We start from the raw sequence: 53,738 nt of genomic DNA, 5'->3' as shown, positions 1-53,738 counted from the left end.
AACGTATGGACAAGGTGCGTGGTCATGAAGAAGCGGTAGGCGCCAAGGTGCGAAAGTTGCCACCGCTGCGGACCCGTCGGGCGGTTGAGTGAACTGCGGGCTGCCCTGGTCCTGACCGGCAGCCGCAGCTCGGACGCTCCGCTGGCTGCTGTACGCAGCGCTGCCGGCAGTCTGGCCAGTCCATCGAGTCGGCTCTTTACCGCATCAATGGTCAGGGCCAGCGCCGAGTATGGAGTGTCCCGCTCGTGGCGGTCATCCCAGCGGCCGCGCCCGTCTTCAGCGCCGGCCAGGGCCTCCAAGACGGCCAGGCCGCCGATTCCATCGGTGAGGACATGATGAAAAACGAAAGCAAGCGCTGCCTGGGTCATCGCTTACGTGCGTGATGACCTGGGCGTTCCAGAGGGGCCGGTCGTGGGACAGCGGTGAAGTGAGCATGTCGGCGGCAATGTTCAACACTGCTTCCGGGAATCATTGGCCCAGATGGGACGGCCGCAGCCGAAGGGTACATTGACCAGTCGTTGACGTAGCCGTGGAACAGCACTGAGCCGCTGCGCCAGTCTGTCGAAGAGGGGAACCGGGTCCTGACCACCTTCCATGCCGAACATGAGGACGGCCCCCACTTGCATTGGCGCTGAGCCGCCATCCGCGTCCAGAGACATCATGTCTTCAGGGCTCACCCGGTCGAAATGTCGTGTGAGTGTCATTCCAATCTTCGAAGATCGGCCGGCCACCGGTGGTCAACTACATGCAGGATCGTCAGCGGCAGTTTGGCGCGGTCAGCGCGGCGGGCCGCCCACGTCACCGCGGCCTGGCTTTGCGCGGAATCATTGGTAGCAACAGCGAATGGTTTGGTTTTCATGGCCGGTCCTTTTGGGTTTCTTGCTGGTTATGGTGGGCAGTGAATGCCGGTGGGCGCCTGTGCTGCAGGGCCACAATGTCCCGGCGGGCCACGGGTGCTTTCGCCGGCCTTGGTCCGTGCCAAAACGGGCAGCGCCGGAGGTCAGGCCGGCGTCGTCGGGGTCACCGTCCCTGCGGTGTCACCACCATCGATGATGAACTCGGCGCCCGTGACGAACTGGGACTCATTGGAGGCGAGGTACAGAACCAAATCTGCCACCTCGCCCGGGTGCCCGACGCGGTTCAGGGGCGTATGGGTCATGTCCAGGGTCATTCCTGCTGTCATCGGGGTGGAGATCACGCCCGGGTGCACCGAGTTGACCCGGATGCCGTATCGGCCCAGGTCAAGGGCCGCACTCTTGGTCAGGCCGCGCACCCCGAATTTGGACGCCGAATATCCGGCGATTCCTTCGTATCCCCGGATGCCTGCTATCGAGGAGATGTTGATGATGGATCCGTTCCGGGACTGTTTCAGGGCCGGTATGGCCGCCCTGATTCCGTTGAAGGTTCCCGTCAGGTTTACCGCGATTACGGCGTCCCACTGCTCCAGGGTGTAATCCTCGATGGGGGCGAAGTTCACGATTCCGGCGTTGTTGATCAGGATGTTGAGCCCCCCGAAGTCATCGGCCGCGGTCTTCACCGCCAAGTCCCAGTCTCCGGGACTGGTAACGTCCAGATGCACGTACCTGGCGTCTGAGCCGATCCGTTCGGCGGTTGTTCGTCCCTCGTCGTCGAGCACATCGCCGAGCACTACTTTGGCTCCCTCGCCATGCAGGCGGGCGGCGATGGCGGCTCCGATGCCACGGGCGGCTCCGCTGACGAGGGCTACTTTGTCGATAACGCGTTCCATGATGATCCTTGGGCTTCTGTGGGGGATTGAGGGTGGCTGCGGCGTGCGGGCCCGGTCACCCGCCCGGTGCCGGACCGTCGCCGCAGCGTTCTCGGGGAAGGTGAAAACCCAGGGAAATCAGGTACACCCCGGTGCACATGAGAATGAGTCCCAGGACGCCCAGGGTGGGGATCCGAGCAGCCAGTGCGGTCGCAAAGACGAAGAGTCCTACCAGCATGGTGAACGCACCGGCGCTGGTGCGGGCGGAGGAAGGAGGCAGAAAGGATTCTGCTCCGAGTTTTGCGGCGAGCCGGGGGTCGTCGTTGAGCAGTTGATCCGCCAGTAGCTGGAGTTGGCGTTGTTCGTATTCAGTGAGAGCCACCGGTGCCTCCTTGGACGGTGAATGGTTCAGCGGTCAACGGTTTGTCCAGGCTGGCGGCTTCTTGCTCGACACCACCCGCCATCAGCTGCCTGGTCGTGTCCCGTGCGGAGAAGTACTCGGAAATCACGTTGATCCTGGCCCACGCGGGCAGCTTCGCGCCTTACATCGCCTACAGGACTTCTGTTTTCCTGTCCTGAAGTGTTGCTTTGCATGCTGTGGGGCTCCTACTTCTTATGCTTCCTGCGTTGAATAGGGGTTATCACAGTAGGGCACGGCAGGTGCGTCAGAACCGCGTGGGCCGTGGAACCGAGCAGAAGCCGTTTGAAACCGCCCCGGCCCCGGCTTCCCACCACCAGCATCTGGGCACCGGCGGCGGCCTGCACCAGCGCCTCCGCCGGCTCCATGTCGGTTTCCAGGACTTCGTGCACCACCAGGTCCGGATAATCCTCACCGAGGCCGGAGATGCTTTCGGACAGCACTACCTGCTCTTCGTCCACAATTCGCTGGGCCAGGTTCTCCGTGAGCAATCCACTGTCGATCGACCGGTCGGGCGCCCTGAAGGCGTAAACCACCGTGAGCTCCTGGCCCTCCCGGTCCGCCTCCGCGGCAGCGAAGGCAATGGCCTGCGTGGATTCTTCCGACCCATCAACCCCCACCACGACGCCCCGCCCGCCTTCTGTCTCCACGGCTCCGACCACGGCAACCGGACACTTCGCGGCGGCGGCTACCTGCAGGGCCCGGTCCGTCAACGAACCACCCAAGTGGGCGGAGCCGGATCCCACCACGAGCATCGACACCTTGCCTGAATACCTGCGCAACTCGCCCGCGATGCTTCCCTCGAGGACTTTGGTGGTGATGTCAATCGGAACGCTGCCGCCAACCCGCCCGGCCGCGGCGTCCAGCAGTTCGCCGCCCATCTCCACCAGAGTCCCGGTCCAGGAGACAGGCTTCGCGACCCAGCGGTCGTCTACAACATGAAGGATGACCAACGGCACACCGGCGCGTGCGGCCCGGGCTGCAGCCCACCTCACAGCCGCCTGGCTTTGGGCAGACTCATTGGTTGCAACGGCGATCGGCTTAGAATTTCTCACTGCTGGTCTTCCTTTCCTTATTGGGGCTGTGAACCACCAGAACCGAACAATGCGCGTGGGCAATACAGGCGGAGCTGACGGACCCCAGGAGCAGGCCGCCGAATCCGCCATGACCGCGCCTGCCGACGACGAGCATGTCGGCACGCCGACTGGCCTCTATGAGCGAATCACGCGGATGGCCTCGGACCACCCGCGGTAGGACGTTTGGGGGAGTCACTTGGCCGAAGGCGGCCTGTTCCACGGCCTCCTGCAGGACCATCCGCACGCGTTCCTCGAAACGGTCGATGCCCATCGCCACGTATCCCGCGTAAACTTGGGGATCCTCCCAGCAGGCGGTGGCCAGCACCTCGGCGCCCAGCGGAACAGCGAGCCGCTGGGCCTGCCGAAGGGCTTCCACCGAGGCCTCCGATCCGTCCACCCCCACCACGAACCTGCCACCCTCTGACGCTGACTCCTCCATGGCCGCTTCCCTTCATGGCTTCGTTGCTGCTATCAGACTGAGGGGTCGAACTGAACGTCAACAGGGCCAAAAGCCACCTAAAAACCGGAGGAACTGCCAGATCCGGAGAAACTCCCTCCGCTGCTGCCATATCCTGTGGTTCCCCCGCCGCCCCTGGCAGTGCTGACGCTGCCAACGCCGGTGTTCAGGCCGGAGTTGAAGGCCGGCACGGAGAAGAAGTAGTAGGACGGATAGACGGTTCCCAGGATGCTGGGTTCGTACTGCCGCCGCCGGCGTCGGTCCAGGCCATCCTCTGCGTTTTCCATCTCCCTGCGCATTAGCTTCGCTTCCTTCTCGGTCTTGGCAAAACCTTCGATCACCGTTTCGGCATGGCTTTTCAAGAGCTCCGACAGCTGGGTCCGGGCATCGCGTAACCGGTCCAGCGCAGCTTCGGGCGTGATGGAGCCGTCGGAGAGTTCGGCGGTCCACCGCTCGATATTGTGCAGGCTTTCGTCCCGGAAAGACCTGAGTGCTGCGGCCGTGGCGGAGCCGCCTTGCCCGTGATGCTTGGTGAGCAGTTGTTCCAGCCCGGCGAGGTCGGTGCGGAACGGTGCCAGTTGCCGGTCCCAAGCTGTGGGCCAGGTACTGGCCAGGTTCAGCAACGCGTTGCTGTCGGCGATGACGTCGTCCAGGGCGTCCAGTTCGGCTGCCGCGTTCGCGTACTCCTGTACCAACTGGAGGCCGGACCTGCGGCCCAGGGTCTTCGGGGTGAGGGCGTGTACCCGATTGGCCAGGCCGGTGGTGGCGTTGTATCGGTTGAGGAAGGTGCGATGTTTCTCCAGGACGTTGCTGCCGTAACGGGAGGACTCGGGGATGGTGCCGGCATTGAGTTCAGTGACGTCCAGGTCCGTGCTTACGCTGACGTAGCTCCGGTCTCCCCGCTCCATCTCCTTACGGCTGCGGGACCTTGTCACCGCTCGCACGATCCCCCAAGCGGCAGCGGCCAGCGCGGCGAGTACGCAGGTTATCCAGGCGGTGATGACGACGGCAGCCGACTGGTACCAGGGCTGGTTGATCAGTTCAGCGCCGCGCCGGACACCAGCCACGATTCCGTCTGTCCATTGCGCATCACGCAGGAGGTCCTTTGCGGCATTTTGGATGTCGTCGCGTTCTTCCAGGGAAACCTTGCGGTCTTCGCCCATGTAGGTACCCACGTGCCGGCCCACGGGGTCGAGGGCGAAGATGAAGAGCCCGTCTGCCCACTTCTGCCCGTCGGTGCTGATCCATTCCGGGTGTTCGCCTCGGGCGAAGCGAAGGACTTCTTCGTTCAGATTGTCAGCGGCGCTGCCGTTGTAGGTGTAAACAGCCACCTTGGTGCGCTCATGAAACTCGATCGCCCTGATGGCCGGGTCGAGGGTGTTGCGGTCAAGAACTCCCGCCCGGTCCTCCACAACAATGTCCACCGGTGTAGCAGCCAGGGCTGTGGGGCCCCCGGCAACCAGCAGGGCACCCATCAGCAGCAGCCCGATACTTTTCCACCAAGGTCTCTGAAGCAGAAACCGCCGACGCATCAGGCGACCGGTCAAACGATTCTTGTCTGCCATTTCAAGGGATCGGCCTCCGTCGATGGACCGGTCAAGTAGTATTCCCACATCGTGTCCAAAGGGGTTCGTCCTGCCGCTTTTATCTGTTCCTGAAGAGCCGCGTAGGTCCTGTTCAAGGTGTCGTAAGCTCCAGCGTGTATCGTCTCGAAAGCGTCTACCTCTGGAAGGGTGCTGGTAACGACATTCCCAGTGCCAGCCATCGGAAAACCGGCCTCAACGTCGATTGTCTGGGTGGGTGTTCCGCGGTAGAGAGCAAAAGGCGGACCGGCGAGTTGGACGTTCTGCGCTTCGGTCTCCGCTGCCACGGCAGCGAACGCACGACCGAAGAATTCAGTCAGGGCAGCCATCGGAACCCTCTCGCGAAGTACAGCAGTCTGCTGCTCAGGTATGTGGAGCATTCCGGGTTCTGTGTGCACGGTATTCACAAGGACAAGATCCCATCTGGAACTAGTCTCCGACAGGGCCGAATGGCACGAGACGTAAGCTAAAGAATGCGTTGCGGAAGTATCGCGATGGTCGGTGACGGCGTCAACGACGCCCCGGCCCTGGCCCCGGCCGACCTCGGCATCGCGATCGGCGCAGGCACCGAGGTGGCCATCGAGACCGCCGACGTCGTCCTCATGCGCTCGGACCCTCTCGATGTGCCCATCGCCCTGCGGATCGGCAAAGGCACCCTGCGCAAAATGCGCCAGAACCTGGGCTGGGCCGTGGGATACAACGCGATAGCGCTCCCCATCGCCGCCGGAGTCTTCGCCTTCGCCGGCATTGCACTCAGCCCCGAAATCGCGGCCCTGTCAATGTCCGGCTCCAGCTTCCTTGTCGCCGTCAACGCCCTCCTGCTCAAACGGCTGCGGCTGCCCGCCCGGAGACGCCCGAGGCCACCACCGTGCATGCAGCCCAGCCGCTGTCCCCGGCCGGCACCCGCTAGGCATCCCGCCATGGGCCTCCGCCTCATTGCCCGGGTGCTGTTCCTGCGCGCCGCGTGGCGAAGGAGGGACCACTGGGACGCCGCCCGGATCACAGCCACCAGGAACTCCGCCGTGCAACCTACACCGGCTCCGAGTTCTACCGGCGACACCACGCCGGCCTCCACGACGCCCCGATGGACCAGCTGCCACCCGTAACGAAAGCGGACCTGATGGACCACTTCGACGATGCCATCACCACACCGGACCTGAAGCTCGCTGACCTGGAAAACCATCTACGGGCCCTCACCGAGAGCGGCGGAGACCTTGGGCTGCCATGGCAGGGCCAGTGGTGGGCAGCGGCAACGGCCGGGACCACCGGCCGGAGCTCCACCTTCGTCTGGAACCGCACCGAATGGGCGACAGTCCTGGCCTCCTACGCCAGGGCGAACGACTGGGCTGGGATCTCCGCCGGGCTGACACGGCCACTGAAAATGGCGCTGGTGAGCTCCCGCGTCCCCACCCACCAGTCCGCCGTCGTTGGTGCCTCGTTGCGCTCCGGGCTCGTCCCCACCCTCCGCCTGGACGTCACCGCACCCATGGATGAGACGGTCGCCGCGCTAAACCGGTTCCAGCCCAGGATCCTGGTCGGCTACGCATCAGCACTAAAACCCTTGGCGGCGGAGCAGCGCGCCGGACGCCTTCACATCTCCCCGCAAGGCGTCATGTCCGCATCCGAGGTCCTCCGCTCACCCACCGCCTCCAAACTTGAGGCCGCCTGGGGAAGCAAACCTTTCGACGTCTACGCCGCCACCGAAACGGCAGGAATCGCATCCCCCTGCACCTACCGAAACCGCCACATCTACGATGATCTGCTCATCGTCGAGCCCGTAGACCAGGCCGGAAACCCCGTATCGGCCGGAACAACCGGGGCAAAACTCCTCGTGACGGTCCTGTTTTCCCGGACCCTTCCACTGATCCGCTACGAAATGTCCGACACACTAAGGCTCGGGGGACGGGGCTGCCCCTGCGGACGTTCGTTCACCCTTCTGCAGGACATCGAAGGCCGGGTTGAAGATGGCAAGGCACCCTTCGTACGATCCTTACCTGCCAGTAGGGACATGTGAGCAGTTGTCCAGCCCAAGGAAGCACCTTCGACGTCTCAGGAGTGCACACAACTTCTGACATTCGGCAGTCAACTTCTGAAACTGACACGGGCGACCAGGGCGTGACCTGGCTCTGGTAGCCGAAGAGACTGACCGATGGGTCGGAAGCGGATTCGTGCATGTCCTTCAGCGGGGACCAGATCGCCCAATTTGGAACGCTTCTCCGTGCCGCCCGGGCACGCCCGTCGCATCGAGATGACAGCGCCGCTCTTTTAGGGGAATTCTTCCGATGTCCTGTACGTTGCAGGACCGGCAACCCCCTCAACAGAAAGAGATGCACCTCCGTGGCAACCGATTACGATGAACTGCGCACCGACGTCAAGGAGTCCCAGGAAAGCTCGCTGGAGGCCCTGAAGTCCRCCAAAGCCCCGGACGCGAAGTCCGTGGTTCAGGAGCTCGACGAGGCTGACACCCTGGACGGCCTAACCCCTGGTGGCGAGTTCATTGCCGAAGAGCTCGTCGTTCAGATCATCCCGCAGGCTGACGATGAGTTCACCTGTTGGTCCTGCTTCCTGGTCCGCCACCGTTCGCAGAAGGCGCGCGAGAAGGACGGCCATGGCTACTGCGTCGAGTGTGTTGGCTGAGCGGTTCTGGCCGGCCGTCCCGGAGCATATCTGGGACGGCATCCGTGAAGAATTTACCCTGCCGCCTGTATCCCAGTTGGAGGCGCACTTCCAGGCTGTAGGCGATCCTGAGGCCATGCGCCGTACAGTCGGGGTGTTCATCGGGGAGGGCACATTCTGCCCGGGATTCCAGCTCAAAAACAGGCTCTTTCACGAGCCCGTTCTGCGGCTCTTTGACCAGGCGATGAGCCTGAAGATTCCTCATAACGTGTTCGCTGCGTGGATGGTCAGCCCGCTGCCCGGTCCGGCCAGCTCCCGTTCCCGGCCAGTGGACATACTGGGCAGCATGACGCTGCTCCAGAGCTCCCTGGTCGCCTTTGGTGACAAGTACCGGCCGGTCGAAAAGAGTAGCTAACGGCTTGGGGTTTTTCTGCTCTCCCGCTTGAATGGGGACTTACTGCTGATCCCTTCCAACCCTCGAACCACGGTGCGGAGAGGGTCACTGGTTTGGAAGAACGGTTGGAACCAGCGGGCCGCGCTGATTGCGTATGTCTCTTAGCCCATGACCTGTTGGTCGACCCACCGCTCTAGCGGCGGCACGAGCAACAGCGCCGCCACGAGAGCGACCATCATCACGTGCACGAAAGCATTCCATGCGGTCGTTCCGATTGTTTCGCCGGAGCCTACGGCCGCAAACCAGTACGGCAAGAGGACGAGAAGTCCCAGCGCCGCGGAGATGAGCGCAGCATATTCCCACCAGCTCCATCGGGCGAACAAGCCCCAGGTTGCGATGCAGAAACCCAGGATGGTTACCAGCGAAAGAACCATAGTGATGTTCCACAAGGCCCCGGAGGTGTCCTGGCCGCGAGTAGCGAAAGTGGGAGTAAGCCAGAGCCAGCTGCTTCCGGCCAATAGCAGTGCGATCCCCCCGAGGGTGCGAAGCGTGAACATCGTCAAACCTTCCGTGCCTATTGGGTGATTAGTGATTTCAGCCTCGCAGGGGGCCGGAGGCTGGCCTAGGGTCAAATGACCCCTTGCAGCTACATCCCTGTAGGTGGAGAGCCTCCGAGGCGGACTACAAAGCCAGCACTCGCACTCTCTTGCGAGGCCTCAGGTCATGGGCCGGACCGCTTAATCTGGGTCCTGGCTGACCTCAGCCGGAACAGGCCCAAAGCAGGATCAATTTGTCGGCGATATCGGTGAGGGGGCTCCAAATCAGAGGTCTTCGGCACCTTAGGGATGAGGGAAGGCCCTAAACCGGCGCGCCCGTTTTGCCTGTCAGCTGGGTCCCGCCGGTTTCGCACGCTTCTAGCTGCCTGGGAATCGCTTGGGTTGCGTCGCTGCTTCCTGAAATTCCGTCTGTGTAGGGCTATAGCAAGGACGATTAAAGGAACATGGATGGCCGGCAGGTTGTGCGCGAACCAGCGCGGCAGGTAGATGTCTGTGACGGATCCTGTTGGGTCGCCCAGGCGTTGGGCCAAGGGGGTTAGGGGGCAATGGAAGCCATTGCCCACAAAGATCAGTGTCTCCCCAGCCACAACTGCAGCAGCAGTTGCCGCTCGCCTGTCGGTCTTCCCACGGAACCCCGCATAGAGCAGATAGACCATGCAGGCCTCGATGCTAAACCAGGCGAGAGTATGAAAGACTTTAACTGCCCGAAGGGCCATCTGAGTTTTTCCCATGCCGTCAAGAGGAACACAGCCGGAGGCAGTTGCTTTAGGGTATTCCGGCCCGAAAGCGTTGGAAGCCTTGTTGGTTCCTCCTTTCGATGTGTTCGTCAAATCCTTGCCCTCCACTCCTTCCTTTTATCTCCGCGCAGTGGAAAAGACCTAACGCACCGGCAGTGGCGCGTCGTGCCAGACGGTCAGCAGCGGCGCCTCGACTATTTGGCGTTACCTTGCGTCGAAGCAGATGCCGTTGCCTCAGCCCGCGCCTTGATTCCCAGGAGCATTTTCCTCGTCATCGGGAAGTCCCCGAACTCCAGGAGGGGCACGGTGAGGATCAGGGAGGGGCCGGGGCGATAACACTGCTTGAGTCGCGTTACGAGCCGGGTCCCACCGTTGGGGAGTTTGGTCAATTGCCAGGCCCACGTGGAATCGGGCTTTGACCAGACGATGGAATCAGGCCTGTGAAGCGAGGCTACTGTGAAAGAGGTCGAGGGAGCGGCCTCGCTGGTCATTGGGGCTGCAACGTCTCCAAGGCGGGGGTCCTGCCACTCCGGCAGGACCGTTTCGGCGCTCGGCTCTCCAGGCGAGTCAAGCAGGTCGTATGCATAGAATCCTGCCCTTTTGAAGCCGACCTGCACCAGCCAAGGCCAAACCAACTCAGGATCCGCTTCTATAGTTATCGCCCTCGTGGCGGTGAAGTGCGACACCGGCACCAGTTCGTCACCGGGCACACCCAACAACAAACCGATAGCTAACTATGGCTTACTTGACGTAACGTCCACTATCGGCCCGTCAAAATCCGCGGGGGAGCGGCGGTAAAGCTTGCGCGAGGGTTTACGGGGTCGACCACCGGAAGCGCAGTGTCGAGAGGAGGCTCATCGCTGACGGCCGTCGGCCCAGAACCGCCGGAGCAGCCGGCTCCGTGGGCAGTTGACGCTTCATCCAGGTTCCGCTTTTTGACCAATCTGTTGCCCGCACCGGTAGTGACACATAGGCTCAACGTGTGAGTGGCGGGGACGGCAATCCGACAAGCGGATCCGGCCCGCGACCCGTGAAGGAAAYAAGCATGGCAACAGGTACGGTCAAGTGGTTCAACGCCGAAAAGGGCTTCGGWTTCATCGCCCCCGACGACGGAAGCGCTGACGTGTTYGCACACTWTTCRGCAATCGCATCCAGCGGTTACCGCTCCCTGGACGAGAACCAAAAGGTTCAGTTCGACGTCACGCAGGGCCCTAAGGGTCCGCAGGCGGAGAACATCCAGCCGCTCTAGGTAGTTCTCAGGAAGCTGGCCGGCTGGAAACCGTCAGCTTTTCTCTTCGAAGTTTCCCTGCAGTAAGCCCTCATCCACGCGCCTACTGGCAAAAGTGATTATTCGCTCTCGAACTACTCCATCCGGCCTCCGAGGACTGACGCTGGGCCGACGTATCTCGCAGGCCGAGGCTTACGAGACATATGCGGTGGCTTCCCCTGTTAGACGTCGTCGTGGGCACGGCCGGCTTCCGGAAACCAATCGGCGGTTCTCACCAATCGCAACGGTGTACGGGGAACGACAGGTGGACAGGACGGTTAGTGGCTGGAGCCTGTCTTCGCTTCGTTGGTTGCCCGCATGAGGGTCATGGTCAGGAGCGCCAGGAGCGCCAGGAGACGGAGCACGGCCATGACGATGGCGACGGTCAGCGGGCGACAACCCCCAGCGTCGATTCGAGCGCGGATGCGCCTAACCAGGTACCGATGGCGGTTCTTCCGTTGAACGCTGACACCGAAGTGGCTACTGCGAGCGTGGGTGCAGCAGCCCCGGCTGGGAAGAATCGGTCAGCGGGGCGGCTCGCCCCGGTTCAGCTGGTTCGAAAGAGCTTCAGCCGTTCTCCCATTGGAGTCCGAGGAGACGGAAGGCCTTGCTGAATTCAGGACTGTCGTGTTGCAGCTTATCGATCATCACATCCTGGATGTTCGGTGTGATTGGAGGATCGCCCGGACGCTCAAACACGGCCCAGAGGTGGAGATCGGCGCCGTGGCGGGAGGCAAGAGTGACGCCGTCGAAGTCTGTCATCTCACAGAGCCACGCGGCGACAGCCTGTGTCAGGCGCCGCGGCGGGCGTCCTTCAGCATCGCTGCGTCAAAGTCAGCCAGACCCAGGCTCAGGGCCGCGCCGATGAAGTGCGTACAGGGCTGCGACGCTGCCGGAGGCGGTCACCGCACAGTGGGCCCGACAACTCAGCCGATGCGGCCGCGCGTTCTCAGCCCCAAGCTTGGGCTGCGGCTTCCGCTGTTCCGGCGGCCCAGGCCCTGGCTACCTGAAGCCGGTGACCGTCGATGGCGACCTGACGGACCAGGACTTCATCGACCAGTACAATCACTGTGAGTCTTGATCATGGCTGGTCCGGGACTGGCTGGCAGGATGGCTATTGGCCGCCCGGCCCCCGAAGATGTGACTCATACAATCATTGACATTTGATTGTTTTGTTGTGGACTTGTCCATCTCTTGGGGTGGGTGGCCGTACCATTCCGGCCCACCTCGGTAGCTTGATCATAAGATTGTCCACCCTATGGCGGGGCATGACCCATCACAGTGCTGTCCCGACGTGACTCCTACCCGGACTGATGACGGCCGTTGACCCATGTCCATCGCTCTTCGGAAAGGTGCCGTGACCGCCATGTCCATCGTCGCTCATGCCCACCCATTTGTCGTAGGTGTCGACACACATGCCCGCAACCATGTCTACCCAATCCTCCACCAGCGGCGAACTACTTGAAACCCGGGAATTTCCCACCAACGCGGTCGGAATCAACCGGGCCGTTGACTGGGTCGCCCGCCGTACCGGCGCGGATGCCGACACCTTCTGGGTCATCGAAGGTGCCGCGACTTACGGGGCCTCGTCGGTTGATCTCCTAGCGGATGGGCTCCGCGGGACCTGATCGCCCGTCCACACACGACCCGGACGATAGGCTTTATGTTCGCGCCCGTTCCATCATTGGATAGCACGAAGACGCCATTGACCAGCGAAATCGCTGCTCCCAAGGAGACCCACCTCCTGTTTTAACATTCACTGGCAAGGAAATCTGACATTTTATATGGGTTCAAAAGTTGGTGAAGCATGTTGCAGTACGTGCTGCGCCAGATCTCCGCGAACTAGCGGATAGTCCCCGGGAGGCCGCGACTCCCGGGGAATCTGGAACGTTTCGTTTGTCCTTCGCATGACAGCCGCCTGCCTCTGACCGAAAGATGACCTGCGCGGCTGCTTTGCCGGAGGCGTTAGAGTTAAAAGGCACGTCTACCACCGAAGGGAGGGGCCGTTGGGAATCTTGGAGACCATCCGGAACCCGCAGGACCTGAGCAAATTGTCGGCAGCTCAGCTGGACCAGCTGGCTGGCGACATCCGGAAATTCCTGATCAGCAACGTCTCGCAGACCGGTGGACACCTCGGACCCAACCTTGGCGTCGTGGAACTCACCATGGCCGTGCACCGCATCTTCGACTCGCCCCGCGACAGCATCGTTTTTGACACCGGGCACCAGTCATATGTCCACAAACTCCTGACCGGGCGCCAGGACTTCAGTACCCTGCGGCAGCAGGGCGGCATGTCCGGATACCCGGCCCGGGCCGAGTCCGAGCACGACATCGTGGAAAGCTCGCACGCTTCCTCCTCGCTGTCCTGGGCCGACGGAATCTCCCGCGCCCGCCAGCTGACCGGCGACGGCGACCGCTACGTCGTGGCGGTGGTGGGCGACGGCGCCCTGACCGGCGGCATGGCATGGGAAGCCATCAACAACATCGCGGCTGACAAGCGGCGGCGCGTGGTGATTGTGGTCAACGACAACGGCCGCTCCTATGCGCCCACCGTGGGCGGGTTCGCCGACTACCTGGCTTCACTGCGCCCCACCATCGACTCCTTCCGCACCGCGCCCGCCTACGAAGGCACGCTCGACTGGTGGAAGCACAAGCTCCAGAACGGCGGCCCGCTGGGGCAGCTGACCTACCGCAGCCTGCACGCCATGAAAAAGGGCATCAAGGACTGGTGGGCGCCCCAGGGCATGTTCGAGGACCTGGGCATGAAGTACATCGGACCCGTGGACGGCCACAACCTGCAGGCCATGGAACACGCCCTCGCCAGGGCCAAGCAGTACGCCGGACCGGTGATTGTCCATGCCATCACGGAGAAGGGCCACGGCTACGCGCCCGCCCGCGCCCACGAAGCCGACCAGTTCCACGCAGTGGGCATCATCGATCCGGAGACCGGCGAACCCACGGAGGGTGCAGCCGCCCAGTCCTGGACGTCTGTCTTCGCCACTGAAATTGCGGACATTGCGGACGATCGCCAGGACGTTGTCGGCATCACCGGAGCCATGCTCATCCCGGTCGGCCTGCACAAGTTCGCCGCGCGACACCCCGATCGCGTCATCGACGTCGGAATCGCCGAGCAGCATGCGCTGACCTCGGCGGCCGGAATGGCCTTCGGCGGACTCCACCCCGTCGTCGCCATCTACGCGACCTTCCTGAACCGCGCGTTCGACCAGCTGCTGATGGACGTAGCCCTGCACAAAGCCGGCGTGACCATCGTCCTGGACCGCGCGGGCGTCACCGGCCCGGACGGCGCCAGTCACCACGGCATGTGGGACATGGCCATGGTCCAGATCGTCCCCGGGCTCCACCTGGCGGCGCCACGCGATGCCTCACGGCTCCGGGAGGAACTGCGGGAAGCCGTCGCCATCGAGGACGCGCCCAGCGTGGTCCGGTTCTCCAAGGGAAGCGTCGGCGCGGAGGTCGAGGCACTGGAAAGGCTGAGCGACGGCGTTGACGTCCTGGCCCGGCGGCCGAGCGGATCCACCGAAAACGACGTCCTGATCGTGAGCGTCGGCGCCATGTCCGAGCTCGCCCTGGATGTCTCCAACCGGCTGGGCGCCCAGGGGATCAGCTCCACAGTGGTGGATCCCCGGTGGGTCCTTCCGGTGCGCCGCTCCATCGTGGCACTCGCGTCCCACCACCGGCTGGTCGTCTGCATCGAGGACGGTGTGCGGGCCGGCGGGGTCGGCTCCCGGATCCGCCAGGAGATGCGTGCCGCCGGGGTGGACACCGCCCTGAACGAGGTGGGCCTCCCGGTCGACTTCCTGGACCACGGCACCCGCAGCCAGGTCCTTGAACGGGTGGGCCTTACGGCCCAAAAGATCACCCACGACGTCGTGGCGCAGGTTCTGGGAACCAAGGTGCCTTTCGCACGTCCCCTGCCGGGGCAGGAACATCCCAGTACCGGTAGCCTGCCCATTCTTTAAGGGCTCCGCACGGCGTTCGCACCGGCCACCACCGAGTTTTCAGGCCATGAAGGCCCACCACCATCCACCGTTCGGCGGCAACAGACCGCGGGCGATCCAGAAAAGAGCGGCATGAGCGGGATTATCCGGGTTTACAAGCGTGACGAAGAAGGGGCCCTCCAGTTCAGGGAGGCCTGGTACGACGAGGACTACAGCCAGTTCGTCATGAACCACGGGGCCGTAGGGCACCAGAGCAAGACCGATGAGACTGACGTTCCGGACGCCGAGGCAGCAGAGCGCCTGATGGATGCCTTCGCCGTGCAGTGCGCCGAAGACGGCTATGCCGAAATTGCGGATGAAAAGCAGTTCTGGGTAGTTGCCCAGTACGCCCTCAAGACCCGGGAAGGCACCAGCCGGGACCGGTACCTCGAAGAAAAGGCCAAGGATGCCCTGATCAGCCACCTTGCCTGGCGCGGCCTCGGGACGGTCGAACGCTCCGAATTCAGCGACTCCAAGCTGAACATCTTCTGCCTCTGCCCGGATGTCAACAAAGCCGTCAGCGCCATCAAGGTCTGCATCCGCGGTGAGGACCTGGACTTCACCAAGCTGAGCATCGGCGCAGCCCCGTTCAGCGATCCGACAGTTCTGAAACTCAAGCATTCACCCAAGCAAGCCACAGCATTCACCCTCTAACAAAGCCCGCAGCTCAATGGAAGGCAGAACGCCATGACAAAGAAGTCAGTCCAGCCAGGCCGAACACCGATTCCCCGGGGCATTGCCTCGCCCGCCCGCAGGGTGCTGGCCCATTCAGGCGTTGAGACGCTTGAGCAGCTCGCCCAGCTCGGAATGCGGCAGATGACAGAGCTGCCTGGCATGTGCCCCAAAACCATGGCCCAGCTGCAGGACGCCCTGGACGAGCACGGGCTGGGGTTTGCCGCCAGCTGAGCGGGCCCCTGGCTGACCGGCTTCGACCTGGAATGACGGGCCGCCGCTGGCTGCCGTTATAGGGTGAATCCATGAGCGAATACCGCCGTCTTGGAAAATCCGGACTGACCGTTTCCGTCGTGGGACTTGGCTGCAACAACCTTGGCCGGGCCAATACGGTGACGGAATCACAAGAGGGGACTGACGCCGTCGTGCATGCCGCCTTGGACACGGGGGTGACGTTCTTCGACGTCGCGGACACGTACGGCCGGGAACCTGGGCTCAGCGAAACAATGCTCGGCAAGGCGCTGGGCAGCAGGCGGGACGAAGCCGTGGTGGCGACGAAGTTCGGCATGGACATGCGCGGAGCCAACGGCAGCGATCACGGCGCCCGCGGTTCCAGGCGCTATATCATCCGCGCCGCGGAGTCCTCCCTGCGGCGGCTGGGCACCGACTGGATCGACCTGTACCAGTTCCACACCCCGGACCCGCTCACCCCCATTGAAGAGACCCTCGACGCCCTGGACGAGCTGGTGACCAGCGGCAAGGTCCGGTACGTCGGCCATTCCAACCGTGCCGGCTGGCAGATCGCCGAGGCCGAATTTGTCGCCCGGGCCCGCGGCGGTGCCCGCTTCATCTCGGCGCAGAACCACTACAACCTGCTGGACCGCCGCGCCGAACTTGAAGTCACGCCGGCAGCGGAGGCCTACGGGATCGGGGTGCTGCCGTACTTCCCCCTCGCGAACGGACTCCTGACCGGTAAGTATGCCCCGCACCAGGCGCCGCAAGGCTCGCGGCTGAGCCACACCCGCACCCAACTTGTGGACGACGCGGACTGGCGGCAGCTGGAGCAGTTCAGCGCCTTTGCGGCCGCGCGCGACCTCACCGAAGTGCAGGTGGCCTTCTCCTGGCTCGCAGCGCAGCCGTCGGTCAGCAGCGTCATCGCAGGAGCCACGAGGCCCGAGCAGGTCCGCCAGAACGCCGAGGCTGTCGCCTGGGTGCCCAGCGAGTCCGAGCTGGCGGAGCTGGACGCCATCTTCCCGCAGACCCCCAAGGTGGCCCTGTTCTGATGCAGTCCATCCTGATGGACGTCGACACCGGGATCGACGATGCCCTCGCGCTGGTCTACCTGCTGTCCCGCCCGGAGGTCAGGATCCAGGCCATCACCTGCACCGCAGGAAACGTGGGCGCACGGCAGGTGGCCCTGAACAACCTGGCACTCCTGGAACTCTGCGGCAGGTCCGGCGTGGAGGTGGCCATCGGGGCCGAGGCGCCGCTGAAGATACCGCTGGTGACCACCGAGGAGACGCACGGCCCGCAGGGCATCGGTTACGCAGAACTCCCGCCGCCGGCACAGGCAATCTCGGAACGCCATGCCGTGGACGTCTGGGTAGAGACAGTCCGGGCCAATCCGGGGGAGATCACAGGTCTCATCACCGGCCCGATGACCAACTTCGCGCTGGCACTGCGCCGCGAGCCGGAACTCCCCAGGCTGCTCAGGGGCCTGGTGATCATGGGCGGATGCTTCAACTACCAGGGCAACACCACCCCCACGGCGGAATGGAACGTGTCCGTTGACCCGCACGCTGCGCAGGAGGTCTTCGCCGCCTACTCCGGCCTTCCCTCGGACAAACTGCCGGTGGTGTGCGCCCTCGAGACCACGGAGCGGATCGAACTGCGGCCGGAGCACCTGCAAAGGCTGGCGGAGGCCGCCGGGGCGGCCGGACCGGAGCTCGTGCTGCCGGAGCAGCCGGAAGGGCAGCGCAGCGCCTCGGACAATCCGCTCGTGGCCTGCCTCGCGGACGCCATCCGCTTCTACATGGAATTTCACCGGCTGTATGACCAGGGATATGTCGCCCACATGCACGACGCCTTCGCCGCCGCCGCCGCCATCGGCCGCACGCCGTTCCAGACCCGGACGGCAACCGTGCACGTGGAAACCCAGTCACCCCGGCTTTTCGGCACCACGGTGGCGGACTTCCGTGGCCTCTGGAATGAGCCGCCCAACGCCCGCATCGTGACGTCGAACGATCCCGCGCAGTGCTTTGACGAGCTGATTGCGTCAGTGGGGTCCCTGGCGCGCGCCCTCCCGGCATCCGGGCACCGCGTGTACCCGTAGCACCACGGATTGCGCGTAGCACGCCGTGCCCGGCGGTCGGTAGGATGGTAGCCGGGCCAAGGTGACATAGGCGCCAACTTTTGCGTACGCGGAAGATCACGCCACGGGGGCGGGACCCGCCGTCATCAGCCTAAGGATCCACCATGTCACAGCCGTCCCTGACCCTTCCCACCCCTGGACAGCAGGCGGGCCGAAACCGCCGCCTGCTCGAGCTCTTGGGCGCCGCCGCCATCGCGGCCACCTTCGTCTACCTCGTACTCACCCAGCCCGCCGACATCGCGGGCGGACTGGGAAGCGTCTCCGCCCTCGTTGCCCTGGGCGGCTTCCTGCTCGGCGCCGCCCTGCTGATCGCCGGTGTGCTCCCCACGCTTCCCACGTCGACAGTTGTGCTCATGCCGGTGGCACTGGTCCTGAACATCGTTCTGGGTCAGCTCATGGGCACCAGCGGGCTGCCCTTTTACTTCGATGCCATCGGCACCGTGCTGGTTGCCGTGCTCGCTGGCCCCGCGGCCGGCGCCGCCACCGGCGCCCTGAGCAGCATCGTCTGGTCCTTCATCAACCCCACTGTCCTGCCCTTCGCCGCGGGTGCGGCCCTGATCGGGTTCCTCGCCGGCACCGCCGCCCGCTACGGGCTGTTCCGGCGCTTCTACCTCGCACCGGTTGCGGGCTTCGTCACTGGAATCCTGGCCGGCGTGGTCTCCGCGCCCATCGCCGCCTTCGTCTTCGGCGGAACCTCAGGGGCCGGGACCGGCGCCATCGTCAGTGCCTTCCGGGCCATGGGCGACACTCTGCTCGCCGCCATCACCAAGCAGGCCCTGATATCGGACCCCATGGACAAGGCCATCGTCTTCGCCATCGCGGCCACGCTGGTCTACGCCCTCCCGCGGCGCACCACCTTCCAGTTCCCGTTCGTGCGCCGCTTCAACGTTCTCGCAGGCAAGGACCCGGCCAAAAGGGATTCCTGACCCGGTGGCCGCGCCCCGACTTAATCCGCTCACCCTGCTTGCAGCCGCCGCAGCAGTACTGGTTATTACGACGGCGGCATCCAGCTGGGCGTTTTCCCTCACCGTCGCGGCCGGTGCTGTCGCCCTTTCCGCCGCCAACGGCTGCGCACGCCGCGTCCTTCTTGCCGGCACCGCAATCCTGGCGCCGTTCTGGCTCTCGCTCCTGGTGATGCACGGACTCTTTTACCCCGAGGGCCGCACAGTGCTGGTTCACTGGGGGCCGGCTCGGGTCACGGCAGAAGGGCTGGGGTTCGCCCTCGACATGGGGCTGCGCACGTCCGCCTTCGTCCTGGTACTCATGCTGTTTTCGTTCAGCATCAGGGTGCCGGACCTGGTTGCCGCGCTGGCCACCCTTCGCCTTCCTCCGCAGTTCGGCTATGTCCTGGCATCCACACTGATGCTTGCTCCCATCATTGCCGCGCGGCTCGGGAAGGTCCGCCAGGCACAGGAAGCGCGCGGGCTGGTGGTGGGCAAAGGCATCCGGAGCCGTCTGGGGGCCGTGCGGCTGCAAATGATTCCGCTGGTGCTGGGCCTGGTCCACGATGCCGGAACCCGGGCCCAGGCACTTGATGCCAGGGGATTCGGGCGCCCCGGTCCAAGGACCACTTACCGGAAAGTCAACGATTCACACGCCCAGCGTGGCTTCCGCGTTGTCGCCCTCCTGCTGGCCGCCGTCGCGGTGGTCCTGCGGATCGCGGCCTCCTACCTTACCGGCGGTCCGGCATGAGCGGGCAGGAAACGGCGCGGGCAACGCTGCAGGCAGCCATTGACTCCTTCGCCTTCCACGGCGACTCCGCTCCGGCCCTGCGCGGAGTGCAGGTAGAGGCCGTCCCGGGATCCCTGACGGCGGTTCTTGGCGGTTCCGGCAGCGGAAAATCCACCCTGGGCCGTTTGCTCGGTGCGTGGCTGGAGGGTGGCCGCGACGGAACTTTGAAAGGCACCCTGCAGCTGTACGTCGGTGACAATACGGATGAAAGCCGCCCGCTGGTTTACTCCGGGGCCGACGACGACCCGCGGATCGATGCCGCCGCCTGGGCCGACCACGTCGGCTACGTGCCCCAGGATGCGGCGGCCATGCTCTCCGCCGTCCGCGGCACGGTGGAGGAGGAGCTAGCCTTCGGCCTGGAGAACCGCGGGACGGCGCGGGCAGACATGGTGCGGATCGTGGCTGAAACGGCCCACCGGACCGGTCTCACCGGGCTGCTGGAGCGGGACCCGGCAACCCTGTCCGGGGGAGAGCTGCGGCGCCTTGCGCTCGGCTGCGCCATTGTTGCTGATCCGGGCATTTTGATTCTTGATGAACCGCTGGCATCGCTTGACGACGCCGGGGCGCGGGCACTGACTGGACTGGTCAAAGCCCAGCTGGCGCGCGGCACAGCTGTCGTGGTGCTGAGCCAGCACGCCGACTCACTGACCCGCACGGCGTCGCAGTGGATCGTCCTGAAGGGCGGGGCCGTGACAGCGGCCGGACGGCCGGACCGGCTGCTTGCCGGCGACTCGCTCGCGGATGCCGGCGTGGTCGTCAGCGGGCTGCCCGGGCAGCGCTCACTGCAGGCACAGCCCCGGCTCTCCCCGGTACCGGCGGCTGCACCTGCCCTGGAGCTGGATGGCGTGTCGTTCGGGTATCACGCGGGCGGTCCCGGGTCATCGCTCCTGCTGGACAACGCGGACCTCAGCGTGCGGCCGGGAGAAATCGTGGCGGTGACCGGTCCGAATGGCGCGGGGAAGTCGACGCTCTTGCGGCTGTTCAACGGGCTGCTCAGGCCGCTGCGCGGGGAGGTCCGCGTGGACGGAAAAGCAATCTCGGGAGTCCCGACGGGAATTGTGGCCGAGCGGCTCGGGCTGCTGTTCCAGCATCCTCATGACCAGCTGTTCGAGCGGACCGTGCAGCGTGAGGTGTCGTTCGGTCTGGAGCGGCTGTTCGGCGACGGGGCACAGGCCAGGGCAGAAGCAGCGCTGGCGTCCGTGGGACTCGACGGGGACGGCGGCGTCCATCCCCATGAGCTTTCCGGCTCCGGGCAGCGCCTGCTGGCACTGGCTACGGTCCTGGCACGGGAGCCGGCAGTGCTGGCCCTCGACGAACCGACGGTCGCGCTTGATGCCCACGGTTTGCAGCGGCTCACCGCCGCCATCTCCGCGGCGGCCGGCCGCGGCGCCGCCGTCGTACTGGTGACGCATGACCTCGCGTTTGCGCGGGCGCACGCCCACCGGACGGTGAAGCTCAGCGGCGGTGTGCTGGCGGGCTCCTAGGAGCCCCGGGGAGGGGCGGTGGTTTTGCGGACGACCAGATGCGGGGTGCGCACGACATGGGCCGGCGCCTCCGCTCCCTCCACGCGGTCGGCGGCCCGGTTGACGGCCGCCGCGGCAAGCAACGGCGCGTCCTGGCTGACGGATGAGAGCTGTACATAGCTGAGCCGGGCCAGCTGGCTGTCGTCATAACCGAGCACCGAAACGTCAGCGGGAACCCGCAGACCCTCTGCACGGAAGCCTTCAATCACGCCGAGGGCTGATCTGTCGTTGAACGCGACAACAGCTGTAGGCACTTCTCGCACCAGCGAGGTGTCTAGCAAGCACCGGGCGGCCCTGAGCCCGTCCTCTTCGTTCGGGCCACCAGTGACGACAACGGCGTCCAGGCCGTGGCGTTGCATCTCGGCACGGAAAGCTGCGCTGCGCTTTTCGGCGGAAACGGCTGTCCCTCCGTCCACGTGCACGATGTGGCGATGCCCCAGTCCGATGAGGTGCCCGACCGCCAACCTGATGCCTGCGCGGTCGTCACTGCTCACAGAGTCGACGGAGTCCCCGACATCGTCGCGTAGGAGGCTGACGACCGGCACTTGGCTGGCATAGCGCGCCAGTTCCTCGTTGCTGAGGGCCGGCGAGACCATGACCAGGGCTTCGGACCCGAAATCCAGGAGCGACTCAATGGCCCGGGTTTCGGGCCTTCCGCTGGCGATCGCGCTGAGTGCGATTTCGTAACCGCGACCTTGGGCCTCCGCGTAGGCAGCATCAACTATTTCAGCGTGGAATGGCTGGGAGCTGGAGAAACTCAGGCCCAGCAATCTGGTTCGGCTGCTGCGAAGCAACCGCGCCCGGCTGTCCGGCCTGTAGCCAAGTTCCCGTGCGGCCTGCAGGACTTTTTGCCTGGTGGCCTCCGCGGCGCCGGGGGCACCGCGCATCACGATGGAGACCAAAGCCCGTGACACACCTGCTGCCTGGGCCACGTCCACGAGAGTGGGGCGCCGCTGCTGTTCCGTCATGCTGCTCCTTGTTCTGAAGCAGTCTATAGAACGATCTAGACAGGAAGCCAGCGGCATGCCACCATGGGTGAACTAGAACGATCTAGATTCTCCCAGGAGTCGCCATGAGTTACCGTCAGCACCCGGTCATCGCAGACCGTCCCGTCCGAATCGCCCTGATCGGCGCCGGCTGGATCGGAACCTTCCACGCCGAGTCTGTTGCCCGCCGGATTCCCAATGCCCGCCTCGAAGCCATCGCTGATCCGGCCATGCCCGCCGTCGAGGCCCTCGCGAGCCGGCTGGGCGTTGCGAAAATCAGCGCCGATCCCGCTGATGTCATCAATGACCCGGACGTCGATGCCGTGCTCATCGCGGCACCGGCGCGGTTCCACTCCGGTCTGATCGCGGCCGCGGCCCGGGCGGGGAAGGACGTGTTCTGCGAAAAGCCCGGCGGCCGCACTGTCGAGGAACTGGATGAGGCCATGGCGGCGGCCGAGGCCGCCGGCGTTATTGTGCAGTTTGGCTTCAACCGGCGCTACGCGGCCGATTTCGCCGCGGCACGGAAGCTGATAGATGACGGCGTTGTGGGGACACCCCAGCTGCTGCGGTCCCTGACGCGGGACCCGGGTACCGCGTCAGGGATCGCGAATCCGGAACGCATCCCGCCCAACACGATCTTCTTGGAGACCCTGATCCACGACTTTGACACGCTGAACTGGCTGAATCCGGGCGCCATTCCAGTGCGCGTCCACGCGGTGGCTGACGCGCTGGTTGCCCCGGAAGCGAAAGCCGGCGGACTGCTGGACACGGCGGTCGTCACCGTCACCTACAGCAACGGTGCCATTGCGGTGGCCGAGGCGAACTTTAACGCACTGTACGGCTACGACGTGAGGGGTGAGGTGTTCGGGTCCGCCGGCATGGTGACAGCCGGCGGTTTGCGGGCCTCCAGCGCGACCAGCTACACCGCAGCCGGCACCGGCAGTTCCACGGTGCGTTTAAACGTGGATCTCTTCCACGACGCCTACACGGAGGAAGTTGGACGCTTCGCCGACGCAGTTTCGGCGCGGCGTGAGGGCGTCCAGGCCATGGGAATTCCTGGTCCGGGCTGGGCAGATGCCCGCAACGCCCTGGCGGTGGCCCTGGCCGCGGCACGGTCAGCCGGGACCGGGCTGCCTGTGGATGTCGCCTCGATCGCCGCGCTGCGGGCAGCCGAGCCGGATCTCCGCTCTGTGGGGGAGCACGCATGAGCTTCCGCTTGGCCGTCTGTGCCGAAATGGTCTACGGTGAGCTGCCGCTGATCGAGAGGGTCCGCCGCATCCAGGGGCAGGGCTACGAAGTGGAGCTCTGGGACACCCGGGGGCGCCATATTGCGGCCCTTGCAGCCACCGGGGCCCGCTTTTCGTCGATGAGCGGCTACTTTGGCGGCAGCCTCATCGACCCCGCCGGGGCCGCGGAAGTGCTCGCCTCCGCGGAAAAGCTGATTCCAACGGCCTTGGAACTCGGTGTCGAACGGATGGTGGTCCACCCGGCCGAGCTCGGCGAGGGAGGCCGCGCCGTCCGGCCGCTTCACCGTTCTACCGGCGAGATGTGGCTGACAGGCCTGCGCACCCTTGAGCGTCTGGCCATGCTGGGTGAGAAGCATGGCGTGACGTTTGCACTCGAAAACCTGAACACGATTCTGGACCACCCCGGCATACCGCTGGCCCGGGCAAAGGACACCATGGCCCTTGTCTCGGCGGTTGACCATCCGAACGTGAGGATGATGCTGGATCTCTATCACGCCCAGATCGGAGAGGGAAACCTGATCGAACTGGTCCGTGCCGCCCGGCCATGGATCGGGGAGATCCAGGTTGCAGACGTTCCGGGCCGGTTCGAACCCGGTACGGGGGAGATCAACTACCGTGCCGTCGCCTCGGCCCTTAGAGATGCTGGGTACACCGGCGTCATCGGCCTGGAGGCAGGTGCCTTCGGGGGGCAGAGCCTGGAAGCAGGGGACACCGCCTTGGCCGCCTTCGGATCCGCCTTCGACGTCTGACCGGCTCGACGGCCACCTTCTTGGCGCTGGTCATGGTACGCGGTACCGCTGCGCTGGCGCACTCGGGCGCGTAGTAGGTAGACTAGGCTACCTACTATGCACACCACTCGCGAGGAGCATTGATGACCGGGAAGCAGCTGACACCAGGAGGCGCCCCGCCCAAGAGACGTGCCCGCGACGCACTCATCGAGGCGGCCTCGCGGCGATTCTATGCAGACGGCCTGGCCGGAACGGGAATTGACGCCATTACGGCAGAGGCCGGCGTGGCCAAGAAGAGCCTCTACAACAACTTCGCCTCGAAAGCGGACCTCATCACGGCGTACCTGACTGCCCGCCACGAGGAGTGGATGGGGCTCTATCGGATGAGGCTGGAGAGGGCGACCGGCGCCAGGGAGCGCGTCCTCGCGGTCTTCGATGCGTATGCAGATCACGCCGGTCTGGCGTACGAGCATGGCTTTCGGGGCTGTGGCCTGCTCAACGCCGCAGCCGAGCTGCCCGCCGGGGACTCTGGAAGGACGGTGGTCCGGCGGCACAAGGAGGAGGTTGAAGCGTTGTTATCCGAGCATGTGGCCGAGCTCCTTCCGCACTCACCTGATCGGGCGGGTTCAATTGCCCGGCACCTGGCGTTCCTGCTTGAAGGGTCGATGGCCCGGGCAGGCCTCGAAGGCAACGACAGCTGTATTCAGGAAGCCCGCGGGATTGCGGCCACGCTGATCGGCGGCCTGTGAAGAACGCAGGTTTCAGGGGAAGTTCCTGGGGGGCGCTGTTTGTCCTGGCCGCCTCGGTGCTGTGGGGCACAACGGGAACGGCGGCCACCTTCGCCCCCGAAGTAAGCCCACTCGCGATCGGAGCGGCAGCAATGGGTTTGGGCGGCCTGCTCCAGGCGGCGATTGCAGCACGATCGATCATGGCGTTCGCCACATCCCTGCGCAGCCAGTGGTCCACGATGGCTTTGGGGTCGTTGGCCGTCGCAACGTACCCGCTCGCCTTCTACTCGTCAATGCACCTGGCCGGCGTGGCGGTTGGGACCGTTGTCTCCATCGGTTCAGCTCCGCTCGCCTCCGCCGTCATTGAACGGATTGTGGACAAGAGAAGATTTACGGGACGGTGGACGGTGGGCGCGGTGCTCGGTCTGTCCGGTACCGTGCTGTTGTGTTTCGCCGGAGCCGGGCAAGGTGATCCGGCAGCGGATCTGGGATGGTCCACGTCAGCCGGTATCGGCCTGGGGCTGATTGCCGGGCTCACGTATGCGGTCTACTCCTGGGCCGCCCACCGCCTGATTAACACGGGCGTACCCTCAACAGCAGTCATGGGGTCCGTCTTCGGCATAGGCGGGCTACTGCTCATGCCCGTACTGGCAATAACCGGCACTCCGCTCGTCACTTCCTGGCAGAACGCGGCCGTCGGTGTGTATATGGCCCTTGTCCCAATGTTTGCCGGCTACGTTCTGTTCGGCTGGGGCCTGGCCCGTGTCCGCGCCAGCACGGCCACTACGATATCCCTCACTGAGACAGTGGTGGCCGCCATCCTGGCGGTGGCAGTAGTGGGCGAACGCCTGCCGGCTCCGGCCTGGGTTGGTGCCGCGCTGGTCGCAGGAAGCCTGTTCGTGCTGACGCTGCCTGCTGCTACAGCGCGTTACGGGCAGGCCGAAAAAGTCCGGGCGTCGAGCCCGTCACGTTAAAAACGTGAAGGGCCCGACACCGCCCGGCCGCGCCGCCGGCAGAAACTTACGGCCGGGACGCCACTCCGGGGGCCAGGAAGCGCCTGCCGTTGACACGCTCGGACGCGCCCACCCGGTCCAGATAAGGAGTAATGCCGCCCAGGAACATCGGCCAGCCCGCACCCAGGATCATGCAGAGATCGATATCCTCCGGCCCGGCCACCACGCCTTCGTCGAGCATGAGGCCGATTTCCTCGGCCAGGGCATCCTGCGTGCGGCGCAGGACTTCCTCGCCGCTTGAAGGGGAGGTCCCGAAAGACATCAGCGCCAGCGTCGACGGGGGAATTTCCTGGCCGCCGTCGGCAGCAGCCGCCCAGAGTGACTTCACCCCGTTGTCAATCAGCTTCTGCAGGTTCTGCGACACCGGGAAGCGCTCGCCGAACGCCGCATGCAGCGACTCCTGCACATGCTGTGCCACGGGCAGGCCAACCATCGCGCCCAGCGTGAACGGCGTCATGGGCAGGCCCATGGGCCGCAGGGCGTTGTCTGCAACGTCCGCCGGCGTTCCCTCGTCGAAGGCCGCGGTGACTTCGCCCATGAGCCGCAGAAGGATGCGGTTGACCACGAAAGCCGGAGCATCCTTGACCAACACTGCGGTCTTCTTGAGCCCCTTGGCGAGTTCGAAGGCGGTGGCCAGCACCGCGTCGTCTGTCCGGGGGGCCCGGACGATCTCCAGCAGGGGCATGACGGCCACCGGGTTGAACAAGTGGAAGCCCACCAGCCGCTCCGGGTTCTGCAGGTCTGCGGCCATGGCAGTGACGGACAGGGATGACGTGTTGGTGGCGAGGACGCAGTCGGGGGAGACCACGGCCTCCAGTTCGGCGAAGACCTGCTTCTTGACGTTCAGTTCCTCGAAGACCGCTTCGATGACGAAGTCGGCATCTGCGAACTGCTCCTTGGAAACAGACCCGGTCACGAGCGCCTTGGTCCTGTTGGCGGCGTCCTGGCTGATCCGCTTCTTGCCCAGCAGCTTGTCCACTTCTGCGTGCACGTAGCCCACACCCTTGTCCACGCGGGCCTGGTCGATGTCGGTCATGACGACAGGGACCTTGAGCTGGCGGGCGAAAAGGAGGGCAAGCTGGCTGGCCATCAGTCCGGCACCCACCACGCCGATCTTGGTCACGGGGCGCGCGAGCTTGCGGTCGGGTGCGCCGGCGGGGCGCTTGGAGCGCTTCTGCACGAGGTCAAGGAATGCGTAGACCGTCGAGCGGAATTCGTCGGTCTGCATGAGGCCGGCCAGGGTTTCGCATTCCAATGCCGCGGAGTCTGCCTCCGACAAGGTCCGGGTGGTCTCCATGATCTCCAGGACCTTGGCAGGTGCGGGCGAGGCGTTGGACGTCTTGGACTCCACGAAGGAGCGGCCGGCCGCCACCGCCCCGGCCCAGCGGGCGGCAACTTCCGGGTCAGAAGGGTCGACGGCGTTGGGCCGCTCGGGTGTGACCTCGCCGGAGATGATTTTCGCGGCCCACGCGACGGACTGTTCCACGAAGTCGGCCGGTTCGAACATGGCATCGGCGATGCCCAGCCTGTAGGCATCCGGCCCGGTGAGCGTGCGGTTGTTGCTGAGCGGGTTTTCGATCATGACCCTGAGGGCATTTTCGGGGCCGATCAGGCGCGGCAGCAGATAGACCCCGCCCCAGCCGGGAACCAGCCCGATGAAGGATTCAGGGAGGGCCAGCGCCCCGGCTCCGGAGGAGACAGTGCGGTACGTGGACTGCAGGGCGATTTCCAGACCTCCGCCCAGTGCCACGCCGTTGATGAACGCGAAGCTTGGCACGCCAAGGTTGGAAAGCGTGGCATAGACATCGTGCCCCAGCTGCGCCATCCACAGGCCGTGCTCCCGGTTGTTGAGCGACTTCACCGCGGACAGGTCAGCGCCGGCCACGAGATAATACGGCTTGCCCGTCACGCCAACGCCCACGATCTCACCTTTGGCGGCCCGGTCACGGAGTCCTTCGAGAACGGTGCCGAGTTCCACGAGCGTGTTGGGCCCAAGGGTGGTGGGCTTGGAATGATCCAGCCCGTTGTCGAGGGTGATGAGAGCGAAGGTGCCTCCGCCTGCTCCGCCTGCGGCGGCGGGCAGCTCGATGTCCTGTACGTAGGAGTGGGTGACCGTCTCGTCGGGGAAGAGATCGGCGAGCTTGCGGAAATCTGCTGCACTCATGCTGTTGCTCCTGCGGTGTGGGTGGAGGCCGGGGACTCGTTGCGGGCGGATATTTCTGCGGTGTTTTCGGCGTTCAGGGGCCCCGCCCCGCTGTAGTCGGCGTGGTGCGGGTTCTCCCAGATGACGGTGGCCCCCATTCCCAGGCCAACGCACATGGCGGTGATGCCGTAGCGGACGGTGTGGTCCTCCTCGAACTGCCGGGCAAGCTGGTTCATGAGCCGGATGCCGGAGGAGGCGAGCGGGTGGCCCACCGCAATGGCCCCGCCGTAGCGGTTGACCCGGGGGTCGTCGTCGGAGATCCCGAAATGGTCCAGGAAACTCAGGACCTGGACGGCAAATGCCTCGTTGATTTCGAACAGGCCGATGTCCCCGATGTCCAGGCCAGCCTTCGCCAGGGCCTTTTCGGTCGACGGAACGGGCCCGATGCCCATGACTTCCGGCTCCACTCCCGCATAGGCATAACTGACGAGCCGCATCTTCACGGCCAGCCCCAGTTCCGCCGCGGCGTCGGAGGATGCCAGCAGCGCCGCCGTGGCGCCGTCGTTCAGTCCGGCAGCATTGCCCGCCGTCACGCGGCCGTGGGCACGGAAGGGCGTCCGCAGCGAGGCCAGGTCTTCCAGCGTGGTTCCCGGGCGCGGCGGCTCATCCACCGTGTTGACGGTCCAGCCCTGGCCGGGCTTCATGGTGGCCACCGGAACAAGGTCCGGCTGGATCTGTCCGGTGCCGTACGCGGCCTGCAGCTTGTTCTGGGAGGCAACCGCGTACGCGTCAGTGCGGTCCCTGGTGATGGCCGGAAAGCGGTCGTGCAGGTTCTCCGCCGTATTGCCCATGTTGAGGGCGGCCGGATCCACGAGCCGCTCAGACATGAAACGCGGGTTGGGGTCGGCGCCGGCACCCATCGGGTGGTTGCCCATGTGTTCCACGCCGCCGGTAATCACGACGTCGTAGGCGCCAAAGGCGATGCCGCCTGCGGTCGCGGTGACGGCGGTCATGGCGCCGGCGCACATGCGGTCGATGGCGAAGCCGGGAACCGTGCGGGGCAGCCCCGCCAGCAGGGCAGCCGTCCGCCCGATCGTGAGGCCCTGGTCGCCCGTCTGGGTGGTTGCCGCGACGGCCACTTCGTCGACGCGGGCGGCGGGCAGGGCCGGGTTGCGCCTCATCAGTTCGCGGATGCATTTGACCACCAGGTCATCAGCCCGCATGCCGGCGTAGATGCCTTTCTCGCCGGCCCGGCCGAAAGGCGTTCGCACGCCGTCCACGAAGACGACGTCGCGGACAACGCGCTGGTTTCCGCTGCTTCGGTGTTGGCTCACGTGCTGCTCCTCATTGAGACGTTGGTGCCGGATCCTGGCCAGAAGTCATCAGGGATCCAAGCGTCAGTGAGCCCAATGTTACTCGCCAGTAACTTAGCGTGCAAGGAGCGGATTTCTGCTAGGCCGTGGGCTCTTTGGGTTCCTTCGGCGGCAGGGGCTGCGGATTCAGGAATGCCGCGGTGATCAGCGGCGCCACAAGTTCAATCTGCCACGGTCTGGCGCCCAGTGCGCTGAGCTCTTCGGCGACCGACGCTTCGCTGATGTCAGCCGGCGGGCGCCAGGCGACGCGGCGCAGGTAATCAGGCGTCAGCAGGTTCTCCAGTGGAAGATTGAATTCCTCGGCCTTCTTCTGCAGCAGAGGACGGGCTGTGGACAGTCTCTCCGCGGCGGCGAGGTCGCGCTCGGCCCAGACCCGGGGCGGCGGGGGTGCATTGGTCGGGAGGTGCAGCGGGGGAAGGTCGTCCAAGGTGCGGGCGGTTGCGATGCAGCGGAGCCAGCGGGGGGCCTCGCGCTGGGCGGCCCGGCCATGGAATCCCTTGGTGCCCAGCAGCTGCGGCACGGTCGCGGGCATGGCCTTGGCTGCAGCCACGAGGGAGGAATCAGGAATCAGCCGGCCCGGCGCCACATCCCGCTTCTGGGCAAGCGAATCGCGCTCAAGCCACATCTCGCGCACCGCAGCCAGCTGGCGGCGGTCGCGGATCTGGTGGAGCCCCGAGGTCTTGCGCCAGGGGTCGATCCTTGGCGGCGCAAGTCCGGCGGCGAGGATGGCAGCGAATTCCTGCTCGGCGAAGTCGAGCTTGCCGTCTGCCGCTAGCAGTTCGATGAGCTCCTCACGCAGCTCCGTCAGGACCTCGACGTCGAGGGCGGCGTAACGGAGCCACGGTTCCGGCAGGGGGCGGGTGGACCAGTCGGCCGCCGAGTGCTCCTTCGCGAGGCCGAATCCGAGGAGCTGCTCGATGACGGCGGCGAGTCCGACCCGGGGGAGTCCTGCCAGGCGGGCCGCGAGTTCGGTGTCGAACAGCCTGTCGGGCCACATGCCGAGCTCTGAAAGGCAGGGAAGGTCCTGGCTGGCCGCATGCAGGATCCATTCGACGCCCTTGAGGGCATCGTTGATGATCCGAAGGTCGTCAAAGGGTTCGGGATCGATGAGCCACGTGCCCGATCCCTCGCGGCGGATCTGGACCAGGAAGGCGCGCTGACCGTATCGAAAGCCCGAAGCCCGCTCCGCGTCAACCCCCGCCGGGCCGGTGCCGGCCGCAATGGCTGCCGCGCAGCGCTCCAGTCCTGACTGCGTCTCAATGACAAGCGGCACGCCGTCGCGCGGGGAGTCGAGGTCGATGACAACGGGGACGCGGCTATCGAAGCCTTCCACCGAGATGTGGGGTGTGGTTTCAGCAGCCGGGGCGCCGGCTGTGGTGTTTTCCGGATTTTGAGGGGTCATGATGCCCCTAGTTTACCGGCAGCACGCCGCAGGGCGGAGTCACCATGGGCGGGGGCCCTTAGTTCCTGCGCCTGCGGGGCAGCGCGGAGACGCCATCGGGGAGCGGAGGGAGGCCGGCAAACGTGCAGACCATGTCGGACCAGGCTTCAAGGTGGGCCTGGACATCGGCGCCGGCAGGGGTCCAGGATGCCCGGAGTTCGATGTCGATTGATCCGGGCCTGTCGGAGAGCGTGCCGAAGCTTTCCGACAGCACGCGGGTGGCCGTTCCGCCCGCGGCCCGGTAGGGGGCGCGGTGCGTTTCCAGGGCTTCCACGAGCCAGGTCCAGGCGACGGAGCCGAGCATTTCGTCGTTGCCCATGTCCGCATCCAGCTGGGCCCGGATGTAGGTCACGATCCGGAATTCGCCGTCCCAGACGGCGGAACCGTCGGGATCGTGCAGCAAGATGAAGCGGCCGGTGGCGAGTTCATCGCCGTCGGAGTCGCTGGCAGCAGCGGAGCGGGCCAGGGCCATGGCCGCCGGACCGTGGACAGCCGCGTAGTCGCTGCCGAGGCTGCCGGTGCCGATGACCTCGGCGCCAAGTGCAACGGCGAACGGCGCCAGCCGCGACGGCGCCGGGATCTCGTCCAGGCGCAGCTCACTGCGGCATCGTGCTTTCCGGAGCGTTCCCAAGGCGTAAAGAAAATCCGCAGGAACCTGGGCCAGTGCGTTCACAATCGCAGGCTACGCACTGGAACCCGCCGATCCCCGCAGGCTCGCCGCCGGCCGCCGCAATCCAGCCCCGGCAATCCGGCTGACCCTACCCGGCGGACAGCTCCCTCCTGATGGCCTCGACGAATGCGTCCACGTCCTCCTCGCTGGTATCAAAGGAGCACATCCAGCGGACTTCGCGGGCAGCTTCATTCCAGTCGTAGAAGCGGAAGGACGTCCGCAGCCGGTCCGCCACGCCCTCGGGCAGGATGGCAAAGACGCCGTTGGATTCCGTTTTCTGGGTCGGCTCCACTCCGTCGATGGCGTCCACCGCGTGCCGCAGCCTAGCGGCCATGGCGTTCGCGTGCGCGGCCGAGCGCAGCCACAGGTCGCCTTCCAGGAGCGCGATGAACTGGGCGGACATGAAGCGCATCTTGGAGGCCAGCTGCATGTTCATCTTGCGCAGGAAGAGGAGGCCGTGGGCGGCTTCCGGATTCAGCGCCACCACCACCTCGCCGAACAGCAGCCCGTTCTTCGTGCCGCCGAATGACAGGATGTCCACGCCGGCGTCGCGGGTAAACGCACGCAGCGGGACGTCGAGGTGCGCGGCGGCATTGGCCAGCCGGGCGCCGTCCATGTGCAGTTTCATGCCCTTGGCGTGGACGTGCTCGGCAATCGCGCGCACCTCTTCCGGGGTGTAGCACGTGCCCAGTTCCGTGGTTTGTGTGATGGAGACGGCCAGCGGCTGGGCGCGGTGTTCATCACCCCACCCCCAAGCCTCGCGGTCGATGAGTTCAGGAGTCAACTTGCCGTCCGGCGTGTGAACCTGAAGGAGCTTGATGCCGCCGATGCGCTCGGGAGCGCCGTTCTCGTCCATGTTGATGTGGGCCGTTGACGCGCAGACCACCGCCCCCCAGCGGGGGAGCAGGGACTGCAGCGACAGCACATTGGCGCCGGTGCCGTTGAAGACGGGAAAGCACTCAATGCCTTCGCCAAAGTGCCGTTCCATCAGCTCCTGGAGGCGTGCTGTGTAGTCGTCTTCGCCGTAGGACACCTGATGGCCCTCATTGGCGGCGGCGAGGGCGGCCAGCACCTCGGGGTGCACGCCCGAGTAGTTGTCCGACGCGAAGCCCCGGACTGACGCGTCGTGCAGCCGGGACATGGTGCCGTTGCCGGCCGTTTCTACAGTGGTTGTCATCGCTTTGGTCACGCTTTCAGTCTAAGGAGTTCCGGCCAGGTATTGCTGCTGTCACTGGGTCAGCAGCATCCGTTGCCCATTCAGTTCAGCGGCGGGTTTTCCGAACAGGCCGACGACGGCGGCTGCCAGATCCTCGACGTCGGTGTAACCGGGAAACTTGCGTTCGGGCTGGCGGCTCCGCATGGCACCGTCCACGAGCGCCTTGACCACGAGGACGACGGCGGCGCTGTGCTGTTCAGCGTCACTGGACTGTTCTTCGTCACGGGACGGTTCGTCGGAGAGGTGCCGGCCGCCGCCTGCCTGCCCTGCTCCTGCCTGCCTTTCGGAGTGCTGGTCCTGGCGGAACCCGTCCGCCACTGCCATGGTCCACGCCTCGGCGGCGGCCTTGGCCGCCGCATAACTGGCAACGCCGGCGGACGGCGCGGTGACCGCCGTCGAGGACACCATGGCAAACCGGCCGACCTCAGATGCTGCGAGGTCGTCGTAGAACACCCTGGACACGTTCCTGAGCGTCGTCACGGAGCTGCGTTCCAGGAAGTCCCAGTCCTCGTCGCTCTGGTCGGCGATACCCTGGGCCCCGCGCCAGCCGCCCACGAGGTGGATGACGCCGTCGATCCTGCCCGCTGTCCGCGCGAGGGCCCCGCGGAGTTCTCGGACGGCCGGCAGGCTGCCGAGATCGCAGATGAGAGGAGTGACACCGCTGCCGGTCTGCGCCGCGGCGGCTTCGATCCGGTCTTTGTCCGACCCGACGGTGTATACTGCGAAGCCGGCCCGCGCCAGGGCGCGTGCCACGGCGATGCCCGATGGGCCGCTCCCGCCGGTGACCACGACGGTGGGGGTGCTGTTTCCGGTCATTCGGTCATCGCCTCCGCGGCGGGGCCGGTGCCGGTTGCGTCTGATGATCCGGTGATGCCGGCGGTCGACTCGATCACGTGGCGCATCTTCTTTTCAAGCGCTTCGTAGAACATGGACAGCGGGAACTCGTCGTCCAGCACCTGGTCGGTGAGGCCGCGCGGCGGCCCGTCCAGGGGGAGGGCCCCCGGCCCCTTGGCCCAGACCGAGGCCGGGTTGGGGGTCAGCGTTCCGGAGATGAGCTCGTAAGCCGCCAGCCAGTGGGCGGTCTTGGGCCGGTCGATGGAGCGCCAGTACAGCTCCTCGATCCGGGCGCCGAGGTCAATGACGACGCCGGCAACTTCGTCCCAGTCGAGGCTGAGGCGGCTGTCGGTCCAGTGCAGCACGCGGTGCTGGTGCAGCCAGGCGAACAGCAGCTGACCGCCCAGTCCGTCGTAGTTGCGGACCCGGCTGCCCGTGATGGCAAAGCGAAAAATGCGGTCGAAAATGACGGCGTACTGGACCAGCTTGGCATGCCGGCGGGCCTCAGGATCGGCGGCTTCGTCCTTTTCGATTTTCACGGATTCCCGGAAGGCCGTCAGGTCGCAGCGCAGCTCTTCCAGCGAGTACAGGAAGAACGGCATGCGCTGCTTGATCATGAACGGGTCGAAGGGCAGGTCGCCGCGCATGTGCGTGCGGTCGTGGATCAGATCCCACATCACAAACGTTTCCTCGGTGAGTTCCTGGTCCTCGAGAAGTTCGGCGGCCCCGGCGGGCAGTTCCAGGGACGTGGTGTCCGCGGCGGCGCGGAGGACCCGGCGGAAGCGGGCGGCCTCACGGTCTGCGAAGATCGCGCCCCAGGTGAATTTGGGGGTTTCGCGGACGGCCACGGTCTCCGGGAACAGCACGGCGGAGTTGGTGTCGTAGCCAGGTGTGAAGTCGAGGAAACGGATGGGGACGAACAGCTTGTTGGAGTATTCTCCCTCTTCGAGCCCGGCGATGAATTCGGGCCAGATCACGTCGATCAGCACAGCCTCAACGAGCCGGCTGTTGCTGCCGTTCTGGGTGTACATGGGGAAGACCGCCAGGTGCTGAAGCCCGTTGTGGCGGTGCTCCTGGGGCTGGAACGCCAGCAGGGAATCCAGGAAGTCAGGGATGCCGAATCCGGCCTCCATCCAGCGGGTGAAGTCGCGGGCCAGGAGTTCCAGGTAGCGGGCATCGTGCGGGAAGGACGGTGAAAGGGCTTCGACGGCGTCAATGATGGCCAAAACGAGGCCCGCCGCGGCTGCGTGGTCCGCTTTGTCCGGGACGGAGCCGTCCTGGACCTGCAGTCCGCGCAAGGCCGTGGCTGCTGCCTTGAGCTGCCGCCATTCGGGGTGGTCCGCGGAGATCCTTGCGGGGGCGGTAGTAACTGTAATGGTCATCTTCGGCGTGGCCTTCCTGGTTGCCTGAGCATCTACGCCGAGCGTAACAAGCAGCCAGAGTTCCTAATCCATTTTAGGCCTCAGCATAAGAAACTGTGAGGCTCATCGATCAGTTCACGCCGGCCAGGTGTAGCGCCGGGAAGCCTCAGGACTCCGTGGCCGCGGTGCTGTCTGCGTTCTCGCCCGTGACCAGCCTCAGGGAGACCGAGTTGATGCAGTACCGCTGGTCGGTGGGCGTGCCGTAGCCTTCGCCCTCAAAGAGGTGCCCCAGATGGGAATCACAGTTGGTGCACCGCACCTCGACGCGGTCCATTCCGAGAGTGCGGTCGTGGATATACCGCACCGTTCCCTCTGCCAAGGGTGCCCAAAAGGAGGGCCAGCCGCAGTGGGAATCGAATTTCTCGTTGCTGGTGAACAGTTCGGTCCCGCACGCCCGGCACTGGTAGACGCCCGCAGTGTGGGTGTCCCAGTACTCGCCCGTGTACGGGCGTTCCGTGCCGGCCTGGCGCAGCACACGGTACTCCTCCGGGGTGAGTTCGCGGCGCCATTCGTCGTCGCTCCGGACCACCGGCGTGCCTGCCGTGTTTTCAGCTTTTTCTGGAGTGCTCATAGCCTCATCAACGCTCAGGAGTCGCCGATAAATCCCGAGCCCGCGTACAGGTGAAGCACGGGGAGGCCCAGGCGGTCCTGGGCCTTGTTGGCCCAGTCGGTGTGGAAGGTGTCTGATACCGCGTGCGGCCGAGTGATGACGACGGCCTGTGCGGCGCCGAGTTCCTTCACCTTGGCCACCAGGCCGTTGACCGCCCCGCCATCCACCGTCTCGCCTGAGACCCCGCTGCCGAGACCCTCAAGGGCGCGGAGCGAGACGGACAATGTCTCCGCCGCGGCCGCCCGCTGCGTGTCCGGATCCGGTGCGTGTGCCGTCAGCTCCCGGAAGGCCTTGGCGATGTCCAGCATGGAGAGGTTTTCAAGGAAATCCACCAGCAGATGCCGTTCCGTGTTGGCTGGGACCAGCACGACCAGAGGCGCGTCACCCCCGTTCACCAGGCGTTCGATGTTGACGCGGTCGTCCGCACCCAGCGGCTCTTCTGTGAGAATGACGATTGGATCGCTCATGCCATCAGCCTAGCCCGGCGGAACCGTGCCCGCATGCATTTGCCACCGGATGTGCCTCGGGAGCCGACTCCGGTAACAATGGTGCAATGGACTCCTCCTTCCGGCCAGGCACAGAGCTGCAGCGCCACCTGATTCCCGGCACCGGCCAGCAAGGGGCGGCGGCCCTGCTGGACACCACGGCGCAGCCGGCCAGCAAGATGACCCTGCGGGCTAAATGGACGCTCGGCGGAATTATTGCCGGCAGCGCTGCGGCGGCACTCCTGGGGGCCGGATCGTCGGCGCTGGCGCTGTACTTCGCCAGGCGCGTACTGACGCCCTCCCGTGCGCGGCCGGCCGACCAGGAAGTGCTGGCCGTGATCAGGGTGGGCAGGGGCCTGCAGGTCATCCTTGCCGCGACACCGGAGACAACCCAGGACGGCGTGTACAGCCTCTTCTTCGATGACGGGAACGGCCACGCGAGGATCGGCAGGGTCCTGTCCTACTCTCCGGCCGAGCGCACAGTGCTGCGCGAGGTGGAGACTGTCTACCAGGGAAACCTGGAAACCGCGCGCCGCGGCTGGTGGAGTGGTGCCGTGTATCCCGATCCCTCCGCCGTCGGACTTGCCTCGGAGGACGTCGGCATTGAAGTCGATGGCGGAACAGCTCCCGCGTGGCTGATCCGCGCCGAGCCCGGCGCCGAAACGTGGGCCATCATGGTCCACGGCCGCGGTGCCACCCGGCAGGAAAGCCTGCGTGCAGCCCGGGCCGCGCACGAGCTGGGACTGACCAGCCTCCTGGTTTCCTACCGAAACGACGGGCTGGCGCCCTCGGCGCCGGATGGCAGGTACGGCCTGGGATCCACCGAATGGCGGGATATCGACGCCGCCATCGCCTTCGCCCTCTCCCATGGGGCCCGGGAGGTGGTGCTCTTCGGCTGGTCCATGGGCGGCGCCATTTGCCTGCAGACTGCCGATCTCTCGAGGCACCGCAATGCCATCCGGGCCATGGTCCTCGACGCACCCGTCATCGACTGGGTCAACGTGCTGGCGCACCACGCCGAACTGAACAGGATCCCGTCCGGTGTCGGCCGGTATGGCCAGCTGATGATGGGTCACCGCCTCGGGCGCCGCCTCACCGGGCTGGCTGCGCCGGTGGACCTGAAGGCCATGGACTGGGTGTCCCGGGCGGTGGAACTCCGGACGCCGACCCTGATTATTCACAGCGTGGACGACGAATACGTGCCGTACAGACCATCCGCTGTCCTCGCGGAGAAGAACCCCGAAATGGTGACGTTCGAGGCGTTCGGGCAGGCGAGGCATGCCAAGGAGTGGAATGTCGATCCGGTCCGGTGGGAGAGCCTGGTCAAGGCCTGGCTGCAGCAGCAGCTTGCGCCCCGGCTCAATCCAGGACAGTTGAATCCGGGTCAGCCCGGTCCCGGGCAGGCTCCCGGCCGGCAGTCCGGCGTGGAACGTGACCTGGGGGATTAGCGCCGGCTGGGGCGATTAGCGCCCGCCGGTGATGGTTTTGGCGCTGGCCGCTACCGTGCTGATCGGTGCGGTGATGGCCTTCGTGAGGCGGATCAGGTCCGTGGGGCCGAGTTCGATGTCGAGGCCCCTGCGGCCGCCGGAAACGAGGATGGTGGCCAGCGCCAGCGCGCTGTCGTCGATGACGGTGGGGGAGGGCTGCCGCTGGCCCAGGGGCGAGATGCCGCCCAGGAGGTAGCCGGTCCGCCTTTCGGCCGCAGCCGGATCCGCCATGGCGGCTTTCTTGCTCCCCAGGGCCGCCGCGATCGCCTTCAGGTCCAAGTTTCCGCTCACGGGAACGACGCCGACGGCGAGCCTGCCGTCCACCTCGACCATGAGTGTCTTGAAGACCCGTGCAGGGTCAACCCCGAGCACCTCGGCGGCCTCCAGCCCGTAACTGGCTGCGGCGGGGTCGTGGCTGTACGGGTGCAGGGTGTAGGAAACGCCCGCCGCAGCCAGTGCGGCTGTGGCAGGCGTTCCCTGGGAAGTGTTCTTTCGCGCCATTGGCCCGGGCCTGAAACCCTAGCTGGAGAGCCTGGCAGAAGCGGCAACCTTGCGTTTGATCCGCCCAAGCATTGCCGTCATCCCGCGCATCCGGAGGGGAGTGATGGCCCGGGTGAGACCCAGCAGTTCAGGCATGTCGTCCGGCACCGCAAGTATTTCCTCAGCCGTAAGGCCGTCCAGCCCTTCATGGAGCACGCCCGCGAAGCCCCGCGTCGTGGGGGCCTCGCGAGGCGCCTTGAAGAACAGCCGGAAGGCGGGGGACCCGCCGTCGTTCTTCTCCGTCTCGATGGTCAGAAACAACGGCGACTGGCACTCAACCACCTGCTCGAGCAGCTCGGGGTGGTCCCGCAGCCGCTCCGGCAGTTCGGGCAGGCCCAGAGAAAACTCCAGCAACAGCTGGAGCCTCTCGGGCTCGCTCAGTGCCTGGAAGTCATCGACAATTTCCGCCAGCGCGGTGGGCAGTGCATAAGTACTCATCGCTTCAAGCTTACGCACTTTTGTTCCCGCCCGGTCCCTTTCTTACGGCTGCTTACCTAACGCCCGCGGGGACCGCGCCGCGCTCGGCACCCTTAACGATCGGTACGCGCACTGCATTGCCCCACTCGGTCCAGGAGCCGTCATAGTTCCGTACGGTGTCAAAGCCGAGAAGGTACTTCAGCGCAAACCAGGTGTGGCTGGAACGCTCGCCGATGCGGCAGTAGGCCACCACGTCGTCGCCTTCCGTCAGCCCGGCTTCGTCCAGGTAAAGCGCCTCCAGTTCCGGGCGGCTCCGGTACGTGCCGTCTTCGGCAGCTGCGCGTGCCCACGGAATGGACGCGGCCGTGGGGATGTGGCCTCCGCGGAGTGCGCCTTCCTCGGGGTAGGCAGGCATGTGGGTCCGCTGGCCGGTGTATTCCTCGGGGGAGCGTACGTCAATCAGTGGCTTTCCGAGGTGGGCAAGGACGTCTTCCTTGAACGCGCGGATCGGGGCGTCGTCGCGTTCGACGACGGGGTAGTTGCCGGGTGCGGGCGACGGAACGGCCGTGCTCAGCTCGCGGCCCTCGGCGATCCATTTGTCGCGGCCGCCGTCGAGCAGCCGTACATCGTCGTGTCCGAAGAGAGTGAAGACCCAGAGTGCGTAGGCGGCCCACCAGTTGGACTTGTCGCCGTAAATCACCACGGTGGTGTCGCGGGAAATGCCTTTGGCGGCGGCCAGGAGCGCGAAAGCCTGGCCGTCCACGTAGTCGCGGGTCACTTCGTCGTTCAGGTCCGTATGCCAGTCGACCTTGACGGCTCCGGGGATGTGCCCGGTCTCGTACAGCAGGACGTCTTCGTCGGACTCCACCACCACGAGTTTTCCGTTGTCCAGGGCTCCGCCGTCGATGGCGGCGGCGAGCCACTCCGTGGAGACCAGCCGCTCGGGGTTGGCGTAGGCGGCGAACTTTTCGTTCTGTTCAACTGGGTAGGACATTCATATGGCCTTTCACTGAAACGGTCACGGCAGACCGCCGAAGGAACCGGTCGGTCACTGCTCCAACACTAGCCACGGGCCGCGGTGAAAGCTTCCCCCCGTTAACAGGACGAAATGTGCGCTTGGTCACGGCTTCCGGGCGTGCGTGCACCGTGCAGGCTGGAGGCGGTGCCATTGCCGGTATTCTTTCTGGGGATAAGTCACCAGCAGAACGGACCACCTTGGTACAGATCGAAAAGCTTGCCACCCGGACGCCGGCGGTGTCAGTGGATGAGCTCCTGAAAGGGTTCTACCCGTCGCCCAGGTTCGGGCAGGTGTCCTTTGCCAGCTACAGGCCTGATACTTCGCAGCCCAGCCAGGCTGCAGCCGTGCACGCGCTGGAAGCATTCGCCGGGGGTGTGGGCGCCGGCGACGGCGCGGGACTTTTCAAAAGGCTCTTCGCGAAGAAGGACACGTCAAGGGCCGGTATCTACCTTGACGGCGGCTTCGGCGTTGGCAAGACCCACCTGCTGGCGTCGCTGTGGCACGCTGCCCCGGGGCCCAAGGCCTTCGGCACGTTCGTTGAGTACACCAACCTGGTGGGCGCCCTGTCCTTCCGGAAAACTGTTGAAGCGCTGAGTTCCTACAAGCTTGTGTGCATCGATGAGTTTGAGCTTGATGATCCTGGCGATACCGTCCTGATGTCCCGGCTCATGCGCGAACTCGCCGACGCCGGTGTCAAGCTCGCTGCCACCTCCAACACGCTGCCCGGCTCCCTGGGCGACGGCCGGTTCGCTGCGGTCGATTTCCAGAGGGAGATCCAGGTCCTGGCAGACCAGTTCGATGTCCTCAGGATCGACGGCGAGGATTTCCGGCACCGCGGACTGCCGGCGGCGCCGTCCCCGTTGCGGAACAGTGAACTCCACGCCCACATGAAGGCCGAGTTCGATGGCCAGACTGTGGCGGAGGATGACTTCAAGACCCTGATCGCGCATCTTGCCGGTGTGCACCCGAGCCGCTACCGCAAGCTCCTTGACGGAGTGGACGGTGTTGTTTGGCGGGATGTGGAGACGATTACCGAACAGGCTGTTGCGCTGAGGTTCGTGGTGCTCGCGGACCGGTTGTACGACAAGGACGTTCCGATCCTTGCCAGCGGTGTCCCCTTCGACAAGCTGTTCACGGAAGAAATGATGACCGGCGGTTACATGAAGAAGTACTTCCGGGCGGTCTCGCGCCTCACCGCCCTGGCCCGTGAAGGCCAGAACCACGAGCCGTCCTAGCGACCGGGCCGCTTAAGCGTCAACAGTGCTTGAACGCCTCAGGCAGTCGACACACGGGCAGTTAAACGCCAAGGGCACTTAAACGCCAAAGGCGCCGGTGCCGCCTCTCGGCGGGACCGGCGCCCCCGTTGACGTGTCGGGGCAATGCCCGGGCAAATCCTTGTTACGGAGCCTTCTCGACCGGCGGCACTACCTGGCCCGCCGGGGCCTCGTTCGGCGTACCGTCTGCGTTGTCAACGTAGGTGGAAGCGCCATCCTGGACCTTATCTACATGGCCGGCGTACTTGCCGCCCGTCTTCGAGTCGACAAAGTCGCCCGCTTTTTCGATGCCGTCCTTGATGGCCTGCTCGTTGCCGCGGATCAGACCCTGAGCTTTGCCCTTTAGATCGTCAATTAGTCCCACGAGCACCTCCCTTCAATCGCGGAGCCAGATCGCTCCTCCGCAATCGATCCTAGCCCTGCGTCGGTTCTATGCCAAGAATCAGTTGACAAAATTTGTCAAACCGGTGAGGGTCCCGCTGCGTGAGGGCAAGAAAAAAGCAGCTCCGGAGAGCTGCTTGCTGTGTGGGCGATACTGGGATCGAACCAGTGACCTCTTCCGTGTCAGGGAAGCGCGCTACCGCTGCGCCAATCGCCCGGAACCGGAAAACCGGTAAATCCTGGGTTCGAATCCGAAAGGATTCCAGAGAGCGGACGACGAGATTCGAACTCGCGACATCCACCTTGGCAAGGTGGTGCTCTACCAGCTGAGCTACGTCCGCGCATGAAGTACGTCCCGGCAGGCCGGGCGTTCAACAACGAGCAAGTTTCCTTGCTCTGGTGGGCGATACTGGGATCGAACCAGTGACCTCTTCCGTGTCAGGGAAGCGCGCTACCGCTGCGCCAATCGCCCATTGAATCCGGTTAGACCGGAAACCATGGTTTTCACCGAGGTGGGTACGGGATTCGAACCCGTGTATACGGCTTTGCAGGCCGCTGCCTCGCCTCTCGGCCAACCCACCGTGTAAGCATCGATTCTTAAGAATCATTGCCGTGACAGTGTCCTGCGAGCGGACGACGAGATTCGAACTCGCGACATCCACCTTGGCAAGGTGGTGCTCTACCAGCTGAGCTACGTCCGCATTTCGGAGCTTCGATTCCTTGCCTTGAGCGGCATTTCCTCGCGTTCCAACGAGTAAAAACTCTATAGGAGGTTCAGGGAATCTCCAAATCGACCTCCTCGACGCTGGCGCAGACCCCCGTACTTCCTTGAATTCTAGGCGAATTCTTGAATTACAGAGGTGTAATTCGAGCGTCTCTGTTGGGTCGCTGTACGCCGCCGCCCACCCGATTTCCGTAAACCCCGCATCGTGGGCTAGCATTCAAATGCATCGGGGCGATTGGCGCAGTGGTAGCGCGCTTCGTTCACACCGAAGAGGTCACTGGTTCGAACCCAGTATCGCCCACCGATGAATGGTCCGTTCCGCCCAGGGAAATCAATCTGGGCGGGACGGACTTTTCTGTTTCCCGACTTAACTGTCAGCCCCCTGTGAAAGAGTCTCGCCATGACTGATCCACTTCTCGCCCACGCCACGGAATACGGCCGGATGTACGCGCGCTCCACCACGGAAGCGTTCTCGGTGCCCTCCATCACCACAGTCATCGGCCAGCAGCCCCATGGGCTGGACGGCTGGTTTGGCTACATGGGCGCCAGCAGCCTCGCCAAGGATCCCTCCCTTCCCGAGATCCTGGGCAGTCCGGCCAAGGTCCGGCAGGCGGTGAACCGCGCGGCCAAGGCCGCAGAAACGTACCGTGACGACGCAGCCCGGCGCGGCGACCGGGTGCACAACTACTGCGAACAGGTGGCGCTCCGTGCCTTGGGCAAGCCCCACCGGATGCAGGAAACCCGCGAGGCACTGGCGTCCAATGGCGAAGAAGCCTTCGCTGCCCGCTTTGATGAGTGGTGGGAGCTGTTCCGCGTGGAGCCCGTGGCGCCGGAGATCACGGTTTGGAACGCGACGGTTGGGTACGCCGGAACGCTGGACCTCGTGGCCAAGATCAACGGACGGACCTGCCTCATTGACTACAAGACCAAGGGGACCACGCGGGACGGCCAGGTCAAGCCGCTGGATGACAAGGTGGTCATGCAGCTCGTCGCCGGAATGAAGGCGGAGGAAAGCCTGGTGGACGCAGAGGCGGGGGAGTGGGAACCCTGGCGGCACGGTGAGGCTCCGGTACTGCTGGCAGTCGCCATCGGTGAGACGGAGGTGCGCCCCGTCCGGGCGAATCCCGAGGTGCTGCGGCACCACTGGTGGAAGTTCTGCGCGCTTCGGCGCGTCTGGGAAATGTCCGCCGACACCCTCAGCGCCGGGCCTGCACTGCTGCCGGTGGCGCCGCCGGTGTTTGCCTGACCGGTGTTTACCTGATCCATGCTGGCATGAGCACGGAGTTCACCACGGGCGCATGTCAGCACGCCTAGCACTGTTCATCCACGTCAGCAGCCGTAACCACCAGGGGCGCCGGCGGGGCGGCAGCAACTAAACTGGTCTGGATCCGTTACCGTCCACCGTGAGGAAATGACTGCAGATGGCAATTCTGAATATCCGTATCATCGGCGATCCCGTGCTCCGCACGGTCGCCGACCCTGTCACGGAATTCGGGCCCGAGCTGGCAAGGCTCGTTGCCGATATGACCGAAACCATGGAGGACGTGGAAGGTGCAGGCCTCGCCGCGCCGCAGATCGGCGTCAGCCTCAGGGTTTTCACTTACCGGATCGGCGGGCTCGAAGGTCATGTCATCAACCCCGTGCTGGAAAACAGCGAGGACTTCCAACCCGACGAAGTGGAAGGCTGCCTCTCCATTCCCGGGTTGGGCTTCCCCGTCCGCCGCCACCGTGCCACCCGGGTCACCGGCGTGGACCTGCACGGGAACCCCGTCGCGGTCGATGCGGAAGGGATGCTCGCCCGCTGTTTCCAGCACGAAACCGACCATCTTGACGGCATACTTTTTACGGACCGCCTCGAAGGCGAGGACCGCAAGGCTGCGCTCCGCTCCATCCGCAACGCCAACTACGACTCCATCACCGAACGGACGACGGCGAAGCGCGCCAAAACGGTCGGCTCCAGTTTCGGGGGCGGCAGCTTCGGAGCCGGAACGTCCGGTGCCGGCAGCTCCGGCGCCGCCGGATGAAGGTCCTCTTCGCGGGAACACCGGCAGTAGCCGTCCCGTCGCTGAATGCGCTGGTAGACGCCGGGTTCGACGTCGTTGCGGTGCTGACACGGCCGGATGCGCCGATAGGCCGCAAACGCGTGCTCACGCCGTCACCCGTCGCAGCGCGCGCCGCAGAGTTGGGCATTGAAATCATTCACGCTGCCAAGGTTGATGCCGAGGTCACCGCCAGGATTGCTGCCGTCCGCCCTGATGTGGCGGCCATCGTCGCTTACGGCGGCCTGGTGCCGCGAGCCGCACTGGATATTCCGCGCCACGGCTGGATCAACCTCCACTTCTCCCTGCTGCCGGCCTGGCGCGGCGCTGCGCCCGTGCAGCGCTCTGTCATCGCCGGGGACGACGTCACCGGGGCCGTCACCTTCCTTCTGGAGGAGGGGCTGGACACCGGCCCCGTGTTCGGGACGCTCACCGAAGCGGTCCGTCCGGATGACACCGCGGGAGCACTGCTGGACAGGCTGTCCCACAGCGGCGCCGTGTTGCTGACCCAGACGCTCTCCGCGGTGGATGCCGGGAAGGCCGTGGCCCTCCCGCAGCAGGGCCAGGTTTCGCTGGCTCCCAAGCTTGGACTCGATGACGGCCGGCTGCACTGGCAGCAGCCTGCCCTTGCCGTCGGGAGGCGGGCGCGCGGGGTCACCCCGGAGCCCGGCGCCTGGACCACCCTGGACGGCCAGCGGCTGAAACTCGAACCCGTGCTGCTGCGCCCCGAGGCTCCGGCGCTGGCGCCCGGGGCACTGGCGCTCAACGGGAAGAGCGTGCTGGTGGGAACCGGCTCGCACCCGGTCGAGCTGACCCGGGTCCAGCCTGCGGGCAAGAAAATGATGACCGCCGCTGACTGGGCGCGCGGACAGGCTTCACTTGAAAGCGTGGTGTTCGAATGAGCGAGTCCGGGACAAGCGGCAGCGGCCGTGGAAAAGGCCCCCAGCGTGCAGGACAGGGCGGCCAGGGCGGCGTCCAGCGGGGCCGGGACGGCAGTCTCCGGAACGCCCAGGGCAGGGAACGGAACCGCGGCCCGCAACGCAATTACACCGAGAACGCACCGTCCCAGCGCACCCGGCGCGCTGATCCGGCCCGGCTGGTGGCCTTTGAAGTGCTGCGCGCGGTTGCCTCCGAGGACGCCTACGCCAACCTCGTGCTGCCGTCGAGGATCCGGCACCACGGGCTGGACAAGCGCGACGCCGGCTTCGCCACCGAACTGAGCTACGGCGCGCTGCGTGGCCAGGGCACCTACGACGCCGTTCTGGCACGCTGCGTGGACCGGCCCCTGGACCAGCTGGACCCGGCTGTCCTGGATGCCCTGCGCATCGGCACGCACCAGTTGCTGGCCATGCGCGTTCCCGCCCATGCGGCGCTGGACCAGACGGTGGGGCTGGCCCGCGCAGTGATCGGCGCCGGTCCGTCCACCCTGATCAATGCCGTGCTGCGCAAGGTCTCAGCCCGGACTTTGGAGGAATGGCTGGAAGTCCTGCTCAGCGACGAGCAGGACGCCACCAAGGTAGCCTCTGTCCGCTACGCCCACCCGGAATGGATCGTGCGTGCGTTCAGGCAGTCTCTCGTGGCGCATGGCCGACCGGTCACCGAAATCAACGACCTCCTTGAGGCGGACAATGCTGCCCCTGTGGTCAATCTGGTAGCGCTGCCCGGACTGGGCAGCCTGGACGAGGCCCTCGAAAACGGCGCTGCACCGGGCGAACTCGTCGAAGGCTCCGCGCTTTCCAGCGGCGGGGACCTCGGCCGGCTCTCCTCGGTACGGGAAGGAACCACACGCGTCCAGGACGTCGGCTCGCAGCTGGTCGCCCGCGCACTGGCTGCCGTGGACCTTGGCGGTACTGACCTTGGCAGCCCTGCCGCGATCAGCGTGGCGGGGGAGGGCGAAGCCTGGCTGGACCTGTGCGCCGGCCCCGGCGGCAAGGCTGCACTGCTCGGCGCCCTGGCCAACGAGCGTGGCGCCACCCTCCTGGCCAACGAACCCGCACCCCACCGCGCCAAACTGGTCCGGCAGGCGCTGGCCGCCGTCCCCAACGACATCTGGCACGTCCGGACCGGCGACGGCAGGGAAGTAGGCAGCGAGCAGCCGGAACGCTTTGACCGGGTGCTCGTGGACGTACCCTGCACCGGGCTCGGTGCCCTGCGCCGCAGGCCTGAGTCCCGGTGGCGGCGCACGCCCAAGGACCTGGTCGATCTCGGCCCCCTGCAGCGGGAACTGCTCAAATCGGCACTGGACGCCGTAAAGCCCGGCGGGGTGGTGGCCTATGTGACGTGCTCGCCGCACCCGGCCGAGACCACGGCGGTGGTCAGCGATGCACTCCGCAAGCGCGACGACCTCGAACTGCTGGACGCCGGAAACGCGCTCGATGCCGTGAGCCTGACCGGACATCTTGACGCGGGCCACGAACTCACGGCCCAGCTCTGGCCGCACATTCACCGCACAGATGCCATGTTCCTGGCCCTGATCCACAAGAAGCGCTGATCCACAACAAGCCCTGATTTGCCACCCGCGAAAGGACCCGCATGCCGCAGTGCTGCATCAACCCCAGCATCCTCTCCGCCGACTTCGTCAACCTTGAAGCCGAGTTGAAGAGAATCAGCAACGCTGATTCGGTGCACGTGGACGTGATGGACAACCACTTTGTCCCCAATCTGACCATCGGGCTGCCGGTGGTGCAGCGGATTCAGGCGGTCAGCCCGGTTCCCCTGGACGCGCACCTGATGATTTCGGACGCCGACCGCTGGGCGCCGGAATACGCGGATGCCGGCATCGCCTCCGTGACGTTCCATGCGGAGGCGTCCATCGCCCCGGTTAAGCTGGCGCGGGAGTTGCGCGCCCGCGGATCGAGAGCAGGCTTGGCACTGCGGCCGGCCACCGCGGTGGAACCCTACCTGGAGATGCTCCCGGAACTGGACATGCTGCTGATCATGACAGTGGAACCTGGATTCGGCGGCCAGGCTTTCCTGGACCTCACGCTTCCCAAGATCCGCCGCGCCCGCGCCGCCATCGAAGGCTCCGGCGTGAACGTTGCGCTCCAGGTTGACGGCGGCATCACCGAGGAGACGATCCTCCGTGCCGCTGAGGCCGGAGCGAACGTTTTCGTCGCGGGCTCGGCCGTCTACGGCGCCGCTGATCCGGCCGGGGCCATCGACCGCCTGCGAAAGGCCGGCTCGCTCTAGCTCGACGGTGTTCGACGGCTTTGGCCGGCGGGCCCGGACGGCAACGCGGTTCGGCGTGCGTCCACCGGGCGCTGCCGACGTTACGGATTCCGTGACGGTCCATGGCAGGGAATACCCGGAGCATGCTCCGGGTTGTGTCAGAATAGCAACACACAATACGTGCTCCGGGGTCGGTGTAAGTCCGAACCGGCGGTGACAGTCCGCGACCCGCGAGCCGGTTTTTCCTCGGAAAGCCCGGCGGACGGTTGAACTGGTGAAATTCCGGTACCGACAGTTAAAGTCTGGATGAGAGAAGCACGTACGGCTGTATCTGTGGCGTCTACTGACGCCGCAGCATTGCACTGTCGTATACCCCCGGAGCCATCGCGGTTCGAGAGGGAAGGAACGACACAGACGCATGGACATTCGTACCGTGTGGCCGGATCCGGCGGTTTCCACGTGAGCGGCCAGCCGATCCACGCTTTCAGCGCCGCCGAAACCGCCGCCATGGACATCGCCCTGGAAGCTGCCCTGCAGGGGCCGCGGGGCGCCAACCCCCTGGTGGGTGCCGTCGTCGTCGGCCCTGACGGCCGTCACCTGGTGACCGGCTACCACCGCGGGGCCGGAACGGCGCACGCCGAGGCCGACGCCATAGCGGCAGCGGTCAGCACAGGAGTGGATCTCAGCGGATCCACCATGGTGGTCACCCTGGAACCCTGCAACCATGTGGGACGCACGGGACCCTGCGCGCAGGCGATCATTGATGCCGGAATAGCGAATGTCGTGTACGCCGTCGACGACCCCCACGATCCAGCGGCCGGTGGGGCAGCCACCCTGCGCTCCGCAGGGGTCGGCGTGCGGAGCGGACTGGCAGCGGACCGCGCGCTGGAGCTGAACCGGCGCTGGTTCCAGGCTGTCGAGGCCAAGCGCCCCTTCGTGACACTGCACATCGCCCAGACGCTGGACAGCCGGATCGCTGCTGAAGACGGCACTAGCCAGTGGATCTCCAGCCCGGAGTCTCTGGCGGACAACCACGCCATCCGGCGCCGGATCGACGCCATCCTCGTCGGCACCCAGACAGTCCTCGTGGACAACCCGCGGCTCACGGCGAGGGATGCCAACGGCGATGCCTCCGGCGAACAGCCCCTGCGGGCCGTGATGGGTCTTCGCGACGTTCCCGACGACGCCGCCGTGCGCGGCGACGACGGCAAAATCCTCCATTTGCCCACCCGTGAGCCCGGCGAGGCACTGTCCCTGCTGTTTGCGGCAGGCGCGCGTCACGTCATGGTGGAGGGCGGATCCAAGATCCTGAGCGCCTTCCTGACGGATGGCCTGGTGGACGAACTGATCGTGTACCTGGCGCCCACGCTGCTCGGATCGGGAATCGCTGCGCTCAGCGGCCTCGGAATCGGCACCCTTGCCGATGCCCAGCGCTGGGAATGGGATGCAGCCTCCGGCGGAGCAGTCCAGAAGCTGGGCAGGGACCTTCGGCTGCACCTGCGTCCGGAAGGTCCGGCAGGACCGCATGCCACCCAAAGCCCTGCGCCGGCAGCGGCGCACTCCACGTCAACCAATTCACTACCTGCCCGCACAGCAGCGGGCACAGCCATGGGAGGCTACTGATGTTCACCGGAATTATTGCCGAGCAGGGGAAGGTCCTGTCCGTGGACCGTAATGGGGATGTGAGCGCAACGTTGCGCCTGCACGCCCCCGGCACCGCCGACGGTTTGCCGCTGGGCGGTTCGATCGCCGTCAACGGGGTCTGCCTCACCGCGACCGAGATTGACGGCAAGGACTTCAGCGTCGACGTCATGGGGGAGACCCTCATCCGCAGCACCATCGGCGAACTCACCGCGGGCGACGCCGTCAACCTTGAACGCTGCGTGCCGGCAGGCGGCCGCCTTGACGGCCATGTGGTCCAGGGCCATGTGGACGGGGTCGGCGAACTCCTCGAACGCGAGGCCCAAGGGAACTGGGAACGGCTCCGGTTCGGAGTGCCGCTGCGGCTGGCGCGCTACATCGCGGAGAAGGGATCCATCGCCATCGACGGCGTCTCCCTCACGGTCACGGCTGTCAGCCCGGCCCAGGAAACCGCTCCCTGGTTCGAGGTGGGCCTTATCCCGACCACCCTGGCCGACACCGGACTGGGCGCCAAGCCGGCCGGCGGAAAAGTGAACCTCGAAGTGGACGTACTGGCAAAGTACACCGAACGGCTGCTGGCGTTCAGCGGCACGGCAACGGTTACGGAGGACCAGAAGTGAGCGCGGCAAAACTCGATTCGGCTGCCACCGGCACACTGACGCTTGATCCGATCGGGGACGCTGTCCGGGCAATGGCGGCCGGCCGGCCCGTGCTGGTGGTTGACAACGAGGACCGCGAAAACGAAGGCGACATCATCTTCGCGGCCCAGCACGCCACCCCGGCCCTGATGGGCTGGACCATCCGTTACAGCTCGGGCGTCATCTGTGTTCCGCTCGCGGGTCCCCGCGCGGATGCCCTGGACCTGCCGCCCATGGTGGAGGTCAACCAGGATGCGAAGGGCACCGCATACACGGTCTCCTGTGATGCCGCCGCCGGCGTCAGCACGGGCATCTCTGCCACGGACCGGGCGCTGACCGCCAGGGTCCTCGCGGACCCCGGCAGCCAACCGGAGTCGCTGACACGCCCCGGGCATATTTTCCCGCTGCGGGCCGTTAAGGGGGGAGTGCGTGAACGCCCCGGCCACACCGAAGCGGCCGTGGACTTGTGCCGGCTCGCCGGACTGGAGCCTGTGGGCGTGATCGCAGAAGTTGTGTACGACGACGGTGAAATGATGCGGCTGGATGGCCTGCGGGTTTTCGCCGCGGAACACGGTTGCCCCTTGATTTCGATCGAGGACCTCGTGGCATACCTTGAGGTAAACGACCGTGTATCTTCACAGGGGAGCAGTCCGGAAGCCAGTCCGGCCGGAGAAGGGGAAAGACGATGACCGCAACTCAAGCAGCGGAGACCAGTAGCAACGGCCGGGTGCCGCATCCGGTAAGCGGCGGTCCTGTGGTGCAGCTGCCCGGGGCGTTCGGGAACCTCGTGACGCAGGCCTGGACCGATCTGATCACTGGCGCGGAGCACCTCGCTGTGAGCTCTCCCAACCCTCCCAGGGACGGCAAGGCTCCCCTCGTCCGGCTGCACTCCGAATGCCTCACCGGCGACGTCTTCGGGTCCTACCGCTGCGACTGCGGCGAGCAGCTCGCCTATGCCCTGGAAATGATCGAGGCAAACGGCGGTACGCTCCTGTACCTGCGCGGCCAGGAGGGCCGCGGCATCGGACTGGCCAACAAGATCAAGGCTTACGCCCTGCAGGAGGCCGGCTTCGATACGGTCGAGGCCAATGAGCAGCTCGGGCTGCCCGTGGACGCCAGGTGCTACAACGCCGCAGCGCAGATCCTGGCCGAGATGGGACTCCACGAGATCAGGCTGCTGAGCAACAACCCGGACAAGCAGAACCGACTGGCCAAGGCCGGCGTCAAGGTGGTGGAGATGGTTCCCACCGAGGTGCCCTCACGGGAACAGAACATCCGCTACCTTCAGACCAAGAAGGACCGGATGGACCACATGCTCACCCTGGATGGGCAGGCCGCGACTGTACCTGGCAACGGCTCAGGCACTTTTGACCACGAACAAGACTGAAGGATCAACACCACCCATGAGCGGACACGGCGCACCACAGATCGACCTCACCACCCTCAACCCGGCGGAAACCTCGCAGCTGAAGCTGGCCATCGTGGCCGCCAGCTGGCACACCCAGATCATGGACGGACTCTTGGACGGCGCGCTCCGCGCAGCCAAGGACGCGGGCATCAGCGAACCCACCGTTCTCCGGGTGCCCGGCAGCTTTGAGCTTCCCGTAGCCGCAGCGCGGCTGGCACCGCATTTTGACGCCGTCGTTGCCCTCGGCGTCGTCATCCGCGGCGGAACGCCCCACTTCGACTACGTCTGCCAGGCGGCGACGTCAGGGCTCACCGACGTCAGCGTCACCACCGGCGTTCCGGTCGGGTTCGGCGTGCTGACCTGCGACACCGAGGAGCAGGGCCTGGACCGGGCGGGACTGCCGGACTCCTCGGAGGACAAGGGCCACGAGGCCGTCACAGCTGCGCTGACCACCGCGCTGCTGCTCAAGCAGTACTGAGTAACCGCAAGGCCAGTCGAGACAGCGGGGATGGGGCGGACGCACCCAGCGTGTGTATTCGCTCACATCCCCGCCGTCATGCAACGGCCCGACAGGCGGGGTCCGGCCCGGAGCAAGTAGTCTGGAGGGCGTGAAGAATTTCGAGACGCTGTTCGCAGAACTGAGTGAGAAGGCAGCCACCCGTCCGGAGGGCTCCCGCACCGTCGCCGAATTGGAGTCCGGAGTCCACGGCATTGGCAAGAAAGTCGTGGAGGAAGCCGCCGAAGTCTGGATGGCGGCAGAGTACGAGTCCGACGACGCCGCGGCCGAAGAGATCTCGCAGCTCCTGTACCACCTGCAGGTCCTGATGCTGGCCAAGGGCCTGAGCCTGGAAGACGTTTACAAGCATCTGTAGCCGCGTCCGCGTGGCCCGCTTGCCTGAACTGAAAACTTCCAACCCCAGAAAGACCTACCATGCTGCGAGTAGCTGTACCCAATAAGGGATCCCTGTCCGAAGCCGCGTCTGCGATGCTCTCCGAGGCGGGCTACCGCCAGCGCCGCGATACCCGCGAGCTGGTCATGGTGGACCCTGACAACGAGATCGAATTCTTCTTCCTCCGCCCCCGGGACATCGCCGTGTACGTGGGCCAGGGAACGCTTGACGTCGGCATCACCGGCCGCGACCTCCTTCTGGACGCACAGGTGGAGGCAGAGGAACTGCTTCCGCTGGGATTCGCGGCGTCCACCTTCCGCTTCGCCGGTCCGGTAGGCGATTTCTCCGACGTGTCCGAACTCGAAGGCAAGCGGCTGGCCACTAGCTACGACGGCCTGCTGCGCGACTACCTGGCAGACCGCGGCATCAAGGCCAAAGTCGTCCGCCTCGACGGTGCCGTGGAATCCTCTGTCCGCCTCGGCGTGGCGGACGCGATCGCCGACGTCGTCGAAACCGGCAACACGCTCAAGGCCGCCGGCATGGAGATCTTCGGGGATCCCATTCTCAAGTCCGAAGCCGTCCTGATCCGCCGCACCGGGCAGGGAGGCGCCGCGAACGGCACCTCGAAAGAGATCGAGGTCCTGATCCGCCGCCTCCAGGGCGTCCTGGTGGCGCGCCAGTACGTGCTCATGGATTACGACATCCGCAAGGACCTCGTAGAGGAAGCCGCCGCGCTCACCCCCGGCCTTGAGTCGCCCACGGTCTCGCCGTTGCGTGATTCCGAGTGGGTTGCCGTCCGCTCCATGGTCCCCAAGAAGGAAACCAACCGGATCATGGACGAGCTGTACGACCTCGGCGCCCGCGCCATCCTGGTCAGCAGCATCCACGCCTGCCGCATCTGAGCCGCCTCCGCAAACGCGGGCCCTTCATTAACAGCATTCTGCAGGACAACAGGAGAAGTCATGGCTGTAGCCGTACGCGTCATTCCGTGCCTGGACGTTGATGCCGGCCGTGTGGTCAAGGGCATCAACTTCGAAGGACTCCGCGACGCCGGAGACCCCGTCGAACTGGCCCACCGCTACGACAACGCCGGCGCGGACGAGCTCACCTTCCTGGACGTGACGGCGTCGTCGGGCAACCGGGAAACGACGTTCGACGTCGTCCGGCGCACCGCAGAGGAAGTGTTCATCCCGCTCACCGTGGGCGGTGGCGTCCGCGGGGTTGCCGAAGTGGACAAGCTGCTCCGCTTCGGTGCGGACAAGGCGTCCATCAACACCGCTGCCGTGGCACGCCCCGACGTCATCGACGAAATCACCAAGCACTTTGGCTCCCAGGTGCTGGTGCTGTCCGTGGACGCACGGCGCACCCGCCCCGGATCCGAGCCCACGGCGTCGGGCTTTGAAGTCACCACCCACGGCGGCCGCCAAGGCACCGGAATCGACGCCGTCGCCTGGGCGACGGAAGCTGCCGACCGGGGAGTCGGGGAAATCCTGCTCAACTCGATCGACGCCGACGGCACGAAGGACGGCTTCGACCTCGAGCTGATCCGGCTCGTCAGGGCCGCCGTCAGGGTCCCCATCATCGCCTCCGGCGGTGCCGGCGAACCCGCGCACTTCCCGCCCGCCGTCGAGGCCGGTGCGGACGCCGTGCTGGCCGCCTCGATCTTCCACTGGGGCCCGGACGACATGATGTCGCAGGTCAAGGCGGCCATCCGCGAAGCCGGTTTCGAAGTCCGCTAGGAAAGCCGGCAGACCAGCTGGTTGAGCCTGTCGAAACCAGACTTTTGACACCTGATTTCGGCAGGCTTAATCAGCGGTGGTTCGACAGGCTAACTCGGTGACACTTACAGCCCGACTTCGGCTGACTGAAGAAGCGCGACGGCGTCCGGCTGGCCCTCGAAGGTCACCAGAGCATGGCGGGTGCGGCCGTGGGCGTGCATCAGCAGTTCGCCGGGCTCGCCGACGATGGCTACGGAGACCGGCGCGCGTTTCGCGACATGCCGGGGGCCGGAGGGCCGGACGAGAACGATGCCGAGGTCCACGCCGCGGTAAAGGATGGCAGCCCGCTTGATGAGTTCATCCCACAGGGCCTC

57 protein-coding genes, 6 tRNA genes, 2 pseudogenes and 1 riboswitch (2 of these 66 running past the window's edge) are annotated in these 53,738 nt (G+C 65.5%); of the genes and pseudogenes, 34 read left to right on the top strand and 31 right to left on the bottom strand.

Annotated features, from left to right (window positions below; all coding sequences use genetic code 11):
* The 9 genes from AC1D14_RS05060 to AC1D14_RS05020 all read right to left on the bottom strand — a co-directional run.
* Positions 1-368, bottom strand: partial view of a wax ester/triacylglycerol synthase domain-containing protein gene (locus tag AC1D14_RS05060; RefSeq protein ID WP_230116706.1) — the 5' portion only. 67 nt of this gene lie to the left of the window's left edge; only the first 368 of its 435 coding nucleotides appear in the window; it begins with the start codon at positions 366-368; the stop codon falls past the left edge of the window.
* 81 nt (positions 369-449) lie between these two features.
* Positions 450-662 (bottom strand): wax ester/triacylglycerol synthase domain-containing protein, encoded by a 213-nt coding sequence (locus tag AC1D14_RS05055; protein WP_354962120.1) that lies wholly within the window; start codon positions 660-662, stop codon positions 450-452.
* 38 nt (positions 663-700) lie between these two features.
* Positions 701-859 carry a universal stress protein gene (locus tag AC1D14_RS05050; RefSeq protein ID WP_230116705.1) on the bottom strand — a complete coding sequence of 53 codons (159 nt, stop codon included), beginning with the start codon at positions 857-859 and terminating at the stop codon, positions 701-703.
* 141 nt (positions 860-1,000) lie between these two features.
* Positions 1,001-1,747: an SDR family oxidoreductase gene (locus tag AC1D14_RS05045; protein WP_230116704.1), complete on the bottom strand. Its 747-nt coding sequence runs from the start codon at positions 1,745-1,747 to the stop codon at positions 1,001-1,003.
* Between the two features lie 55 nt (positions 1,748-1,802).
* Positions 1,803-2,108: a DUF3040 domain-containing protein gene (locus AC1D14_RS05040; RefSeq protein WP_230116703.1), complete on the bottom strand. Its 306-nt coding sequence runs from the start codon at positions 2,106-2,108 to the stop codon at positions 1,803-1,805.
* A gap of 224 nt (positions 2,109-2,332) precedes the next feature.
* Positions 2,333-3,199: a universal stress protein gene (locus AC1D14_RS05035; protein WP_230116702.1), complete on the bottom strand. Its 867-nt coding sequence runs from the start codon at positions 3,197-3,199 to the stop codon at positions 2,333-2,335.
* The gene (locus AC1D14_RS05030) at positions 3,186-3,659 is read right to left on the bottom strand and encodes a universal stress protein (RefSeq protein WP_230116701.1); all 474 of its coding nucleotides are present in this window, start codon (positions 3,657-3,659) and stop codon (positions 3,186-3,188) included. The genes AC1D14_RS05035 and AC1D14_RS05030 overlap by 14 nt, the downstream gene beginning before the upstream one ends.
* A 77-nt stretch (positions 3,660-3,736) precedes the next feature.
* Positions 3,737-5,152 carry a DUF5129 domain-containing protein gene (locus tag AC1D14_RS05025; RefSeq protein ID WP_230116700.1) on the bottom strand — a complete coding sequence of 472 codons (1,416 nt, stop codon included), beginning with the start codon at positions 5,150-5,152 and terminating at the stop codon, positions 3,737-3,739.
* Between the two features lie 68 nt (positions 5,153-5,220).
* Positions 5,221-5,589, bottom strand: a complete 369-nt coding sequence (locus AC1D14_RS05020; protein WP_476968152.1) for a GyrI-like domain-containing protein — start codon at positions 5,587-5,589, stop codon at positions 5,221-5,223.
* Between the two features lie 159 nt (positions 5,590-5,748).
* Between AC1D14_RS05020 and AC1D14_RS05015 the strand changes: the two are divergent.
* The 4 genes and pseudogenes from AC1D14_RS05015 to AC1D14_RS05000 form a co-directional block, all read left to right on the top strand.
* Positions 5,749-6,105: pseudogene (locus AC1D14_RS05015) on the top strand (HAD-IC family P-type ATPase); the annotation flags it as partial.
* Positions 6,106-6,380: 275 nt separating this feature from the next.
* Positions 6,381-7,274, top strand: coding sequence for a phenylacetate--CoA ligase family protein (locus AC1D14_RS05010; protein ID WP_476968151.1), 894 nt, complete (start codon positions 6,381-6,383; stop codon positions 7,272-7,274).
* Positions 7,275-7,597: 323 nt separating this feature from the next.
* Positions 7,598-7,897 (top strand): DUF4193 domain-containing protein, encoded by a 300-nt coding sequence (locus tag AC1D14_RS05005; protein ID WP_476968150.1) that lies wholly within the window; start codon positions 7,598-7,600, stop codon positions 7,895-7,897.
* Positions 7,869-8,291: a hypothetical protein gene (locus AC1D14_RS05000; protein ID WP_476968149.1), complete on the top strand. Its 423-nt coding sequence runs from the start codon at positions 7,869-7,871 to the stop codon at positions 8,289-8,291. Before AC1D14_RS05005 ends, AC1D14_RS05000 begins: the two co-directional genes overlap by 29 nt.
* Before the next feature lie 140 nt (positions 8,292-8,431).
* Here the strand turns inward: AC1D14_RS05000 and AC1D14_RS04995 are convergent, their stop codons facing one another.
* Positions 8,432-8,827, bottom strand: a complete 396-nt coding sequence (locus tag AC1D14_RS04995) for a hypothetical protein (RefSeq protein WP_230116695.1) — start codon at positions 8,825-8,827, stop codon at positions 8,432-8,434.
* A 1,782-nt stretch (positions 8,828-10,609) separates the two neighbouring features.
* Here AC1D14_RS04995 and AC1D14_RS04990 point away from each other — a divergent pair.
* Positions 10,610-10,813, top strand: a complete 204-nt coding sequence (locus AC1D14_RS04990) for a cold-shock protein (protein WP_476968148.1) — start codon at positions 10,610-10,612, stop codon at positions 10,811-10,813.
* A gap of 585 nt (positions 10,814-11,398) precedes the next feature.
* On the opposite strand, the gene AC1D14_RS04985 is transcribed toward AC1D14_RS04990, so the two are convergent.
* Positions 11,399-11,593, bottom strand: a complete 195-nt coding sequence (locus AC1D14_RS04985) for a hypothetical protein (RefSeq protein ID WP_476968147.1) — start codon at positions 11,591-11,593, stop codon at positions 11,399-11,401.
* A gap of 595 nt (positions 11,594-12,188) precedes the next feature.
* Between AC1D14_RS04985 and AC1D14_RS04980 the strand changes: the two are divergent.
* From AC1D14_RS04980 to AC1D14_RS04940, 9 genes and pseudogenes are all read left to right on the top strand, one after another.
* Positions 12,189-12,417: pseudogene (locus AC1D14_RS04980) on the top strand (IS110 family transposase); the annotation flags it as partial.
* 420 nt (positions 12,418-12,837) lie between these two features.
* Complete coding sequence (gene dxs, locus AC1D14_RS04975) at positions 12,838-14,811, top strand: 1-deoxy-D-xylulose-5-phosphate synthase (protein WP_476968146.1); 1,974 nt, start codon at positions 12,838-12,840, stop codon at positions 14,809-14,811.
* Positions 14,812-14,922: 111 nt separating this feature from the next.
* Entirely contained in the window at positions 14,923-15,483 is a 561-nt protein-coding gene (locus tag AC1D14_RS04970; RefSeq protein ID WP_230116691.1) for a hypothetical protein, read from the top strand.
* Positions 15,484-15,516: 33 nt separating this feature from the next.
* Entirely contained in the window at positions 15,517-15,735 is a 219-nt protein-coding gene (locus tag AC1D14_RS04965; RefSeq protein WP_230116690.1) for a helix-hairpin-helix domain-containing protein, read from the top strand.
* 71 nt (positions 15,736-15,806) lie between these two features.
* Entirely contained in the window at positions 15,807-16,784 is a 978-nt protein-coding gene (locus AC1D14_RS04960) for an aldo/keto reductase (RefSeq protein ID WP_230116689.1), read from the top strand.
* A complete protein-coding gene (locus AC1D14_RS04955; RefSeq protein WP_476968145.1) occupies positions 16,784-17,833 on the top strand; it encodes a nucleoside hydrolase in 1,050 nt (349 codons plus the stop codon). Before AC1D14_RS04960 ends, AC1D14_RS04955 begins: the two co-directional genes overlap by 1 nt.
* 143 nt (positions 17,834-17,976) lie before the next feature.
* On the top strand, positions 17,977-18,798 hold the full coding sequence (locus tag AC1D14_RS04950) for an ECF transporter S component (protein WP_476875991.1): 822 nt from the start codon (positions 17,977-17,979) through the stop codon (positions 18,796-18,798).
* Positions 18,799-18,802: 4 nt separating this feature from the next.
* Entirely contained in the window at positions 18,803-19,564 is a 762-nt protein-coding gene (locus tag AC1D14_RS04945; protein WP_230116686.1) for an energy-coupling factor transporter transmembrane component T family protein, read from the top strand.
* On the top strand, positions 19,561-21,087 hold the full coding sequence (locus AC1D14_RS04940; RefSeq protein ID WP_230116685.1) for an ABC transporter ATP-binding protein: 1,527 nt from the start codon (positions 19,561-19,563) through the stop codon (positions 21,085-21,087). The genes AC1D14_RS04945 and AC1D14_RS04940 overlap by 4 nt, the downstream gene beginning before the upstream one ends.
* Here the strand turns inward: AC1D14_RS04940 and AC1D14_RS04935 are convergent.
* The gene (locus tag AC1D14_RS04935) at positions 21,084-22,094 is read right to left on the bottom strand and encodes a LacI family DNA-binding transcriptional regulator (RefSeq protein WP_230116684.1); all 1,011 of its coding nucleotides are present in this window, start codon (positions 22,092-22,094) and stop codon (positions 21,084-21,086) included. The two genes, AC1D14_RS04940 and AC1D14_RS04935, sit on opposite strands and share 4 nt — an antisense overlap.
* Positions 22,095-22,198: 104 nt before the next feature.
* Here AC1D14_RS04935 and AC1D14_RS04930 point away from each other — a divergent pair, with 104 nt between their 5' ends.
* From AC1D14_RS04930 to AC1D14_RS04915, 4 genes are all read left to right on the top strand, one after another.
* Positions 22,199-23,320: a Gfo/Idh/MocA family oxidoreductase gene (locus AC1D14_RS04930; protein ID WP_230116683.1), complete on the top strand. Its 1,122-nt coding sequence runs from the start codon at positions 22,199-22,201 to the stop codon at positions 23,318-23,320.
* On the top strand, positions 23,317-24,108 hold the full coding sequence (locus AC1D14_RS04925) for a TIM barrel protein (protein ID WP_230116682.1): 792 nt from the start codon (positions 23,317-23,319) through the stop codon (positions 24,106-24,108). The genes AC1D14_RS04930 and AC1D14_RS04925 overlap by 4 nt, the downstream gene beginning before the upstream one ends.
* Positions 24,109-24,230: 122 nt before the next feature.
* Positions 24,231-24,836 (top strand): TetR/AcrR family transcriptional regulator, encoded by a 606-nt coding sequence (locus tag AC1D14_RS04920; protein WP_476881106.1) that lies wholly within the window; start codon positions 24,231-24,233, stop codon positions 24,834-24,836.
* Entirely contained in the window at positions 24,833-25,789 is a 957-nt protein-coding gene (locus AC1D14_RS04915) for a DMT family transporter (protein ID WP_230116680.1), read from the top strand. Before AC1D14_RS04920 ends, AC1D14_RS04915 begins: the two co-directional genes overlap by 4 nt.
* A 46-nt stretch (positions 25,790-25,835) precedes the next feature.
* On the opposite strand, the gene AC1D14_RS04910 is transcribed toward AC1D14_RS04915, so the two are convergent.
* The 9 genes from AC1D14_RS04910 to AC1D14_RS04870 form a co-directional block, all read right to left on the bottom strand.
* Positions 25,836-27,992: a 3-hydroxyacyl-CoA dehydrogenase NAD-binding domain-containing protein gene (locus AC1D14_RS04910; RefSeq protein WP_476968144.1), complete on the bottom strand. Its 2,157-nt coding sequence runs from the start codon at positions 27,990-27,992 to the stop codon at positions 25,836-25,838.
* A complete protein-coding gene (locus tag AC1D14_RS04905; protein ID WP_476968143.1) occupies positions 27,989-29,305 on the bottom strand; it encodes a thiolase family protein in 1,317 nt (438 codons plus the stop codon). Before AC1D14_RS04905 ends, AC1D14_RS04910 begins: the two co-directional genes overlap by 4 nt.
* Positions 29,306-29,423: 118 nt before the next feature.
* The gene (locus AC1D14_RS04900; RefSeq protein ID WP_476968142.1) at positions 29,424-30,746 is read right to left on the bottom strand and encodes an HRDC domain-containing protein; all 1,323 of its coding nucleotides are present in this window, start codon (positions 30,744-30,746) and stop codon (positions 29,424-29,426) included.
* A 58-nt stretch (positions 30,747-30,804) separates the two neighbouring features.
* On the bottom strand, positions 30,805-31,461 hold the full coding sequence (locus AC1D14_RS04895) for a DUF3000 domain-containing protein (protein ID WP_230116785.1): 657 nt from the start codon (positions 31,459-31,461) through the stop codon (positions 30,805-30,807).
* A gap of 82 nt (positions 31,462-31,543) precedes the next feature.
* The gene (locus AC1D14_RS04890) at positions 31,544-32,632 is read right to left on the bottom strand and encodes a threonine aldolase family protein (RefSeq protein WP_230116676.1); all 1,089 of its coding nucleotides are present in this window, start codon (positions 32,630-32,632) and stop codon (positions 31,544-31,546) included.
* 51 nt (positions 32,633-32,683) lie between these two features.
* Positions 32,684-33,487, bottom strand: a complete 804-nt coding sequence (locus AC1D14_RS04885; RefSeq protein ID WP_476968141.1) for an SDR family oxidoreductase — start codon at positions 33,485-33,487, stop codon at positions 32,684-32,686.
* On the bottom strand, positions 33,484-34,887 hold the full coding sequence (locus AC1D14_RS04880; protein ID WP_476968140.1) for a DUF6421 family protein: 1,404 nt from the start codon (positions 34,885-34,887) through the stop codon (positions 33,484-33,486). The genes AC1D14_RS04885 and AC1D14_RS04880 overlap by 4 nt, the downstream gene beginning before the upstream one ends.
* A 145-nt stretch (positions 34,888-35,032) precedes the next feature.
* Positions 35,033-35,497, bottom strand: coding sequence for a peptide-methionine (R)-S-oxide reductase MsrB (gene msrB, locus AC1D14_RS04875; protein ID WP_476968139.1), 465 nt, complete (start codon positions 35,495-35,497; stop codon positions 35,033-35,035).
* Between the two features lie 14 nt (positions 35,498-35,511).
* Entirely contained in the window at positions 35,512-36,003 is a 492-nt protein-coding gene (locus AC1D14_RS04870; RefSeq protein WP_476881099.1) for a hypothetical protein, read from the bottom strand.
* Positions 36,004-36,200: 197 nt separating this feature from the next.
* Between AC1D14_RS04870 and AC1D14_RS04865 the strand changes: the two genes are divergently transcribed.
* A complete protein-coding gene (locus AC1D14_RS04865; protein WP_476968182.1) occupies positions 36,201-37,469 on the top strand; it encodes an alpha/beta hydrolase family protein in 1,269 nt (422 codons plus the stop codon).
* A 15-nt stretch (positions 37,470-37,484) separates the two neighbouring features.
* On the opposite strand, the gene ybaK is transcribed toward AC1D14_RS04865, so the two are convergent.
* The 3 genes from ybaK to AC1D14_RS04850 are packed head-to-tail and all read right to left on the bottom strand — an operon-like array spanning position 37,485 to position 39,459.
* Complete coding sequence (ybaK, locus tag AC1D14_RS04860; protein WP_476968138.1) at positions 37,485-38,009, bottom strand: Cys-tRNA(Pro) deacylase; 525 nt, start codon at positions 38,007-38,009, stop codon at positions 37,485-37,487.
* 18 nt (positions 38,010-38,027) lie between these two features.
* Positions 38,028-38,486, bottom strand: coding sequence for a SufE family protein (locus AC1D14_RS04855; RefSeq protein ID WP_230116670.1), 459 nt, complete (start codon positions 38,484-38,486; stop codon positions 38,028-38,030).
* Positions 38,487-38,538: 52 nt separating this feature from the next.
* Positions 38,539-39,459, bottom strand: coding sequence for a sulfurtransferase (locus AC1D14_RS04850; protein ID WP_230116669.1), 921 nt, complete (start codon positions 39,457-39,459; stop codon positions 38,539-38,541).
* Positions 39,460-39,680: 221 nt separating this feature from the next.
* Here AC1D14_RS04850 and zapE point away from each other — a divergent pair, with 221 nt between their 5' ends.
* Positions 39,681-40,718 (top strand): cell division protein ZapE, encoded by a 1,038-nt coding sequence (gene zapE, locus AC1D14_RS04845; RefSeq protein ID WP_230116668.1) that lies wholly within the window; start codon positions 39,681-39,683, stop codon positions 40,716-40,718.
* Positions 40,719-40,881: 163 nt separating this feature from the next.
* On the opposite strand, the gene AC1D14_RS04840 is transcribed toward zapE, so the two are convergent.
* The 6 genes from AC1D14_RS04840 to AC1D14_RS04815 form a co-directional block, all read right to left on the bottom strand.
* A complete protein-coding gene (locus AC1D14_RS04840) occupies positions 40,882-41,127 on the bottom strand; it encodes an antitoxin (protein WP_476876009.1) in 246 nt (81 codons plus the stop codon).
* A 156-nt stretch (positions 41,128-41,283) separates the two neighbouring features.
* Positions 41,284-41,355 (bottom strand) — tRNA-Val (locus AC1D14_RS04835).
* Positions 41,356-41,406: 51 nt separating this feature from the next.
* Positions 41,407-41,479: transfer RNA gene (locus tag AC1D14_RS04830), tRNA-Gly, on the bottom strand.
* A 56-nt stretch (positions 41,480-41,535) separates the two neighbouring features.
* Positions 41,536-41,610, bottom strand: a tRNA-Val gene (locus tag AC1D14_RS04825).
* A 38-nt stretch (positions 41,611-41,648) separates the two neighbouring features.
* Positions 41,649-41,719: transfer RNA gene (locus AC1D14_RS04820), tRNA-Cys, on the bottom strand.
* A 47-nt stretch (positions 41,720-41,766) separates the two neighbouring features.
* Positions 41,767-41,839 (bottom strand) — tRNA-Gly (locus AC1D14_RS04815).
* A gap of 252 nt (positions 41,840-42,091) precedes the next feature.
* On the opposite strand from AC1D14_RS04815, the gene AC1D14_RS04810 reads away from it, so the two are divergent.
* From AC1D14_RS04810 to hisF, 14 genes are all read left to right on the top strand, one after another.
* A tRNA-Val gene (locus AC1D14_RS04810) sits at positions 42,092-42,163 on the top strand.
* Positions 42,164-42,262: 99 nt separating this feature from the next.
* Entirely contained in the window at positions 42,263-43,108 is an 846-nt protein-coding gene (locus tag AC1D14_RS04805) for a cytochrome (protein WP_230116666.1), read from the top strand.
* Positions 43,109-43,283: 175 nt separating this feature from the next.
* Entirely contained in the window at positions 43,284-43,886 is a 603-nt protein-coding gene (def, locus tag AC1D14_RS04800; protein ID WP_476968137.1) for a peptide deformylase, read from the top strand.
* Positions 43,883-44,803, top strand: coding sequence for a methionyl-tRNA formyltransferase (fmt, locus tag AC1D14_RS04795; protein WP_476876012.1), 921 nt, complete (start codon positions 43,883-43,885; stop codon positions 44,801-44,803). The genes def and fmt overlap by 4 nt, the downstream gene beginning before the upstream one ends.
* Positions 44,800-46,392 (top strand): RsmB/NOP family class I SAM-dependent RNA methyltransferase, encoded by a 1,593-nt coding sequence (locus AC1D14_RS04790; protein WP_230116663.1) that lies wholly within the window; start codon positions 44,800-44,802, stop codon positions 46,390-46,392. The genes fmt and AC1D14_RS04790 overlap by 4 nt, the downstream gene beginning before the upstream one ends.
* 41 nt (positions 46,393-46,433) lie before the next feature.
* Positions 46,434-47,090, top strand: coding sequence for a ribulose-phosphate 3-epimerase (gene rpe, locus AC1D14_RS04785; protein WP_230116662.1), 657 nt, complete (start codon positions 46,434-46,436; stop codon positions 47,088-47,090).
* A 155-nt stretch (positions 47,091-47,245) separates the two neighbouring features.
* A riboswitch (FMN riboswitch) is annotated at positions 47,246-47,392 on the top strand.
* A 184-nt stretch (positions 47,393-47,576) separates the two neighbouring features.
* Positions 47,577-48,692, top strand: coding sequence for a bifunctional diaminohydroxyphosphoribosylaminopyrimidine deaminase/5-amino-6-(5-phosphoribosylamino)uracil reductase RibD (gene ribD / locus AC1D14_RS04780; protein WP_230116783.1), 1,116 nt, complete (start codon positions 47,577-47,579; stop codon positions 48,690-48,692).
* Positions 48,692-49,330: a riboflavin synthase gene (locus AC1D14_RS04775; RefSeq protein ID WP_230116661.1), complete on the top strand. Its 639-nt coding sequence runs from the start codon at positions 48,692-48,694 to the stop codon at positions 49,328-49,330. Before ribD ends, AC1D14_RS04775 begins: the two co-directional genes overlap by 1 nt.
* Positions 49,327-50,037, top strand: coding sequence for a 3,4-dihydroxy-2-butanone-4-phosphate synthase (ribB, locus tag AC1D14_RS04770; protein WP_230116660.1), 711 nt, complete (start codon positions 49,327-49,329; stop codon positions 50,035-50,037). Before AC1D14_RS04775 ends, ribB begins: the two co-directional genes overlap by 4 nt.
* On the top strand, positions 50,034-50,735 hold the full coding sequence (gene ribA, locus AC1D14_RS04765; RefSeq protein WP_230116659.1) for a GTP cyclohydrolase II: 702 nt from the start codon (positions 50,034-50,036) through the stop codon (positions 50,733-50,735). Before ribB ends, ribA begins: the two co-directional genes overlap by 4 nt.
* 16 nt (positions 50,736-50,751) lie before the next feature.
* Complete coding sequence (gene ribH, locus AC1D14_RS04760; protein ID WP_230116658.1) at positions 50,752-51,234, top strand: 6,7-dimethyl-8-ribityllumazine synthase; 483 nt, start codon at positions 50,752-50,754, stop codon at positions 51,232-51,234.
* Positions 51,235-51,364: 130 nt separating this feature from the next.
* On the top strand, positions 51,365-51,628 hold the full coding sequence (locus tag AC1D14_RS04755) for a phosphoribosyl-ATP diphosphatase (protein ID WP_476876018.1): 264 nt from the start codon (positions 51,365-51,367) through the stop codon (positions 51,626-51,628).
* A gap of 59 nt (positions 51,629-51,687) precedes the next feature.
* Complete coding sequence (gene hisG / locus AC1D14_RS04750; RefSeq protein ID WP_230116656.1) at positions 51,688-52,548, top strand: ATP phosphoribosyltransferase; 861 nt, start codon at positions 51,688-51,690, stop codon at positions 52,546-52,548.
* Between the two features lie 60 nt (positions 52,549-52,608).
* Positions 52,609-53,385 carry an imidazole glycerol phosphate synthase subunit HisF gene (gene hisF / locus AC1D14_RS04745; protein ID WP_230116655.1) on the top strand — a complete coding sequence of 259 codons (777 nt, stop codon included), beginning with the start codon at positions 52,609-52,611 and terminating at the stop codon, positions 53,383-53,385.
* A gap of 104 nt (positions 53,386-53,489) precedes the next feature.
* Here the strand turns inward: hisF and AC1D14_RS04740 are convergent, their stop codons facing one another.
* Positions 53,490-53,738, bottom strand: the final stretch of a protein-coding gene (locus AC1D14_RS04740) for a TIGR03085 family metal-binding protein (protein ID WP_230116654.1). 396 nt of this gene lie beyond the right edge of the window; the window shows 249 of its 645 coding nt (coding positions 397-645); its start codon lies off the right edge, out of view; the stop codon is at positions 53,490-53,492.

The organism is Arthrobacter sp. P1_B11, from assembly GCF_056406715.1.
The sequence above is the reverse complement of the archived record's forward strand: the minus strand, read 5'-3'. Positions and strand labels throughout refer to the sequence as shown.

Excerpts from the sequence above, each read along its gene's own strand:
- AC1D14_RS05000 (WP_476968149.1), top strand. The coding sequence starts at position 7,869 with ATGGCTACTGCGTCGAGTGTGTTGGCTGAGCGGTTCTGGCCGGCCGTC.
- AC1D14_RS05020 (WP_476968152.1), bottom strand. The coding sequence starts at position 5,589 with ATGGCTGCCCTGACTGAATTCTTCGGTCGTGCGTTCGCTGCCGTGGCA.
- rpe (WP_230116662.1), top strand. The coding sequence starts at position 46,434 with ATGCCGCAGTGCTGCATCAACCCCAGCATCCTCTCCGCCGACTTCGTC.
- AC1D14_RS04955 (WP_476968145.1), top strand. The coding sequence starts at position 16,784 with ATGCAGTCCATCCTGATGGACGTCGACACCGGGATCGACGATGCCCTC.
- AC1D14_RS04960 (WP_230116689.1), top strand. The coding sequence starts at position 15,807 with ATGAGCGAATACCGCCGTCTTGGAAAATCCGGACTGACCGTTTCCGTC.
- AC1D14_RS05010 (WP_476968151.1), top strand. The coding sequence starts at position 6,381 with ATGGACCACTTCGACGATGCCATCACCACACCGGACCTGAAGCTCGCT.
- AC1D14_RS04850 (WP_230116669.1), bottom strand. The coding sequence starts at position 39,459 with ATGTCCTACCCAGTTGAACAGAACGAAAAGTTCGCCGCCTACGCCAAC.
- AC1D14_RS04985 (WP_476968147.1), bottom strand. The coding sequence starts at position 11,593 with ATGACAGACTTCGACGGCGTCACTCTTGCCTCCCGCCACGGCGCCGAT.
- hisG (WP_230116656.1), top strand. The coding sequence starts at position 51,688 with ATGCTGCGAGTAGCTGTACCCAATAAGGGATCCCTGTCCGAAGCCGCG.
- AC1D14_RS05050 (WP_230116705.1), bottom strand. The coding sequence starts at position 859 with ATGAAAACCAAACCATTCGCTGTTGCTACCAATGATTCCGCGCAAAGC.
- AC1D14_RS05030 (WP_230116701.1), bottom strand. The coding sequence starts at position 3,659 with ATGGAGGAGTCAGCGTCAGAGGGTGGCAGGTTCGTGGTGGGGGTGGAC.
- AC1D14_RS04805 (WP_230116666.1), top strand. The coding sequence starts at position 42,263 with ATGACTGATCCACTTCTCGCCCACGCCACGGAATACGGCCGGATGTAC.
- AC1D14_RS04950 (WP_476875991.1), top strand. The coding sequence starts at position 17,977 with ATGTCACAGCCGTCCCTGACCCTTCCCACCCCTGGACAGCAGGCGGGC.
- ribH (WP_230116658.1), top strand. The coding sequence starts at position 50,752 with ATGAGCGGACACGGCGCACCACAGATCGACCTCACCACCCTCAACCCG.
- AC1D14_RS04925 (WP_230116682.1), top strand. The coding sequence starts at position 23,317 with ATGAGCTTCCGCTTGGCCGTCTGTGCCGAAATGGTCTACGGTGAGCTG.
- AC1D14_RS04865 (WP_476968182.1), top strand. The coding sequence starts at position 36,201 with ATGACCCTGCGGGCTAAATGGACGCTCGGCGGAATTATTGCCGGCAGC.
- AC1D14_RS05045 (WP_230116704.1), bottom strand. The coding sequence starts at position 1,747 with ATGGAACGCGTTATCGACAAAGTAGCCCTCGTCAGCGGAGCCGCCCGT.
- AC1D14_RS04940 (WP_230116685.1), top strand. The coding sequence starts at position 19,561 with ATGAGCGGGCAGGAAACGGCGCGGGCAACGCTGCAGGCAGCCATTGAC.
- AC1D14_RS04880 (WP_476968140.1), bottom strand. The coding sequence starts at position 34,887 with ATGACCATTACAGTTACTACCGCCCCCGCAAGGATCTCCGCGGACCAC.
- AC1D14_RS04790 (WP_230116663.1), top strand. The coding sequence starts at position 44,800 with ATGAGCGAGTCCGGGACAAGCGGCAGCGGCCGTGGAAAAGGCCCCCAG.
- AC1D14_RS04995 (WP_230116695.1), bottom strand. The coding sequence starts at position 8,827 with ATGTTCACGCTTCGCACCCTCGGGGGGATCGCACTGCTATTGGCCGGA.
- hisF (WP_230116655.1), top strand. The coding sequence starts at position 52,609 with ATGGCTGTAGCCGTACGCGTCATTCCGTGCCTGGACGTTGATGCCGGC.
- AC1D14_RS04870 (WP_476881099.1), bottom strand. The coding sequence starts at position 36,003 with ATGAGCGATCCAATCGTCATTCTCACAGAAGAGCCGCTGGGTGCGGAC.
- ybaK (WP_476968138.1), bottom strand. The coding sequence starts at position 38,009 with ATGGCGCGAAAGAACACTTCCCAGGGAACGCCTGCCACAGCCGCACTG.
- fmt (WP_476876012.1), top strand. The coding sequence starts at position 43,883 with ATGAAGGTCCTCTTCGCGGGAACACCGGCAGTAGCCGTCCCGTCGCTG.
- ribA (WP_230116659.1), top strand. The coding sequence starts at position 50,034 with ATGACCGCAACTCAAGCAGCGGAGACCAGTAGCAACGGCCGGGTGCCG.
- msrB (WP_476968139.1), bottom strand. The coding sequence starts at position 35,497 with ATGAGCACTCCAGAAAAAGCTGAAAACACGGCAGGCACGCCGGTGGTC.
- AC1D14_RS04775 (WP_230116661.1), top strand. The coding sequence starts at position 48,692 with ATGTTCACCGGAATTATTGCCGAGCAGGGGAAGGTCCTGTCCGTGGAC.
- ribD (WP_230116783.1), top strand. The coding sequence starts at position 47,577 with ATGGACATCGCCCTGGAAGCTGCCCTGCAGGGGCCGCGGGGCGCCAAC.
- AC1D14_RS04910 (WP_476968144.1), bottom strand. The coding sequence starts at position 27,992 with ATGAGTGCAGCAGATTTCCGCAAGCTCGCCGATCTCTTCCCCGACGAG.
- AC1D14_RS05055 (WP_354962120.1), bottom strand. The coding sequence starts at position 662 with ATGATGTCTCTGGACGCGGATGGCGGCTCAGCGCCAATGCAAGTGGGG.
- AC1D14_RS04890 (WP_230116676.1), bottom strand. The coding sequence starts at position 32,632 with ATGACAACCACTGTAGAAACGGCCGGCAACGGCACCATGTCCCGGCTG.
- AC1D14_RS04965 (WP_230116690.1), top strand. The coding sequence starts at position 15,517 with ATGACAAAGAAGTCAGTCCAGCCAGGCCGAACACCGATTCCCCGGGGC.
- AC1D14_RS04970 (WP_230116691.1), top strand. The coding sequence starts at position 14,923 with ATGAGCGGGATTATCCGGGTTTACAAGCGTGACGAAGAAGGGGCCCTC.
- AC1D14_RS04920 (WP_476881106.1), top strand. The coding sequence starts at position 24,231 with ATGACCGGGAAGCAGCTGACACCAGGAGGCGCCCCGCCCAAGAGACGT.
- AC1D14_RS04935 (WP_230116684.1), bottom strand. The coding sequence starts at position 22,094 with ATGACGGAACAGCAGCGGCGCCCCACTCTCGTGGACGTGGCCCAGGCA.
- AC1D14_RS05025 (WP_230116700.1), bottom strand. The coding sequence starts at position 5,152 with ATGGGTGCCCTGCTGGTTGCCGGGGGCCCCACAGCCCTGGCTGCTACA.
- AC1D14_RS04900 (WP_476968142.1), bottom strand. The coding sequence starts at position 30,746 with ATGACCCCTCAAAATCCGGAAAACACCACAGCCGGCGCCCCGGCTGCT.
- AC1D14_RS04885 (WP_476968141.1), bottom strand. The coding sequence starts at position 33,487 with ATGACCGGAAACAGCACCCCCACCGTCGTGGTCACCGGCGGGAGCGGC.
- AC1D14_RS04930 (WP_230116683.1), top strand. The coding sequence starts at position 22,199 with ATGAGTTACCGTCAGCACCCGGTCATCGCAGACCGTCCCGTCCGAATC.
- AC1D14_RS04855 (WP_230116670.1), bottom strand. The coding sequence starts at position 38,486 with ATGAGTACTTATGCACTGCCCACCGCGCTGGCGGAAATTGTCGATGAC.
- def (WP_476968137.1), top strand. The coding sequence starts at position 43,284 with ATGGCAATTCTGAATATCCGTATCATCGGCGATCCCGTGCTCCGCACG.